60 protein-coding genes, 1 tRNA gene, 1 rRNA gene and 1 pseudogene (1 of these 63 only partly in view) are annotated in these 55581 nt (G+C 57.6%); 33 read left to right on the top strand and 30 right to left on the bottom strand.

The genetic code is table 11. The annotated features are described in order from the left end of the window. Both MHM86_RS13355 and MHM86_RS13350 read left to right on the top strand, forming a co-directional pair. Positions 1 to 1566, top strand: the 3' portion of a protein-coding gene (locus MHM86_RS13355; RefSeq protein WP_239200501.1) for a DUF5928 domain-containing protein. It extends 12 nt beyond the left edge of the window; the window shows 1566 of its 1578 coding nt (coding positions 13-1578); its start codon lies beyond the left edge, outside the window; it ends in the stop codon at positions 1564 to 1566. Positions 1567 to 1574: 8 nt separating this feature from the next. After that, entirely contained in the window at positions 1575 to 1958 is a 384-nt protein-coding gene (locus tag MHM86_RS13350) for an HIT domain-containing protein (protein ID WP_239200499.1), read from the top strand. A 64-nt stretch (positions 1959 to 2022) separates the two neighbouring features. Here the strand turns inward: MHM86_RS13350 and rsmD are convergent, their stop codons facing one another. Both rsmD and MHM86_RS13340 read right to left on the bottom strand, forming a co-directional pair. Next, positions 2023 to 2580, bottom strand: a complete 558-nt coding sequence (gene rsmD / locus MHM86_RS13345) for a 16S rRNA (guanine(966)-N(2))-methyltransferase RsmD (RefSeq protein ID WP_239200498.1) — start codon at positions 2578 to 2580, stop codon at positions 2023 to 2025. Beyond that, positions 2577 to 3788 carry an NAD(P)/FAD-dependent oxidoreductase gene (locus MHM86_RS13340; RefSeq protein ID WP_239200497.1) on the bottom strand — a complete coding sequence of 404 codons (1212 nt, stop codon included), beginning with the start codon at positions 3786 to 3788 and terminating at the stop codon, positions 2577 to 2579. Before MHM86_RS13340 ends, rsmD begins: the two co-directional genes overlap by 4 nt. Before the next feature lie 90 nt (positions 3789 to 3878). Between MHM86_RS13340 and MHM86_RS13335 the strand changes: the two genes are divergently transcribed. Continuing rightward, entirely contained in the window at positions 3879 to 4367 is a 489-nt protein-coding gene (locus MHM86_RS13335) for a peroxiredoxin (protein WP_239200496.1), read from the top strand. Positions 4368 to 4374: 7 nt separating this feature from the next. On the opposite strand, the gene MHM86_RS13330 is transcribed toward MHM86_RS13335, so the two are convergent. After that, positions 4375 to 4968, bottom strand: a complete 594-nt coding sequence (locus tag MHM86_RS13330) for a hypothetical protein (protein ID WP_239200495.1) — start codon at positions 4966 to 4968, stop codon at positions 4375 to 4377. A gap of 497 nt (positions 4969 to 5465) precedes the next feature. Between MHM86_RS13330 and MHM86_RS13325 the strand changes: the two genes are divergently transcribed. Further along, the gene (locus MHM86_RS13325; protein WP_239200494.1) at positions 5466 to 6506 is read left to right on the top strand and encodes a hypothetical protein; all 1041 of its coding nucleotides are present in this window, start codon (positions 5466 to 5468) and stop codon (positions 6504 to 6506) included. A 56-nt stretch (positions 6507 to 6562) separates the two neighbouring features. Here MHM86_RS13325 and MHM86_RS13320 read toward each other — a convergent pair whose 3' ends face one another. The 7 genes from MHM86_RS13320 to MHM86_RS13290 all read right to left on the bottom strand — a co-directional run bounded on the left by MHM86_RS13320 (position 6563) and on the right by MHM86_RS13290 (position 13339). After that, complete coding sequence (locus MHM86_RS13320; RefSeq protein ID WP_239200493.1) at positions 6563 to 7411, bottom strand: mechanosensitive ion channel family protein; 849 nt, start codon at positions 7409 to 7411, stop codon at positions 6563 to 6565. After that, positions 7408 to 7704 (bottom strand): 4a-hydroxytetrahydrobiopterin dehydratase, encoded by a 297-nt coding sequence (locus MHM86_RS13315; protein ID WP_239200492.1) that lies wholly within the window; start codon positions 7702 to 7704, stop codon positions 7408 to 7410. The genes MHM86_RS13320 and MHM86_RS13315 overlap by 4 nt, the downstream gene beginning before the upstream one ends. Beyond that, complete coding sequence (locus MHM86_RS13310; protein WP_239200491.1) at positions 7701 to 8903, bottom strand: GNAT family N-acetyltransferase; 1203 nt, start codon at positions 8901 to 8903, stop codon at positions 7701 to 7703. The genes MHM86_RS13315 and MHM86_RS13310 overlap by 4 nt, the downstream gene beginning before the upstream one ends. 69 nt (positions 8904 to 8972) lie before the next feature. Further along, complete coding sequence (locus tag MHM86_RS13305; protein WP_239200489.1) at positions 8973 to 9752, bottom strand: glycerophosphodiester phosphodiesterase family protein; 780 nt, start codon at positions 9750 to 9752, stop codon at positions 8973 to 8975. Further along, positions 9749 to 10213 carry a RidA family protein gene (locus MHM86_RS13300; protein WP_239200487.1) on the bottom strand — a complete coding sequence of 155 codons (465 nt, stop codon included), beginning with the start codon at positions 10211 to 10213 and terminating at the stop codon, positions 9749 to 9751. The genes MHM86_RS13305 and MHM86_RS13300 overlap by 4 nt, the downstream gene beginning before the upstream one ends. Before the next feature lie 94 nt (positions 10214 to 10307). Continuing rightward, entirely contained in the window at positions 10308 to 11603 is a 1296-nt protein-coding gene (locus tag MHM86_RS13295) for an HlyD family type I secretion periplasmic adaptor subunit (protein WP_239200485.1), read from the bottom strand. Beyond that, on the bottom strand, positions 11600 to 13339 hold the full coding sequence (locus tag MHM86_RS13290; protein ID WP_239200483.1) for a type I secretion system permease/ATPase: 1740 nt from the start codon (positions 13337 to 13339) through the stop codon (positions 11600 to 11602). The genes MHM86_RS13295 and MHM86_RS13290 overlap by 4 nt, the downstream gene beginning before the upstream one ends. 276 nt (positions 13340 to 13615) lie before the next feature. On the opposite strand from MHM86_RS13290, the gene MHM86_RS13285 reads away from it, so the two are divergent. Further along, complete coding sequence (locus MHM86_RS13285) at positions 13616 to 14383, top strand: VacJ family lipoprotein (protein ID WP_239200481.1); 768 nt, start codon at positions 13616 to 13618, stop codon at positions 14381 to 14383. Between the two features lie 12 nt (positions 14384 to 14395). Further along, positions 14396 to 14983: an ABC transporter substrate-binding protein gene (locus MHM86_RS13280; protein ID WP_239200698.1), complete on the top strand. Its 588-nt coding sequence runs from the start codon at positions 14396 to 14398 to the stop codon at positions 14981 to 14983. A gap of 77 nt (positions 14984 to 15060) precedes the next feature. Here MHM86_RS13280 and MHM86_RS13275 read toward each other — a convergent pair whose 3' ends face one another. Beyond that, positions 15061 to 15564 carry an SRPBCC domain-containing protein gene (locus MHM86_RS13275; protein WP_239200479.1) on the bottom strand — a complete coding sequence of 168 codons (504 nt, stop codon included), beginning with the start codon at positions 15562 to 15564 and terminating at the stop codon, positions 15061 to 15063. A 79-nt stretch (positions 15565 to 15643) separates the two neighbouring features. On the opposite strand from MHM86_RS13275, the gene MHM86_RS13270 reads away from it, so the two are divergent. Next, positions 15644 to 16225 carry a TetR/AcrR family transcriptional regulator gene (locus MHM86_RS13270; RefSeq protein ID WP_239200477.1) on the top strand — a complete coding sequence of 194 codons (582 nt, stop codon included), beginning with the start codon at positions 15644 to 15646 and terminating at the stop codon, positions 16223 to 16225. A 21-nt stretch (positions 16226 to 16246) separates the two neighbouring features. Here MHM86_RS13270 and MHM86_RS13265 read toward each other — a convergent pair whose 3' ends face one another. Then, complete coding sequence (locus MHM86_RS13265) at positions 16247 to 18457, bottom strand: transglycosylase domain-containing protein (RefSeq protein ID WP_239200475.1); 2211 nt, start codon at positions 18455 to 18457, stop codon at positions 16247 to 16249. Positions 18458 to 18753: 296 nt separating this feature from the next. Between MHM86_RS13265 and MHM86_RS13260 the strand changes: the two genes are divergently transcribed. Then, the gene (locus MHM86_RS13260; protein ID WP_239200473.1) at positions 18754 to 19092 is read left to right on the top strand and encodes a P-II family nitrogen regulator; all 339 of its coding nucleotides are present in this window, start codon (positions 18754 to 18756) and stop codon (positions 19090 to 19092) included. A gap of 26 nt (positions 19093 to 19118) precedes the next feature. Next, positions 19119 to 20456 carry an ammonium transporter gene (locus tag MHM86_RS13255; protein WP_239200470.1) on the top strand — a complete coding sequence of 446 codons (1338 nt, stop codon included), beginning with the start codon at positions 19119 to 19121 and terminating at the stop codon, positions 20454 to 20456. 72 nt (positions 20457 to 20528) lie between these two features. On the opposite strand, the gene MHM86_RS13250 is transcribed toward MHM86_RS13255, so the two are convergent. Next, on the bottom strand, positions 20529 to 21404 hold the full coding sequence (locus tag MHM86_RS13250; RefSeq protein WP_239200467.1) for a DMT family transporter: 876 nt from the start codon (positions 21402 to 21404) through the stop codon (positions 20529 to 20531). A gap of 1 nt (position 21405) precedes the next feature. Beyond that, positions 21406 to 22281, bottom strand: a complete 876-nt coding sequence (locus MHM86_RS13245) for a LysR family transcriptional regulator (RefSeq protein ID WP_239200464.1) — start codon at positions 22279 to 22281, stop codon at positions 21406 to 21408. Between the two features lie 379 nt (positions 22282 to 22660). Between MHM86_RS13245 and ffh the strand changes: the two genes are divergently transcribed. The 11 genes from ffh to MHM86_RS13190 all read left to right on the top strand — a co-directional run bounded on the left by ffh (position 22661) and on the right by MHM86_RS13190 (position 30069). After that, entirely contained in the window at positions 22661 to 24193 is a 1533-nt protein-coding gene (gene ffh, locus MHM86_RS13240) for a signal recognition particle protein (RefSeq protein WP_239200461.1), read from the top strand. A 16-nt stretch (positions 24194 to 24209) separates the two neighbouring features. Further along, entirely contained in the window at positions 24210 to 24557 is a 348-nt protein-coding gene (locus MHM86_RS13235; RefSeq protein WP_239200458.1) for a hypothetical protein, read from the top strand. A gap of 31 nt (positions 24558 to 24588) precedes the next feature. Then, the gene (locus tag MHM86_RS13230) at positions 24589 to 25143 is read left to right on the top strand and encodes a GNAT family N-acetyltransferase (RefSeq protein WP_239200455.1); all 555 of its coding nucleotides are present in this window, start codon (positions 24589 to 24591) and stop codon (positions 25141 to 25143) included. Continuing rightward, positions 25143 to 25745 carry a GNAT family N-acetyltransferase gene (locus tag MHM86_RS13225; RefSeq protein WP_239200452.1) on the top strand — a complete coding sequence of 201 codons (603 nt, stop codon included), beginning with the start codon at positions 25143 to 25145 and terminating at the stop codon, positions 25743 to 25745. Before MHM86_RS13230 ends, MHM86_RS13225 begins: the two co-directional genes overlap by 1 nt. After that, complete coding sequence (locus MHM86_RS13220) at positions 25738 to 26034, top strand: chorismate mutase (protein WP_239200449.1); 297 nt, start codon at positions 25738 to 25740, stop codon at positions 26032 to 26034. Before MHM86_RS13225 ends, MHM86_RS13220 begins: the two co-directional genes overlap by 8 nt. 104 nt (positions 26035 to 26138) lie before the next feature. After that, positions 26139 to 26504, top strand: a complete 366-nt coding sequence (rpsP, locus tag MHM86_RS13215) for a 30S ribosomal protein S16 (protein WP_239200447.1) — start codon at positions 26139 to 26141, stop codon at positions 26502 to 26504. A 17-nt stretch (positions 26505 to 26521) separates the two neighbouring features. After that, positions 26522 to 27151 (top strand): 5,6-dimethylbenzimidazole synthase, encoded by a 630-nt coding sequence (gene bluB, locus MHM86_RS13210; protein ID WP_239200444.1) that lies wholly within the window; start codon positions 26522 to 26524, stop codon positions 27149 to 27151. 93 nt (positions 27152 to 27244) lie between these two features. Further along, the gene (gene rimM / locus MHM86_RS13205) at positions 27245 to 27763 is read left to right on the top strand and encodes a ribosome maturation factor RimM (RefSeq protein ID WP_239200441.1); all 519 of its coding nucleotides are present in this window, start codon (positions 27245 to 27247) and stop codon (positions 27761 to 27763) included. A 21-nt stretch (positions 27764 to 27784) separates the two neighbouring features. Beyond that, a complete protein-coding gene (locus tag MHM86_RS13200) occupies positions 27785 to 28597 on the top strand; it encodes a hypothetical protein (protein ID WP_239200438.1) in 813 nt (270 codons plus the stop codon). A 9-nt stretch (positions 28598 to 28606) separates the two neighbouring features. Beyond that, positions 28607 to 29452, top strand: coding sequence for a tRNA (guanosine(37)-N1)-methyltransferase TrmD (gene trmD, locus MHM86_RS13195; RefSeq protein ID WP_239200436.1), 846 nt, complete (start codon positions 28607 to 28609; stop codon positions 29450 to 29452). A 287-nt stretch (positions 29453 to 29739) separates the two neighbouring features. After that, the gene (locus MHM86_RS13190) at positions 29740 to 30069 is read left to right on the top strand and encodes a YegP family protein (protein WP_239200434.1); all 330 of its coding nucleotides are present in this window, start codon (positions 29740 to 29742) and stop codon (positions 30067 to 30069) included. Between the two features lie 449 nt (positions 30070 to 30518). On the opposite strand, the gene MHM86_RS13185 is transcribed toward MHM86_RS13190, so the two are convergent. Further along, positions 30519 to 31190, bottom strand: coding sequence for a helix-turn-helix transcriptional regulator (locus MHM86_RS13185; RefSeq protein ID WP_239200432.1), 672 nt, complete (start codon positions 31188 to 31190; stop codon positions 30519 to 30521). 448 nt (positions 31191 to 31638) lie between these two features. Here MHM86_RS13185 and rplS point away from each other — a divergent pair, with 448 nt between their 5' ends. The 6 genes from rplS to MHM86_RS13155 all read left to right on the top strand — a co-directional run bounded on the left by rplS (position 31639) and on the right by MHM86_RS13155 (position 35724). Next, on the top strand, positions 31639 to 32019 hold the full coding sequence (rplS, locus tag MHM86_RS13180) for a 50S ribosomal protein L19 (protein ID WP_239200430.1): 381 nt from the start codon (positions 31639 to 31641) through the stop codon (positions 32017 to 32019). An 11-nt stretch (positions 32020 to 32030) separates the two neighbouring features. Continuing rightward, the gene (rpmE, locus tag MHM86_RS13175; protein WP_058317729.1) at positions 32031 to 32252 is read left to right on the top strand and encodes a 50S ribosomal protein L31; all 222 of its coding nucleotides are present in this window, start codon (positions 32031 to 32033) and stop codon (positions 32250 to 32252) included. A 192-nt stretch (positions 32253 to 32444) separates the two neighbouring features. Further along, entirely contained in the window at positions 32445 to 33020 is a 576-nt protein-coding gene (locus MHM86_RS13170) for a YceI family protein (protein ID WP_239200428.1), read from the top strand. A 184-nt stretch (positions 33021 to 33204) separates the two neighbouring features. Then, a complete protein-coding gene (locus tag MHM86_RS13165) occupies positions 33205 to 34014 on the top strand; it encodes a division plane positioning ATPase MipZ (protein ID WP_239200426.1) in 810 nt (269 codons plus the stop codon). 42 nt (positions 34015 to 34056) lie between these two features. Continuing rightward, positions 34057 to 34938, top strand: a complete 882-nt coding sequence (locus MHM86_RS13160; RefSeq protein ID WP_239200424.1) for an MBL fold metallo-hydrolase — start codon at positions 34057 to 34059, stop codon at positions 34936 to 34938. Between the two features lie 12 nt (positions 34939 to 34950). Further along, a complete protein-coding gene (locus MHM86_RS13155; protein ID WP_239200422.1) occupies positions 34951 to 35724 on the top strand; it encodes an HpcH/HpaI aldolase/citrate lyase family protein in 774 nt (257 codons plus the stop codon). Positions 35725 to 35796: 72 nt separating this feature from the next. Here the strand turns inward: MHM86_RS13155 and MHM86_RS13150 are convergent, their stop codons facing one another. The 12 genes from MHM86_RS13150 to MHM86_RS13095 all read right to left on the bottom strand — a co-directional run bounded on the left by MHM86_RS13150 (position 35797) and on the right by MHM86_RS13095 (position 46639). Further along, positions 35797 to 36240 carry a molybdenum cofactor biosynthesis protein MoaE gene (locus MHM86_RS13150; RefSeq protein WP_239200420.1) on the bottom strand — a complete coding sequence of 148 codons (444 nt, stop codon included), beginning with the start codon at positions 36238 to 36240 and terminating at the stop codon, positions 35797 to 35799. An 8-nt stretch (positions 36241 to 36248) separates the two neighbouring features. Further along, a complete protein-coding gene (gene moaD, locus MHM86_RS13145) occupies positions 36249 to 36494 on the bottom strand; it encodes a molybdopterin converting factor subunit 1 (RefSeq protein WP_239200418.1) in 246 nt (81 codons plus the stop codon). Position 36495: 1 nt separating this feature from the next. Continuing rightward, positions 36496 to 37158, bottom strand: a complete 663-nt coding sequence (gene pgsA, locus MHM86_RS13140) for a CDP-diacylglycerol--glycerol-3-phosphate 3-phosphatidyltransferase (RefSeq protein WP_239200415.1) — start codon at positions 37156 to 37158, stop codon at positions 36496 to 36498. Between the two features lie 78 nt (positions 37159 to 37236). After that, on the bottom strand, positions 37237 to 39468 hold the full coding sequence (locus MHM86_RS13135; RefSeq protein WP_239200412.1) for an ATP-binding protein: 2232 nt from the start codon (positions 39466 to 39468) through the stop codon (positions 37237 to 37239). A 53-nt stretch (positions 39469 to 39521) separates the two neighbouring features. Further along, positions 39522 to 40013, bottom strand: a complete 492-nt coding sequence (locus tag MHM86_RS13130; RefSeq protein ID WP_239200410.1) for a hypothetical protein — start codon at positions 40011 to 40013, stop codon at positions 39522 to 39524. A gap of 149 nt (positions 40014 to 40162) precedes the next feature. Then, positions 40163 to 42025 (bottom strand): excinuclease ABC subunit UvrC, encoded by a 1863-nt coding sequence (gene uvrC / locus MHM86_RS13125; protein ID WP_239200408.1) that lies wholly within the window; start codon positions 42023 to 42025, stop codon positions 40163 to 40165. 295 nt (positions 42026 to 42320) lie between these two features. Next, positions 42321 to 43103 (bottom strand): SDR family oxidoreductase, encoded by a 783-nt coding sequence (locus tag MHM86_RS13120; protein WP_239200406.1) that lies wholly within the window; start codon positions 43101 to 43103, stop codon positions 42321 to 42323. 18 nt (positions 43104 to 43121) lie between these two features. Continuing rightward, positions 43122 to 44069 (bottom strand): calcium/sodium antiporter, encoded by a 948-nt coding sequence (locus MHM86_RS13115; RefSeq protein WP_239200404.1) that lies wholly within the window; start codon positions 44067 to 44069, stop codon positions 43122 to 43124. Between the two features lie 3 nt (positions 44070 to 44072). Beyond that, entirely contained in the window at positions 44073 to 44240 is a 168-nt protein-coding gene (locus MHM86_RS13110) for a hypothetical protein (RefSeq protein WP_058317742.1), read from the bottom strand. A gap of 13 nt (positions 44241 to 44253) precedes the next feature. Then, positions 44254 to 45045, bottom strand: coding sequence for a S49 family peptidase (locus MHM86_RS13105; protein ID WP_370644145.1), 792 nt, complete (start codon positions 45043 to 45045; stop codon positions 44254 to 44256). Between the two features lie 165 nt (positions 45046 to 45210). Next, positions 45211 to 45861 (bottom strand): GntR family transcriptional regulator, encoded by a 651-nt coding sequence (locus MHM86_RS13100; RefSeq protein WP_239200400.1) that lies wholly within the window; start codon positions 45859 to 45861, stop codon positions 45211 to 45213. A 52-nt stretch (positions 45862 to 45913) separates the two neighbouring features. Then, positions 45914 to 46639 carry a M48 family metallopeptidase gene (locus MHM86_RS13095; RefSeq protein ID WP_239200398.1) on the bottom strand — a complete coding sequence of 242 codons (726 nt, stop codon included), beginning with the start codon at positions 46637 to 46639 and terminating at the stop codon, positions 45914 to 45916. Positions 46640 to 46735: 96 nt separating this feature from the next. On the opposite strand from MHM86_RS13095, the gene MHM86_RS13090 reads away from it, so the two are divergent. From MHM86_RS13090 to MHM86_RS13080, 3 genes are all read left to right on the top strand, one after another. Continuing rightward, positions 46736 to 47056 (top strand): TIGR02300 family protein, encoded by a 321-nt coding sequence (locus MHM86_RS13090; protein WP_239200395.1) that lies wholly within the window; start codon positions 46736 to 46738, stop codon positions 47054 to 47056. Between the two features lie 110 nt (positions 47057 to 47166). Then, positions 47167 to 47242: transfer RNA gene (locus tag MHM86_RS13085), tRNA-Ala, on the top strand. Positions 47243 to 47423: 181 nt separating this feature from the next. Beyond that, positions 47424 to 48269, top strand: coding sequence for an aminoglycoside N(3)-acetyltransferase (locus tag MHM86_RS13080; RefSeq protein ID WP_239200392.1), 846 nt, complete (start codon positions 47424 to 47426; stop codon positions 48267 to 48269). A 137-nt stretch (positions 48270 to 48406) separates the two neighbouring features. On the opposite strand, the pseudogene MHM86_RS17165 reads toward MHM86_RS13080, so the two are convergent. Next, a pseudogene (locus tag MHM86_RS17165) lies at positions 48407 to 48655 on the bottom strand (transposase); the annotation flags it as partial. 595 nt (positions 48656 to 49250) lie between these two features. Here MHM86_RS17165 and MHM86_RS13070 point away from each other — a divergent pair. The 4 genes from MHM86_RS13070 to MHM86_RS13055 all read left to right on the top strand — a co-directional run bounded on the left by MHM86_RS13070 (position 49251) and on the right by MHM86_RS13055 (position 54996). After that, complete coding sequence (locus tag MHM86_RS13070; protein ID WP_239200387.1) at positions 49251 to 51761, top strand: ATP-binding protein; 2511 nt, start codon at positions 49251 to 49253, stop codon at positions 51759 to 51761. Between the two features lie 101 nt (positions 51762 to 51862). Then, positions 51863 to 52420 carry a DUF4202 domain-containing protein gene (locus MHM86_RS13065; RefSeq protein ID WP_239200385.1) on the top strand — a complete coding sequence of 186 codons (558 nt, stop codon included), beginning with the start codon at positions 51863 to 51865 and terminating at the stop codon, positions 52418 to 52420. Between the two features lie 124 nt (positions 52421 to 52544). Beyond that, positions 52545 to 53735 (top strand): CHASE domain-containing protein, encoded by a 1191-nt coding sequence (locus tag MHM86_RS13060; protein WP_239200383.1) that lies wholly within the window; start codon positions 52545 to 52547, stop codon positions 53733 to 53735. 37 nt (positions 53736 to 53772) lie between these two features. Further along, on the top strand, positions 53773 to 54996 hold the full coding sequence (locus MHM86_RS13055; protein ID WP_239200381.1) for a response regulator: 1224 nt from the start codon (positions 53773 to 53775) through the stop codon (positions 54994 to 54996). Between the two features lie 169 nt (positions 54997 to 55165). On the opposite strand, the gene MHM86_RS17075 is transcribed toward MHM86_RS13055, so the two are convergent. Both MHM86_RS17075 and rrf read right to left on the bottom strand, forming a co-directional pair. Next, the gene (locus tag MHM86_RS17075; RefSeq protein ID WP_255723210.1) at positions 55166 to 55297 is read right to left on the bottom strand and encodes a hypothetical protein; all 132 of its coding nucleotides are present in this window, start codon (positions 55295 to 55297) and stop codon (positions 55166 to 55168) included. Between the two features lie 193 nt (positions 55298 to 55490). Then, positions 55491 to 55581, bottom strand: a 5S ribosomal RNA gene (gene rrf, locus MHM86_RS13050); the annotation flags it as partial.

Genomic DNA, 55581 nt, shown 5'->3' with positions numbered 1-55581 from the left:
GCGTTCATCCTGCTGTGCCATAAAGAACCAGAGGCGATCATCCAACAGGCTGAACGCCTGACAGCTGCGGGCGACTACATGTCGATCCACTTTGACGCACGTGCCAAACCGGGAGATTTTCAGACCATCACAGAGGCGCTGAAGGACAATCCCAACGTCACCTTCGCCAAAAAGCGCATCAAATGCGGCTGGGGGGAATGGTCACTGGTGCAAGCGTCGCTGAATGCGATCGAAACCGCATTGGACGCATTCCCGCGCGCCACCCATTTTTACATGCTGTCCGGCGACTGCATGGCGATCAAATCCGCCGAATACATCCACGATTTCCTGCAAAACAACGACCGCGACTATATCGAAAGCTTCGATTTCTTTGAAAGCGACTGGATCAAGACCGGCATGAAAGAGGACCGGCTGATCTATCGCCACTACTTCAACGAACGAACCCAGCCGAAACGCTACTACTGGGCCTACGAACTGCAAAAAAGATTCGGTCTGGAACGCGAGATTCCCGCCGATATTCAGGTACAGATCGGCAGTCAGTGGTGGTGCCTGCGACGCCGCACAATCGAGTGGATCGTTGAATTCACCAAAAAGCGCAAAGACGTTATGGCGTTTTTTGCGACCACATGGATTCCGGACGAAACCTTCTTTCAGACTCTGGTGCGCCATCTGGTGCCCGAGACAGAGATTGAAAGCCGCACTCTGACTTTCCTGATGTTCACTGACTATGGGATGCCAGTTTCCTTTTACAACGATCACTATGACATGCTGCTCAGCCAGGATTTCCTATTTGCGCGTAAAATCAGCCCAGAAGCGCGGGAATTACGGGCGCGTCTGGGGGCGCTTTACGCCGCTGAGGGGGTGGAATTCAAAATCTCAGGCGAGGGGCGCAGCCTGTTCAAGTTCCTCACCGGACGGGGCCGCGTCGGACGCAGATTTGGGCTGCGATTCTGGGAAACCGAAAGCTCGTTGGGACGCGAGCGCGAATTGCTGATCGTTATCTGCAAGAAGTGGCACGTCGCCAAACGGCTGGTGGAGCAAATCCGCCAGCACACCAATATTCCTGCCATCGAATATCTCTTCAACGAGGAGGGCACCCCCCTGCCCGATCTGGGCGGCATTCAGAAGACCATCGGCAAGCGTCACCGCCACCGCCGGTCCATGATGCGGATGCTGTTCGATTACTTTGACACTAACCGTCTGATCATCTGTCTGGACCCCGAGGCGCTGGATCTGCTGCGCGACTTCTGTGGCGACCGGTCGACCACTCGCCTGCTGGAAATCGACGTCAACTTCTCTGAGGACTACCTGAAAGGCCACGCCATGCGCATTGGTCTGGCAGGCGAACAGACACCACAGGAAACGCTGGAACGCCTGTTGCCAACGATCCGTCACGATCTTGCGTTTGAAAGCGATCAGATCCGCGATTCGAACTTTGGCAATCACGACTATCTGCGCGAATATGAAAACCGTGATGAACATGCTCGTGCGCTGTCGCATTTTCTTGCCATTCCAGAGGCCAAGGCGCATGACATCGTGGATATCGACTACCTGTTTTCCGACTGAGGTGCCCCATGGCTTATGTCTATGACGACCAAAACATCTTTGCCAAAATCCTGCGCGGTGAGATCCCGAACAAAACCGTTCTGGAAACCGAACATGCGCTGGCTTTCCATGACATCCAACCGCAGGCACCAGTGCATGTGCTGGTGATCCCCAAAGGCCCCTATGTCTGCTACGATCACTTCGCTTTGGAGGCATCTGACGCTGAAATCGTCGGCTTCACCCGTGCGGTGGGCGAAGTGTGCAAGATGATGGAGGTGCAACCAGGCGCAGGTGGCGATGGGTTCCGTGCGATTTCCAATGCCGGTGAAAACGGCGTCCAAGAGGTGCCGCACCTGCATGTGCATATCCTTGGCGGTCGCTGGCTGGGCCGCATGCTGGCAAAGGCGGAATGAGCGAAGGCGAACGCAAATAAACAAGGCCCGGCATTGATCTGCGGGCCTTTTGTTTGGCGCCGGATTAAAGCTCCAAAATCGTGATGGTCGTGTCGCCGTAGCGGCGGTCATCCAGATAAGTCAGCGCATCTGGCACGGTAATCGCGGCGCTTTCTTCCCAGACGATCAGCGCACCGTCTGCAATCCAGCCACCTGCCAGCGCCGTCTCTAGCGCCTGTTCGCCCAGACCCTTGCCGTAGGGTGGATCAAGGAAGATCAGGTCATAAGGCGCGCCAGAGTTTTCCGGCAGCTTACGCGCATCGCGGCGAATGACCTGCACCTCTGCACGGGCTTCGCAAATGCGAATGTTTTCCTTCAGCAGTGCATTGGATTTGCGCCCGTCATCCACAAAGGTCACGTGCGCCGCCCCACGACTGAGTGCCTCCAAGCCCAAGGCGCCGGTGCCAGCAAACAGATCCAGCACGCGGGCATCCTCAATAGGATCGCCAAAACGGCCACCGCCCAGCATGTTGAACAGGCTTTCACGGGTGCGGTCTGTGGTCGGGCGCAGGTGAGCACCGGGATCGCCTTTACCCACCGCAGCCAAAGCCCGGCCTTTGAACCGTCCGGCAACAATCCTCATGCGCGCATCAGGGATTTAAGATCAGTTTCGGGATCTGCCACCAGATCAGGCGCAGGAGATTTTCCACTGTCAATCAGGCGTTTACCCACCATGTAGGCGCGTGCATCATTGGCCGCGTCCACGGCCAGCAGCGTGTCGCCCTGATAATACCAGAAGGACACTGCGCCCTCCTTGTCACCCGCGCGGGTGATAATGCGGTCATAGCCGGTGGATAGCCCTGCGATCTGCAATTTAACGTCATACTGATCGGACCAGAACCAGACCTGCGGCACATAGGCCTTGCCCGCGCCCAGCAGGTTTTCAGCGACACATTCCGCCTGATCAATGGCGTTGGGAACCGATTCCAACCGCAAGCGGCCATCACGATAAGGGAAAGAGGCACAATCACCCGCCGCCCAGATCGCCGGATCGGATGTGCGGCCTTCGGCATCGGTCTTGATGCCATTGTCGATTTCCAGCCCCGCGGCTTCGGCCAAGCCTGTACCGGGGGTGATGCCTACACCAACGATCACGAAATCCACGTCTAGCGTGCTGCCATCGCTTAGCTCCGCACCGTTGACTCGCCCCTCGCCGGTCAGACGATTGAGGCCAACACCTTCGCGGATCTCCACCCCGTGCGACCTGTGCAGCGCACGGAAATAGTCAGACGTCTCAGGTGCGGCCACCCGCTGCAGGATGCGATCCGCCATTTCAACCAGCGTGACCTTCAGGCCCTTCTTTGCGGCAACTGCTGCCGCCTCCAGCCCGATGTAGCCACCGCCAACGATCAACACGGATTTCCCAGCCTCAAACTCAGGCCCCATCCCGTCCACATCGGACAGGCCACGTACCACATGCACGCCATCCAGTGCGCCACCAATGCTGGCGGGCAGATAGCGCGGCGCGGATCCAGTGGTCAGCACCAGCGCGTCATAGCCCAACACCTCATCGCCGATGCTAACGGTCTGCGCCGCACGATCAATCGCCGTCACCTCAGCGCCAAGCCGTAGGTCAATGTTGTTATCTGCGTAATAGCTTTCAGGGCGCAGAAATAACCGTTCCAGCGTCATATCCCCCAGCAGATACGCCTTAGACAATGGTGGACGCTGATAGGGCGGCACGGATTCCGCACCGATCAGGGTAATCTGCCCCTCAAATCCAAGCGTGCGCAGTTTCGCCACCAGCGACGCGCCGGCCTGCCCGGCCCCGATCACAACAATCTTTTGCATCCCACGCCCTTTCTGCGGAAAACTCTGGCTGCATTCGAGGGCGACCCTATATGACTGGAATAGAGAAACGCAAACAGGGAACCCGAAGCGATGACATTGAATGTTGGTGACAAACTGCCCGACGTAACCTTTCCCATGATGGGCGCTGAGGGCCCCGAAACGCTGGCGCTGGCTGACCGGCTGGCGGGGCGCAAGGTGGTGATTTTTGCCTTACCCGGTGCTTTTTCAAGTACCTGTTCCGCAGCGCATTTGCCCAGTTTCATCCGCACGAAGGATGATTTCGCCGCCAAAGGCGTGGATGAAATCATGTGCCTGTCGGTCAACGATCCCTTTGTCATGAAAGCATGGGGCGCAACCACCGGCGCGGATGATGCAGGCATCACCATGCTGGCTGATGCCGAGGGCACCTTCACCAAGGCAGTGGGGATGGAGTTTGACGCACCTGTTGTGGGGTTCTACGGCCGTTCTAAACGCTATGCGATGGTGGTTGAAAATGGGACAATCACCCACCTGAACGTGGAACCGGAACTGGGCTGCACCGTATCAGGTGGTGAAGCGCTGCTGGACACGCTGGTGTGACCCTGCCCTAGCGCGCTAATAAAAACGCCTGCAGCGCCGCCTGGCGCTGCGCGCTTTCACGGTTAAGGTTATCCATATGCAACTGATGCAGGCGTGGCATACCCTCAGAAGGGTTAAAATCTGCAGGCAGATCCAATAATGCCTGAACCTTGCCAAGGCAAACCAGTGACAATGCCTCCACCCGTGCGAACTGCGACCTTAACAGGTTCGCCATTGACCATTGGGTCAGGCAGTCATCACCTGCCTCGACCATCTCCACCTCAATCGCCACTTCGCGCAGCTTGCTGTGCTGCACCGGCGCTGGCAGACAGAAGGTGCCGTTCAGATCCAGCATCTCTAACCGCGGCGCCGCTGTAAAAATCGGGGTAATTTCACCCAAGTACCCCTTGCAAAAGACACTGTCGCGCTCTGGACAGCCAAAAAGAAAACAATCCCCCAGCGACAGTGATTTCAACGACGGTAAGCGCTTACCCTCAAACAGCGCTAGCAAGCGTGACAGGTCATAGCCCACCGATTGATCCAGCTTGGGGGTGACACCGATTTGCAGATGCTGCACGCGTTTCGCTTCGGGTGAATGCAGAAACTCATTGATAAGACCCATCTGGCGAGGACCGTCCATAAACCCAATGGTGCGTGGATAGGCAGGTATCGCAGGCAACTCGCGGCACATCCCTTGGTCCGATCGCACCCCAATCAGAAAAGCATCTTGAAACGCACTACAGTTGATCAGACCATAACGCTTCACCGCCTTGGCAAATCGTGTTGCCCCTGGCTGAAGAGGCCATGTCACAAAGGACCTAACAGTCCGACGGGCAATTTCGTAGGCAGGTCGTTGGGGTCGTGACGTAGTGGAATTCAAACGCATCGTCGTCTCCGCACATCTATATGTACAAACTTATACGCGCATTGCCCCATCGCTATGCTGGAATACCAGCAGTTTACCCCCATCAAAAGATGTATTTACTTTTAATAAAACAATCAATAAGTTATATCTGCACAAAAATTCACCAAATACACACATCATAAGTGGATTAAACAGAATCGCCACCACTGCCGTATTTTCCCTGTAGAGATGAGTTGCAGGAAAGGACAGCGGCGATGCATGTCTCCTACGCAAGATCAAGTTCGGCGCAGATCAGCGTCACCAACACAAGCGTCACCCACAAGGTCGCAGCCCTTAAGGTGGCGCCAATCGACGCCTCCAAAGCGGCGCAACGTGGCGGATCAGAAACAACAGTCACCCTTTCGGGTGCCCGCGATCAGGCGCAACACCCCGATCGACCATCCCGCCGTTATGGCGCCGGACTGGCGGGCAAGCTGGTGCGCCGTATGGACGAAAACCGCGATGGCGGCGTATCATTGGCAGAGGCGCAGGGATCACGTTACGGCCATCGCATCAGTGCCGAAAAGTTCGCGCATATCGACCGCAATGATGACGGCCAGATGAGCGCCCGAGAATTGCGCAGTCACTTCCGCCAATCCTTGTTTGAGCGCACAGATACGACAGCACCGCAGCAGACTGATGAAGCAGGCAGCGCCACTTCCGTCGCTCAGATCGCCAGTCAGCAGGCACTTGCGTCTATTTCTTACGCCTCAGCCTCGATCAGCGTGGCATCGGCCTCTTACAGTGAAACGAGCGGTAGCTTCGGCGGTCCTGTCGGGGACATCGACCTGCCACAAACCCAAATAGACGCCCCTGCCCCAAGAGAACAGAGCGCCGCGATGCGAGAGCTGGCCAAGATCAAGGCGGAACAGGCCGCCGAGGCAGAAGCAGAGGCGGCAGCGCTGCCCGACGGCGATGAGGTGGAAATCGACAGCCTCAGCGATTTGTTCGATCTGATGGCCAGTGGCGAGATTTTGGAACTGGATCCGCTGAAGGTGATCGAAGAGGTGGCAGAGCTGTTCGGCGTCGAAATGGACTTCGGCGGGCCCGAAGAAACAGGTGATCCGATGCAGGTCGGCGCATTGGCCGCCACGGCTGGTGGCAGCTTTGCAGCGTCTGAGGCGTCTCTTGCCGCTTTCAGTCTAGAGGCCAGCCTGAGCACCACCACCTTCGCAGATGGCAGCACGGTGACGGCAATGTCGGTGAACTTCACCGCGATTTCAGCCTACGCCCGTACGATGGAATTTAATGCCTAACGACATGCAAAAGGGCGACCCTATGGCCGCCCTTTGATTCACATTGCGATAATGACTTACTTCGCCTGCAGCAGAGTCTGCGTTGGAAAGGGAATATCAATACCAGCTTCATCCAGCGCCTCTTTCACTGCGCGTTTCATATCGGCCTGATAGGCAAAGTTGTCAGACGACCTCACCCAAACACGGGCAAGGAAATCGACGGAGAAGTCGCCAAGGTTGTTCACCTGCAGATAAGGCGCGGGATCCTGCAAGGCACGCGGGTCGCTCATCAGGGTAGTGCGAATGACCTCTTCGGCCTTTTTCAGATCGGCGTCATAGGCGACACCAAACACCCACTCCGCCCGGCGGGTTTCGTAGATCGAGAAGTTGGTGATCGTGTTGCCCCAGACATTGGCGTTGGGAATGATGGTCTGAACGTTATCGGCGCTGGCCAGTTCGGTGTAGTTGAGCGAGATCGATTTCACCGTGCCGCTTTGCCCACCAACGGTGACGAAATCACCCAGCTTGATCGGGCGGAACACAATGATCATCACACCTGCAGCCACATTCGACAGTGTGCCTTGCAACGCCAAACCAATGGCCAGCCCCGCGGCACCGACGATGGCGACAATCGATGTGGTCTGAATGCCGAAGGTGTTCAGGACAAACAGCAGCGCAAAACCGATGATTACATAGCGGCTGATATTGCCGAGGAAGATGAACAGCGTGTCATCCAGCGCTTCATATTTCAGGCCCAACTTGGTGATCCGCCGCCGCGCCCAGCCGCCAACAACAAACCCAAGCAGCAGCATCACCACCGCGCCCGTCACCGACAGCGCAACACCCGTCAGCGCATCCAAAGTTAAAAGGCTCGCGAGGCTCTGGCCATTCCAGACCTCAGTGTTCAAAATATCGGCAAGTGTCATGTCAGTAGTTGATCCATCTTTCGGGCCAGCTTGGCGTCCAACGCGCTAAGACCGCCCACATCGTGCGTTATCAGCGTCACATGCACTTTTCTATAGCTGTTTGTCCACTCCGGATGGTGGTTCCACTTCTCTGCCCAAAGAGCCGCGCGGGTCATGAAGGCGAACGCAGCGGTGAAATCATCAAAGACATAGGTTTTGCAGATCGCGTCGCGATCCTCGTCCAGCGTCCAGCCTGCCTCCAACAGGGGGGCCAGCATGGTCTTGCGTCCGGTATCACTAAGCAATTCGCTCATTCTCTCTCCTCCCGCGTGTCCTTGCGGAAAGGGCCATAGGCGGTGAGGATTTCGATGTCCTCGGCCACCGCCGCCCGCTCCGCAGTCAGAAACTGCTGCACAGCATCGGCAAAGCTGGGGTGGCCAACCCAATGCAGCGAATGGGTGGTCACCGGCAGATAACCGCGCGCCAGTTTGTGTTCGCCCTGCGCACCGGCCTCGACACGGGCCATATTCTGCGCAATCGCAAACTCCATCGCGCGATAGTAACACAATTCGAAATGCAGGCAGGGGTGATCTTCGACGCAGCCCCAATAGCGCCCGTAAAGCGTATCGCGACCGATGAAGTTAAGCGCCCCAGCAATGGGCCGCCCGTCACGCATCGCCAGCATCAAGAGCATGTCATCGCGCATGGTTTCATGGGCAATCTCAAAAAAACCCCGTGTCAGATACGGCGTGCCCCACTTGCGCGCACCAGTATCCTGATAAAACCGCCAAAAGGCATCCCAGTGCCGCGGCGCGATCTGATCGCCGGTCAGCATCAGAACCTCACCGCCAAACGCATCTGCGGTGCGCCGCTCCTTACGGATCATCTTGCGCTTGCGACTGCTAAGGCTGGCAAGGAAATCATCAAAATCGCGATAACCCGCATTGTCCCAGTGAAACTGCTGTCCCGTGCGTCGCATCAGCCCCATCTGGCCACCAGCCAACGCCTCATCCTCAGTGCAGAAAGTGATGTGGAGCGAGCTCAGCTCATTTTCCGCCGCCAATTGCACCGCACCTTGGATCAGGGCAGAGGTACCCGCCACTTCAAACCCCGGACGGGTCAGAAACCGCCGCCCCGTCGCGGGCGTGAACGGAACCGCGATCTGCAGTTTCGGATAATAGCGACCACCCGCGTTTTCAAAGGCATGCGCCCAGTTGTGGTCAAAAATGTATTCGCCCTGGCTGTGCGATTTCGCATAAAGTGGCGCACAGGCGATCAGCTGCCCGTCCTGATAGGCCGTCAGATACTGCGGCTGCCAGCCAGTACCGGGACCGACGGACCCACTGGCCTCTAGCGCATGGAGGAACCGATGGGTGGTAAAGGGGTCAATCACGCGCCCCTCGGACCACTCGGGACAAGCGCAAGAATCCCAATCTGCTGCCGCAATCTGGTCAAGCGAACTTAGCAGCTGAATTTCGATGGTTTTCTGATCTGAACCCGTCTTATCCGTCATGATCATGGCCCTCACGCCCAATCCCCCTAAGGGCCAGTATTTGGGGCATGAGGAATATTAATCAAGCGGTTATGCCGCAGTGTCCGCAACCGGATGCGCGGCCATATAACCCTCGAAGGTGACGTTTTCCGCTACTTTGCGCGCCTCGGCCTCTTCATTGGCTGATTTGATCGTCCAGCATAGGATACCGGCGCCGCGCCGTTTCAATTCGGCCACACGGGGATTGTTCAGATCACGGGCGTCATGACTGATAAAACTGCACTTGGCCGCGTCATAATCCCCAATGCGCGCCAGTTTTTCACGCGTGCCCTTGGGCAGGATCGCCCAATCTTCGTCATAAGCCGCCGTCGTCAGACCGCGAGCCCGATCAGGACAAAGCCCCGACAAAACGCGCACAGAATTAGGGTTGAACGACATCAACGCAATATCGCCCTGATACCCCTCCAGCGCCTTGGCGGTGGCCCTTTCAAGGCGGCCTACGTTGGCGCCCATCTGGCCATCCTGATCCTTTACCTCAATCAGCAGCGGCACACGTCCTGCTACCTGATCCAGCACCTGCGACAGGGTTGGAATGCGATCCGACCCGCCCAGCAGTTGAATCTGGGTCAGCTCAGCCGCCGTCCTGGTCTGAATTGCCACCTTCACCCCCGCAAGGCGTTCCAGATCGTAATCATGAAACACCATCGCCTCACCGTCCTTGGACAATTGCAAGTCGATCTCGATACCGTACCCGGCATCCATCGCAGCCTGGATGGCAGCGGGGCTGTTTTCGGCACGCCCTGCAGTCACATCATGCAGGGCGCGGTGGGCGATCGGCGCCTGTAGAAAGGCGGCTGGAAGTTTGGTCATTTGATCTGGAAAATCGCTTCAATTTCGACGGCAACACCCAGCGGCAGCGAGGCTGCAGACACTGCAGAGCGGGCATGACGACCTGCATCGCCCAGCGCCTCGACCATAAAATCGGACGCGCCGTTGATCACCTGCGGCTGCTCGGTGAAGTCGGCGGTGGAGTTCACAAAACCCACCAGCTTCACCACCTTCACCAGACGGTCCAGATCACCACCACAGGCGGCCTTGCACTGCGCCAGCAAGCTGATCGCGCAGGATTTCGCGGCAGCAGCACCTTCAGCGGTTTCCATGCTATCGCCCAAACGGCCCTTAATCAGATCGCCACCATTGTTGGAGATCTGGCCAGACACATAGACCATATCCCCAACGATCACATAGGGCACATAGTTCGCAGCGGGTGCAGGTGCATCAGGCAGGGTCACACCCAGTTCACCAAGGCGGGTTTCGATTTGTCCGGTCATCTTACTTCTCCAATCAGACATGTCATTGCCGCGACGCTACAAGAGCGGGCAGGCAATGCCTAGGCATTGCGCGCCGTATCCTCACACGATCGCGTCACCCTTCGCGGAAGGCTTTAGCGAAGTAATCTGACAGTGGTTTGACAAGGTAGGCCAAAGGTGTGCGATCTGCGGTGCGAATATAGGCCTCCACCGGCATACCGGGCAGCAAGGTCACATCGGCTGGCAGTTTCGACAGTTCCTCCGCCGAAACAGCGATTTCTGCGCGGTAGTAGGACGCGCGGCTGGCCTCATCGGTGAAAGCATCCGCCGACACCTGCGCCACCGTGCCAGACAATTCCGGCGTGGTGCGCTGGTCCAAGGCGGGAAAGCGCAGCGTCACCGACTGACCGGGATAGACCTGATCCACGTCCGTTGTCGCAACCTGCGTGGCAATGACCAGCGGGCGATCCTGCGGCACCAAATAAAGAACCGGATCGGCAGGCCGCACCACCGAACGCGGGGTGTAGAACTGCAAAGCATGCACAATGCCGGAAACAGGTGCGCGAATGTCCATCCGGCTGAGGCGCAGCGCCTGCGCCCGCCGTGTCTCCGCCAATTCCAATTCGCGGTATTGTAGGTCACGCAACTGGGACACCGCCTGTTCACGTCGGGTGGTCTGCAGCTTCAGGATCTCAATATCAATTTCGGTAATGCGCCCCTCAGATTCTGCAACCTGTGCGGCCAAGGCCCCCACCTCGCCGCTGAGGCGCGCCTGCTGACGTTGCAGGTTCAGAACAACCGAAGCCTGTGCCAACCCGCGTTCCAACAGGCGGTTCTGGCCGGACAGCTCTTCCTCGATCAAAGAGAGCTGCTGGCGCAATGCCTCTTGCTGGGCGTTCACCCCCTCGACTTGACTGCGGATCTGGGCCTGACGGCGTTCCAGCTGTTGCGTCTCACGCGCAATCGATTCGTCCCGCGCCTGCATCAGGCGCAACTGGCCGTCGATCATCGATTGCACATCTGCGTCCGCCTGACCTGCGGCCAGCAATTCGGGATCAAACGCCGCCTCAGCGCTGCCATTCTGCTCGGCCTGCAATCGACCGCGGCGGGCCATAATCTCGAACAGTTGCGCCTCAGTGATGGCCAATTCGGACTGCACCTCTGTCGGATCCAGCCGGATAACCAATTGGTCGCGCTGCACCATGTCGCCTTCATCCACCAACAGATCAGCAATCACCCCGCCATCGGGGTGCTGTACCACCTGTCTGTTTTGATCGACCTCTATCTGGCCGCTGGTAACAATCGCACCGGCGATTTCGGTTAGGGTCGCCCATGCGCCAAAACCACCCAAGAGCAGTGTTAGGGTAACAGCACCCAATGTTAGCGGGCCGCGCGGGGAAAAGCGGGTCATTGCACGCCTCCTGTACCTTTACTGCGTTCGATCTGCTGGTGGTTCTGCACAACGTTGCGCAGCACCTCTTCCTTCGGGCCAAAGGCACGTACGGTGCCCTGATCCAACATCAACAGCGTATCGCATTCCTGAATGGCCGCCGGGCGGTGCGCCATGATCAAGACTGCCTTGCCCGCCTGTTTCTGCGCCTTGATCGCGCGGTTCAGCGCCGCAGAGCCTTCGTTGTCGAGGTTGGAGTTCGGCTCGTCCAACACCAGAATAACCGGGTCGGCATAAAGCGCACGGGCCAAGCCGATGCGCTGGATCTGACCGCCAGACAGCCGCCCGCCAGAGGCGCGGACCTGTGTGTCATAGCCTTCGGGCAGTTTCAGGATCATTTCATGTGCGTCAGCACGGCGAGCGGCCTCCACGATTTTGGCAGCATCCGGTGCAGGTGACAGACGCGCGATATTTTCCGCGATCGTCCCGTCAAACAGCTCCACCCGTTGGGGCAGATAGCCGATCAGCTGGCCCAGCACAGTTGGATCGTACTGATCCAACGTTGCGCCATCTAGGCGGATTTTTCCGCCCGCAGGTCTCCATACGCCCGTCAGCGCCCGCGCAAGCGAGGATTTGCCTGCCCCTGATGGACCGATCACGCCGCAGGCCTGCCCCGGCTCCACACGGAAATTCAGCATGCGCAAGGTCGCCTGCGCCGCCCCCGGTGGCACCAGAGTCAAATTCTGCACCTCCAGCTTGGCCGCAGGGGAAGGCAGCGAGGTGCGCGACACCTCTGCCGGAACCTCGCCCAGCAGGTCAGCCAGACCAGACCAACCTTTCGTCGCACGCTGCACCACTGCCCATTGATTCACCAACAACTCAATCGGCGCCAACGCCCGTCCCATCAGAATCGAACCGGCGATCATCGCGCCGGGCGACAATTCCCCATGCAGCACCAGATAAGCACCAAGTCCCAACATCGCCGACTGCAAAAATAACCGAAAGGTTTTGGTCAGCACCGAAAACCCATTCCCGGTGTCAGAAGCAGCCACCTGCTGATCCAGCGCCTTATCCCGCGCCACCTGCCATCGTCGGAACGCAGCATCACGCATGCCGAGAGATTGCACCGCCTCTGCCTCTGTCTGCAGTTGGGTGGCCAGTCGGTCGGCGTTAACAGTCGCCTGTTGCGCCTCTGCCTGCGGGCTGCGCGAAAAGATCTGGTTGGCCACGGTGATCAGGATCAGGATCGCACCACCGCCCACAGCCAGATAGCCCAGCCAAGGGTGGAAAATCATGATCCCGAACAAAAACAATGGCGTCCACGGAATATCAAAAAGGGCGGTAAAGGCTGGCGCCGCCAGAAACCGCTGCACCGCCTCCAGATCGCGCAGGCCGCTGGCGGGCGGCTGATCTGGACGCAGGGCAGATTTGCGAATCACCGCATCAAACACCCGTTGATCCAGACGCGCCTGAAACCGTGCGCCAACCCGCGACATGATCCGCCCCCGCGCCAAATCAAGAAGCCCCATCATCAGAAACAAAAAAGTGATGAGCAGCGTCAGGCCCAGCAGCGTCGCCTCTGAACGGCTGCCCAACACCCGATCATAGATCTGCATCATATAGAGTGGACCGGTCAGCATCAGCAGATTCACAAAGACACTAAACAGGGCTACAGCCCAGAAAAGACGGCGATTTTCGCGCCGTACCGCGCGAAGTTCTGCGCGGCCTTGACCTTTAGATGCGGAAACTGCCGCCATTTTAATCACCTTTATCTTCAGCGCCCAGCGACATGACGCTGCGAAACTTGCCATATGGCCTGCACAGCATCACAATCACCGGACATATTGCCGACCTGATCCACTTGCCTATATCAGCAGCCTTCGCTGCCTGTTTGACACGCTGACACACAGGCCATGTTTCAAATCTGCCACAACCTCCCAGCTGTTTCAGCGCAAAAGCGCCAACGGTTCTGGGCATTCAACTTGGTTGGGTTAGATAAACCCTGAGTTAATATTCCTGGTGCAAGACCGATGATGCCATTTCCGACAAAACGCGCCCTCCGCGCAACCTCTCTGACGATTACAACTGCTATTCTTTTGGCAGCCTGTGCGAATGTTGAGGAACAAGGCGTCTCCGGCAGCGGAACCCACGACCCGTTTGAGAGCGCGAACCGCGCGGTCCACCGCTTCAACGTGGGCGCGGATAGAATCGTGCTGCGCCCGGTCAGCCGTGGCTATGATGCCGTGGTGCCGGATGGCCTGCAGACCGCGATCACCAACGCCAGCGACAATCTGAGCGAGCCAAGTCGTTTCCTGAACCATAGTCTGCAGGGCAATGGTACTGGTGCGGCCAGATCGGCCTATCGTTTTCTGGTAAACTCCACCCTTGGTCTGGCTGGCACCTATGATCTGGCCGGCGCCGTAGGGGTTGAGGCAGATGATACCGACTTCGGCGAAACCCTGCACGTTTGGGGCAGCGGTGAAGGCGCCTATGTGGAACTGCCGCTGTTGGGTCCGTCGACCACCCGTGATGCAACCGGCCGCGTCGTGGATGCGGTGACCAACCCGATGTCTTACGTGCTGAACGCGGATGCGCGGTCCCTGCGCACTGGGCTTAATGTTGCCGATCAGGTCGGCGACCGTGCCCGCTTTGGTGACACCATTGATGGCGTGCTCTATGAAAGCGCCGACAGTTATAGCCAAACACAACTTCTTTACCTGCAAAACCGCCGCTTTGAACTGGGAATTGAGGCACCGGATGCCTACATAGACCCGACCGAGATTGATACCGAAGGTTTCTAAGATATGCCGATGATCGACCGCCGCACCTTTCTGGCCAGCGTAACAGCTGTTGCCGTCACTGCGCCCAGTTTTGGTTGGGCGCTGAACAACACTCAGGCCAAATCGCTGGTCGGTCATCTTGTGGATGAGATCAACACTGTGATCTCTTCGGGCAAGAGTGAGTCCGCGATGATCCGCGAATTTGAAAGCATTTTCAAACGCTACAGCGACACCTCCTATATTGCTGCCTACGCAATGGGTGTGGATGGCCGGCGCGCCAGCGCTGCACAGAAAAAAGCGTTCTCCAAAGCATTCACCTCTTACATCGCGCGCAAATACGGCAAACAGTTCCGCAGCTTTGCCGGTGGCCGCCTTGAGGTGCAGGACGTGAAGAAGGTGAAAAGCTTCTATCAGGTACGCACTATGGCATTCCTGCCGTCGCAATCCCCGTTCGAGGTGGATTTCCACGTCTCTGACCGCAGCGGCAAGGATCTGTTCTTTAACCTTCACGTCGAAGGTATCAACATGCTGCTGACCGAACGCGAAGAGGTTGGCGCGATGCTAGACAAGCGCAAAGGCAACATTGACAAGATGATCGCTGACCTGTCCAAAGCAGGCTAACTAGCCAACCAACTGACTATAGAAGAGCGGGCATTGCCCGCTCTTTTACGTTTCTTGCTGCACGTCTGCGATCCGCATCATGCAGACACATGTTTCTGCGCCACGCGCGCCTCCACCTCAGCCTTGAGGCTACGATTAAAGGCCTGATAGCCCGCCAAATAGATCTGCGACAGCTTCCCGCCCAAGAGCCAACTCAGCCCCTTACTGATCTCATCGCTTTGGATAAAGCGTGTGCAGGACGGTCCGGCCAACCCAATCTGAAACAAATGATTGTCGCAGATTCCCATCGGGCCACGTTCCGCCCAACGGAAATGGCTGCCCTCCTCCACTTCGATCTTGTGCGCAATCTCGTTGAAGCGCTGCTTTTTAGGATTCAGCTGAAACTGCAGACGCAATGTCGCGCCATGCTGCATCCGACCATGCACCCCCACCATGAACGCTGCCCAATCTGGGTAGCTGTCAAAATCGCTCAACACCGCCCAGACCTGCGCTGGCGTCGCATCAATCAGAATGTCGGTGTAGATTCTGCGGTGTCCTAAAGCTACCTTTTCGATTTTGGCCGTTTGCCGCGCGATTTCCATACTGTACCCCAGAATAATTTTTACAAATGATGCGATTTTGTATATTTGACAATTAGGTCGCAATTGTCAACATACCCGTATGACTGACCACGCCTCCATGACGGACAAAGAACGCACAATCGCCACAGCCGCCCTGCAGGCCTATGCCCGACAAGGCGTGCGGCGCACGACCATGACCGATGTGGCCAAAGAGGCAGGTGTCACACGCCAGACTGTCTACAATACCTTTGCCAATACAGACGCTGTGCTGGCCGCAGCCATTCAGGCCTATGTCGATATACTGTGGGCGGACATCACCACTGACTGGCAACGTTGCAACACGCTGGCGGAAAAGCTGGATGTGATGCTGCACCGTTTCGTTGTGGATAGTTGGGAGTTTCTAAACAGCTCGGACGCAGCTGCGGAACTGCAGGGCGGCTACAACGCGGCAGGCAAGGCGGCGATTGAACGGGCGCGGCTGGGGTTCCGTAAGGATATCGCCGATCTGTTCACACCGCATGAGGATGCGCTGCGACGCGCGGGCACCGATCCCTTGACCGTGGCGGACTTCATTGGCGCAGCCACAGAGGGCATCAAATACAACAACAAAACCCGCGACGCGCTCATGCGCGCGCTTGCCACGCTTAAGGCCAGCCTACTCGCCGTTGCAGGCGTAAAGTAAACCCAGATCCGTCAGCGACGATCAGTTGCCGCCGAAGATCCCCCGCAGCAGATCATTGATGCCAGTGCGGGTGTCTTCGCGGACCGGATCCGGTGCAGTATTGCGCGCAGGCGTGCCCCCACGCAGCATCGGCAGCGGGCGAGGTGTCATACCCTCATGCACGCGACGCATGGTTTCATGCCAGATCTCGGCCGGCAGGCCCGACCCGGTCACGCCGGTCAAGGGGGTGTTGTCATCATACCCCATCCAGACACCCGCTACGTAATCAGCGGTAAAGCCGATGAACCACGCATCCTTGGCCCGCTGCGAGGTACCGGTCTTGCCCGCCACTTCCCAGTCGGGAATGGTGGCGCGACGACCAGTGCCTTCACTGGCGACCACATGCATCATCCATGTCAGCTCCCGGGCGGCATCTTCGCTGATCACCCGCTCCCCTATGCCGCCGGTGGAGGTCATCAAGGGGTCCAGATCGCCCTGCATACGCAATTCGACCAAACCATAGGGCCGCACCGAACTGCCACCGTTCAAAATGCCCGCATAGGCGCCAGTCACTTCCAAAAGGCTGGTGTCTGATGCGCCCAGTGCCAGCGATGGCCCCTTGGCCAGATCAGAGCCAATGCCAAAGTCAGTCGCCACCTTACGCACATTGTCCAACCCCGCTTCGCGCGCGATTTTCACTGCAGGAATGTTCAGCGACACGCGCAACGCCTCTGTCAGGGTGACGGACCCATAGAATTGACGGTCATAATTCTGTGGCGACCAAGGGGAGGATCCGGGAATGTTGATAGTGATCGGCTCGTCCACGACAACGTCGTTTGACGACCAGCCCAGTTCCAGCGCGGTAGCGTAAACAAAGGGTTTGAATGCAGATCCGGTTTGCCGCTTCGCCTGCACGGCACGGTTAAAGGCGCCGGTCACCTTGGTCTTGCGTCCGCCGACCATGGCACGCACCGCACCATCTGCGGACATCACCACGATCGCGGCCTGCGCTTTCGATCCCTCGCGCACCTTCTCGGAGAAGATGTGGTTCATCGCATCCTCTGCCGCCTGCTGGATGTCCTGATCCAACGTGGTGCGGATCACCACGTCAGAGGTGGAGTTGCGGGTGAAAAATTCGGGCCCCGATGACATGACCCAGTCAGCGAAGTAACCACCGGCACGGGCCTGCGCGGCAGGCGACAAGGTTGCGGGGTTGGCGCGGGCGTTCTCTGCGGCCTTTGACGACAGATAGCCTTGGTCCTGCATCAGCCCGATGATCACCCCCGCGCGGTTCTGACTGCGCGACAGGTTGCTGGTCGGTGCCAGCGACGACGGCGCGGTCAGCAGCCCCGCGATCATCGCACCCTCTGCCGGCGACAGCGCTGCGGCGGGTTTGCCGAAATAGCGTTGCGATGCTGCTTCTGCCCCATAGGCACCTCCGCCCATATAGGCGCGGTTCAGATAGATCGAGAGGATCTCATCCTTGGTATATTTGGCTTCCATCGCCAGCGCATAAACCGCCTCTTTGCCTTTGCGCCACAACGACCCCTGACGGCAATCCGCCTCATAGGCGGCTTCGCTTTCCCATATGGTGTCATCATAGACGACCCCCAGACACAGCAGCTTTGCCGTTTGCTGGGTGATGGTGGACCCGCCGTGACCAGACAAAGGCCCGCGCCCTTCGCGCAGGTTGATGCGCACAGCACTGGCAATGCCGCGCGGCGACAGGCCGAAATGGCCGTAGAACCGTTTGTCCTCGGTCGCGACGACGGCGTTTTTCAGATGTGGCGACACGGTATCGGCTGTCACAACGCCGCCAAACTGATCACCGCGCCAGGCAAAGACCTCGCCCTCGCGATCCGTCATCACCACAGACCCGTTAGCACGCCCGTCCAGTAACGCAGTAAATTCCGGCAGGGTGGAATAGACATAGCTGACCGCCAACCCCACGACGATACCCACCATCAAAGCAACCCGCCAACTGAAGGCCCAGATCAGCCCAAACACCCAGCCAAAGATCACCCGGAAAAACCGCACGATCGGATTACCGCGACGCTTGGACTTGCCGCGTCGCACTGTGGTTTTACGCGCCGTAGTTTTGCGGGCGGCAGCCTTCTTGTGTGTGGGTTTGGATTTTGGCTTAGCCTGCGCACGCGCTGTCGGTTTAGCTTTGCCTGCAGGTTTCGGCCCATAGCGACGCTCCGCTACCAATGGCGGCGCCTTGCGACCGGATTTGCGCCCTGAATCACTCATGTCTGTGTCCTGCCTGAAACCTGCTTTTTGTTAATCTTACCGTGCTATCGCCGGATTGTTGAGACAGTGATTCCAACTCTGGCAGTTCTTTGCGCGACTATTTTTTGTGCATTCTTGCCATAGCGCACAAATTTTAATCTGCGCCGTTGCGGAATTCCTGTGCAGTTGCAGCATTTCCTTCACCAAACGCCCCCTGCTGCTGTTGGTTGATCCCGTACTTTCGCGGGACAGCCCCCCCCCTACTTAAGGGACCGCCGACCCGCTGGAATTCGATCAGGTTACTGAAGGGGAACAAGGTGAAACTAATTGTTGCAACGATCAAACCGTTCAAGCTGGAGGAGGTCCGCGAAGCGCTGACTGAAATCGGCGTGCGCGGCATGATGGTCACTGAAATCAAGGGCTTCGGCTCGCAGTCCGGGCACACTGAGATCTACCGCGGCGCAGAATACGCGGTGAACTTCGTCCCTAAAATCAAACTGGAAATTGTGGTGAGCGCGGCAATGGTCGACCAGACCGTTGAGACCATCACCAACACCGCCCGCACCGGCAAGATCGGTGACGGCAAGATCTTTGTGCTGGATGTGGCACAGGCCGTGCGCGTGCGTACCGGCGAAACCAACGACGACGCGATCTAAGCGCCGAGGGGGAAAGGACAATGCAAATGAACCGTATCACCAAACTGGGTCTGGTCAGCGCCGCTGCGCTGCTGCCGACCCTGGGCTGGGCCGAAGAGGCCGCCCCCGTTGCCGGCGTAGACGCTGCCAGCGACACCATCTTCATCCTGAACTCGTTGCTATTCCTCGTAGGTGGCTTCCTGGTGTTCTGGATGGCCGCAGGCTTCGCGATGCTGGAAGCAGGCCTGGTCCGTTCCAAGAACGTGACCATGCAGTTGATCAAAAACGTCTCGCTATTCTCGTTGGCCGCGATCTTTTACTACCTGATCGGCTACAACCTGATGTATCCGCTGGGCACCTGGGCCGTCGAGGGCGTGCTGTCGGGCGTCTGGGGCGTTGGCGTTCTGGAATCCGTTGGCGTTGGTCGTGATGGCGCCGATGACTATGGCTATGCCTCTACCGGCTCCGACTTCTTCTTCCAGCTGATGTTCTGTGCGGCCACCGCATCGATCGTATCCGGCACTCTGGCCGAGCGTATCAAACTGTGGCCCTTCCTGATCTTCACCATCATCCTGACCAGCCTGATCTATCCATTCACTGCATCGTGGACATGGGGCGGCGGTTTCGTTGGCGAAGCAGGCTTCTCGGACTTCGCTGGCTCGACCATCGTACACTCTGTTGGTGGCTGGGCAGCACTGACCGGTGCAATCATCCTTGGCCCGCGTATTGGCAAGTACAAGAACGGCAAAACCATTCCGATCCCCGGCTCGAACCTGACCCTCGCAACACTGGGTACGTTCATCCTGTGGATGGGTTGGTTCGGCTTCAACGGTGGTTCGCAACTGGCCATGGGCACTGTGGGTGATGTTGCTGACATCTCGCGCATTTTCTCCAACACCAACGCTGCTGCGGCAGGCGGCGCCATCGCGGCCCTGATCCTGACCCAAGTGATGTACAAAAAGCCTGATCTCACCATGGTGCTGAACGGCGCACTGGCCGGTCTGGTATCCATCACTGCGGAACCCCTGACCCCGTCGCTGGGTCTGGCCACCATCATCGGTATGGTTGGCGGTGTGATCGTTGTCTTCGCCGTACCGTTCCTGGACAAGCTGAAGATTGACGACGTTGTTGGCGCCATTCCGGTTCACCTGTTGGCCGGCATCTGGGGCACCATCGCTGTGGTTCTGTCCAACGGGGACGCATCCCTGGGCACCCAGCTCTACGGTATCGTAGTTATCGGCGGCGCGACCGTAGTGCTGTCCACCATCGTCTGGTTCGCCCTAAAAGCCATCATGGGCCTGCGCGTCGACGAAGAGACCGAAATCAACGGTCTGGACATGGCAGAGCTGGGCATGGAAGCCTATCCTGAGTTCTCCAAGGGCTAAGCTCTAAGGAACCAACACAAATAGAAACGGGGCCAGTTATGGCCCCGTTTTTCGTTATTGCAAATCTCGGGATCAGTCCCTGAGCAACATCAGCAGCGCCACAATCGTCAGCGCGACACCGCCCAGCACCAGCACCGGCGGCACCCCGTTGCCCAGCGCCACCTCCCAGACCAGAACCCAAGAGGGCACCAAATAGGTGTAGGCCATAACCTTGGCCGCAGGCAGGCGCAAAGCGGCAAACTGCAACAACACGAAGGTCGCCGCCGACGCGGCCAGCGCCACGTAGAGGATGGTGACCCAAACGATCGACGGCAGCGCGCCCCAGTCGATGGTCACTAGATCACCCCACCCCCAGATTAGCGCGACGAAGAAACAGGCCAACGTCACCCCGAATGAAAACTGCAACGCGGTTTCGCCACGATTGAGCTTCTTAACCAGCGGGGTGTAGATTGCATGCGCCGCGCAACCGACGAAATAGATCACCTCGCCCTTACCCACCCCAAAGCCAAGGAGTGCTGACAGATCAGCTCGAAAGATCACCCAAAGCGCCCCGATCGCGCCGATCAGCAGCGCCAGCGCCATGTGGCGCGTTGTGATCTGGCGCAGCAAAATGTAACCAGCCAGACCGCTCATGATCGGGGTCAGTGTAAAGACCGCGGCGGCCGACACCGGCGGCGCGGTTTTCAACCCCTCAAACATCAGGATAAAGTAGGTGGCAAAAACCACCGCCAGTGCCCCATAGCGCCATGGCGCCTGCCACATCCCGCGTGGCAGGCCAACAGTGACCTTCGCCGCCAGTCCCAGCGTCGCCGCCGCAATGGCAAAGCGCACCGCGTTCAATGCAGCCGGCGCCATCTCGTTCGCCACCAGAGAGCCAAGCGAAAACGACCCCGCCACCAGCGCCGAAAACAACAGCATCGCCAGATGCCCGCGCATGATCTGCGACATGTCAGATCCAGTCTTTCGCGTATTCCTTAAGATGGCTCAAGAATGCTTGCACTTTGGTGGTACGATGCAGATCCACATGGGTCACCAGCCACAGCGGGCTGGGCCACTCCTGTGAATGCGCCTTGATCTCCACCAGATCGGGATGACGCTGAGCGCTCCAGGTGGTGGTGAAGCCGATCCCCATGCCTTCATGTACCGCCAATTGCAGCGCCCGAATGTCAGAGGAGCGGAAGGCGATATTCTCTTCGGGGATGTTTTCCCAGATCCAACGAATGAACGGCGCGCGACTGTTACGGTCATCGGCGCAGATAAAGCGGTGATTGACAAAATCAGCCTCCGTTTCAGGCATACCAAACTTATCGATATAGGCCTTTGAGGCATAAAGCGTGGTGTTCTGCTCGATCAGGGGCTGAACCACGTTATCCGGCTCTTCCGGAGCTGCACCCGCACGAATCGCTACATGCGCCTCGCCATACTCCAGCCGGAACAAACGATCACCTGTCAGGAAGCGCAGGATCACGTCGGGGTATTTGTCCTGAAAATCCGCCAGCGCAGGAATCAGCAACGGCGCCAGACCGGAAAGGGAGGTAATCACCAACTCCCCCGACACATCATTGCCCTGCCCCTTCACACGGCTGGCAAGCTGGCTCAACTGCTCATCGGTCGTTTGAGCGACCCGCATCAGATCGGTGCCCGCCTCCGTCGGAGTGTAGCCGCGCGCATGGCGCTGAAACAGCTTCACGCCCAGACGGGTTTCCAAGGCGTCGATATGACGGATCACGGTGGCGTGGTGGACGCCCAAAATCTCTGCCGCGCCACTAACCGTGCCCATTTTGGCAACTTGATAGGCGGTGCGCACCTCATCCCAGTTTTCCATGCTGACCTCTCTGCTCGTCGATATGTCGGGAATTTCTCTGTGCAAAATATCACATATATACGCCAAAGTCGCAAGTTGTGTTCATCAACGCCGCAATATACTGGATCTTTGCCGCAGCTGGCCTGACCCACCTCTTTGCACCGATGTTGTCCTTACCAACAGCCACCGACACCCGTTCGAGTCAACATTGCTTGACTCTGTGCCCCAATCGGCGTATCGCCACACCAACATCCGGAAGCCCCTATTGTCTTCCGGTCCTATGCGTTTGCAAGGATCGCCCCCCGTCAGCGAGTTTCGCCCACGGGGGACATTGGCATATGGGGCTTTGCTGCCTACCTGTAAGGCGCATGGAATTAGGTAAAGTGTAGGAGCGGCGCCAATGTTTGAAAATCTATCTGAACGCCTTGGCGGCGTCTTTGATCGTCTGACCAAACAGGGCGCGCTGTCCGAAGAGGACGTCAAAACCGCCTTGCGCGAAGTGCGCGTTGCCCTACTGGAAGCAGACGTTTCCCTGCCCGTCGCCCGCGACTTCGTTAAAAAGGTACAGGAACAGGCCACCGGTCAGTCAGTCACCAAATCGGTGACGCCCGGTCAGCAGGTGGTGAAGATCGTTCACGACGCCCTGATCGACGTGCTGCGTGGCGAAGGTGATCCCGGTGCACTGAAGGTGGACAACCCGCCTGCCCCGATCCTGATGGTCGGTCTGCAAGGGTCTGGTAAGACCACCACCACCGGTAAACTGGCGAAACGGTTGAAGGAAAAAGACGGCAAGCGCGTCCTCCTCGCCTCACTCGACGTTTACCGTCCGGCCGCGATGGATCAGCTGGCGGTTCTGGGGCAACAGATTGGTGTGGACACCCTGCCAATCGTGCCAGGCCAGAAACCCGTCGACATCGCCAAACGCGCCAAACAGCAGGCCGTTATGGGCGGTTATGACGTCTATATGCTGGACACCGCCGGTCGTCTGCAGATCGACGAAGTGTTGATGCAAGAGGTTGAGGATGTCCGCGACGTCGTCAGCCCGCGTGAAACCCTGCTGGTCGTCGATGGCCTGACCGGTCAGGTCGCCGTTGAGGTGGCAGAAGAGTTCGACAACAAAATCGGCATCTCCGGCGTTGTGCTGACCCGTATGGACGGTGACGGTCGCGGCGGTGCTGCCCTGTCGATGCGTGCTGTCACTGGCAAGCCGATCAAATACGTCGGCCTTGGCGAAAAGATGGACGCGCTCGAAACGTTCGAGCCGGACCGGATCGCGGGCCGCATCCTTGGCATGGGCGACATCGTTGCCCTGGTGGAAAAAGCGCAGGAAACCATCGAGGCCGAACAGGCCGAACGGATGATGAAGCGCTTCACCAAGGGTCAGTTCAACATGAACGACCTGAAGATGCAGCTGGAACAGATGCTGAAAATGGGCGGCATGGAAGGCATCATGGGCATGATGCCTGGCATGGGCAAAATGGCCAAACAGGTGCAGGATGCCGGTTTTGACGACAGCATCATCAAACGTCAGATCGCCCTGATCCAGTCGATGACCAAGAAAGAACGCGCCAACCCCGCCCTGCTGCAAGCGAGCCGCAAGAAACGCATCGCCGCCGGTGCCGGCCAGCAGGTCAGCGACCTGAACAAACTTCTGAAAATGCACCGCCAGATGGCGGACATGATGAAGAAGATGGGCAAAATGGGCAAAGGCAAGATGATGAAACAAGCCATGAAGGGCCTGATGGGCAAAGGCGGTTCGCCCGCGGACATGGCCGCAATGGGCGGTATGGATCCCAGCCAGCTGGACCCCAAAGCACTGGAAGCTGCCGCAAAAGCCATGGGCGGCAGCAAGGGCCTGCCCGGCGGGCTACCCGGCCTTGGCGGCATGGGCGGCTTACCCGGTGGTCTGTCTGGTTTCGGCAAGAAGAAATAAGCGAAGAGATCCCGTGATGAAACCGCTCCTCCTGTCCTGCGCCCTGCTGCTGACCGCCGCCTGTGGCGACCTTGTTACCGTAGATCTGGACACGACGCCTGATGGTCCGGTGCGTGGTGACTATCGCACCATGCTGGATGGCATCCCTGCCACCGTCACCGCACGCGGCACAGACGCAGAGGTGGTGTTTGAAGAAAGCGGCAAAAGCCGTGGCTATAGCCGCCTATTCGCGCTGGCGGACACTGAACTGCGCCGCACGACTGGCTGCCGCGAGGTGCGTATCCTCAGCCGTGATGCACAAGCGAACCCCTTTGGCACCACCACCAGCTTGATCTTCGAGCTGGACGAATGCCCTCCCGTCTAATTCCCTGATAGAGATCCATAAGAACCCTACCGTGACCCAGACCGCCTCACATATCCCAACTCTGGAAACAGAACGCCTAATCCTGCGTGCGCCGTCGCTCAGCGATTTTGAGCCGCTGTGCGCGTTCTATGATTCCGCGCGGGCTAAATACGTTGGCGGCCAGATGGACGCGGAAAAGGTCTGGCGTCATCTGGCGCTAGAGGCAGGGCATTGGACCCTGATGGGTTATGGCCGCTGGACACTGGTGGAAAAAGCCTCTGAACTGCCCTGCGGCATGGTCGGCCTGTGGAATCCCGAAGGCTGGCCCGAGCCGGAGATTGGCTGGGACCTGTTTGATGGGTTCGGCGGCAAAGGCTACGCGACAGAGGCCGCACTGGCCGCACGCAGCTTTGCCTATGATGTTCTTGGCTGGAACACCGTGATTTCGCTCATCGCATCGGAGAACCACGCCTCGCGCAGCGTTGCGCAGCGCATGGGTGCGACGCAGGACGGTGTATTCAGTCACGTTCGCTTTGGCGATGTCGAGGTCTGGCGCCACATGGCACCGGCGGACATCGAAAACGGTGGAATGGAGGCCTACGCATAATGCCTGTAGAAATCCCCGTTCTGGAAACCAAACGTCTGATCCTGCGTGGCCCGACTCCGGAAGCCTATCCCAGTTTCAAATCCACCTTCACCAGCTACCGTGCGCGTTTCATGGGCGGGCCGTTGAACGACTATGAAACATGGATGCTCTACGCGGCAGAGATCGGCCATTGGCAGATCCGCGGCTATGGCATGTGGGTGATCTATGACCGTGACAGCGGCAAGGCACTGGGCATGGCAGGCGGCTGGAAACCGGCAAAATGGCCCGAGGCCGAACTGGCCTGGATCATCTGGCCCGAGGTTGCAGGCCGTGGCTATGCGCTGGAGGCAACGCATGCGGTGCGGGATTACCTCTATGCGGAAATGAGCTGGAATAGCGCCGTGTCCTACATTGATCCCAAAAACCTCGACTCGATCCGTTTGGCCGAACGTCTGGGCGCGGAAAAGGACCCACAGGCCGCGACTGTCGACGGCCATGACATTGTTTATCGCCATCCGACCGCCGATCAACTGGCGGGCAGCCAGCTGACTCACGGCATCGAGATGGAGATCGCCAACTACGCCGACCCGCTGTTCAAACCGAAAGGATTTGCACTTGACTGACGCTGTAAGCCGCGCCGCGGACCTGCTGAAAGAGCACCGCGAAAGCATCGACCGTCTGGATGCGATCCTCGTCTACACTCTGGGCGAGCGTTTCAAACACACTCAGGCGGTGGGCAAGCTGAAAGCGACCCACGACCTTCCCCCGTCCGATCCCGCGCGCGAAGCGAAACAGATCGCACGTCTCGAAGATCTTGCAAAACGGGCTGACCTAGACCCCGAGTTTGCCAAGAATTTCCTGAATTTCATCATTGCTGAGGTCATTCAGCACCACAAGAAACATCAGGAATAACAAACCGTTGGGCAGACCCTAATCTGTCCTTCGACCCAAACCGCACCGATCCGGTGCACCCAAATATGCACAACCGTGCACACGCCATTATAGGAGATACACCCATGGCTATGAAAATTCGTCTCGCCCGCGGCGGTTCCAAAAAGCGCCCCTTCTACCGCGTTGTTGCAGCAGACTCGCGCATGCCGCGTGACGGCCGCTTCATCGAGAAGCTGGGCACCTACAACCCACTGCTGCCCAAAGACAGCGAAGAGCGCGTAAAACTGAACATGGAACGCGTTCAGTACTGGCTGGACCAAGGCGCGCAGCCGTCCGACCGTGTATCGCGTTTCCTGGAAGCGGCTGGTGTTCTGGCGAAGAAAACCCGCAACAACCCTGAAAAAGCTGTTCCCGGCAAAAAAGCGCAAGAGCGCGCTGAAGAAAAAGCCGCCAAAGCAGCTGAAGCTGCTGAAGCAGCAGCCGAAGAGTAAAAACAGAGGGCGCTGGGATGCACACCTTCCCGGAAACATTCCAGCGTGATCTGGACGATCTGCTGCGCTGGCGGCGCGATGTGCGCCACTTTCGCAGCGATCCTGTGGACGAGGCGCTGCTACAGCAGTGCCTCGACGCATTTCTGGTCGCTCCCTCAGTGGGGCTGTCGGAACCATGGCGGATTATTCGCGTCGAAAGTGATGCTGCCCGCACCGCAGCCTTAGCGAATTATCAGGCCGCCAATGCCGAAGCGTTGACTGGCTACAAAGACGACAAAGCCGCGCTTTATGCGCAGCTAAAATTGTCGGGCATGCAGGAGGCGCCGGTGCAGCTGGCAGTCTACTGCGATGAATGCACCCAGAAGGGTGCGGGCCTTGGTGCAGGCACGATGCCAGAAATGCGCCGATATTCTGTTGTATCTGCCATCAACCTGTTCTGGCTGGCCGCGCGCGCGCGTGGCATCGGGGTTGGCTGGGTGTCGATCTTGGATCCTGTGCAACTGAACCGCGATCTTGATGTGCCCGAGGAGTGGCAGTTGGTGGGCTACCTCTGCGTCGGTTACCCCGAAGAGGCCAATGACACCCCCGAGCTGGAGCGTAAAGGGTGGGAAGACCGTCGTAACGCCCTACCAATTGAGACCCGCTAAGGGCCTGTGCTGCCTTAAGATCACCATCGAATTGCCCCCAAGCGACAGAGGCGCTATCACTGTCGGAAATAGCGTAGCGAAGGTGACACCACCATGAGCGAAAATGACGATATGATCTGTGTAGGCTCCATCGCTGGGGCCTTTGGCGTGCGCGGCGAGGTACGGCTGAAAAGTTATACCGCCGATCCCGCCGCGATTGAGGATTACAATCCCCTGACGACAGAAGATGGCAGCCGCGTCTTTGATGTTGGCGTGTTGCGCGTCATCAAAAACGGCCTGTCGGTACGCCTCTCGGATGTCTCCAGCAAGGAAGAGGCCGACGCGCTGCGCGGGCTGAAGCTCTATGTGCCGCGCGACCGCCTACCGTCACTGCCGGATGATGAATATTACCACACAGATTTGATGGGGCTGGAGGTGTTTGACACCGGCGGCACCAAACTGGGCATGGTGAAGGCGGTGCAGAACCACGGCGCGGGTGACCTGTTGGAAATCCACGGGCCAGGCCTGAAAACCACTGTACTTCTGCCCTTTACGCTGGCGGCGGTGCCGACGGTGGATCTGCGCGCGGGTCGCATTATCGCCGATCCGCCGGACGGATTGTTCCCAGAGTAATCGACTGGGGTAAGGGGCAAAATGGCAATGCAGCGCATTCTGGTTCATGCAGGGTTTTACAAAACCGGCACCACCAGCCTGCAAGCACAACTGAACTGTCTTGCTGACCCGCTGAAACCCTATTTCCATTTCTACGGGCCCGGCGCCGTGCAGCGCAGCGGTGCCTTGGCGCGGGAATTTGCCCGCTCGCAATCCGATGAAGCACGGCGCGCTTTTCGCCGCAGCTTCAAACGCTTTGCTGAGACCTTGCCTGACACCGGTAATATCGTCATCAGCCGCGAAAACTTCGCCGGTATCATGCCCGGTCACCGCGGCGTGGATGGCGAGATACTGACCGGCATCAATCCCGCCGCACGGATGCTGGCGCGTGATATCCGCGCCGGACTGGAAAGGCGGTTCGGCAGTCAGATGGAGCTGCACTTCCTCTATTCCATACGGGACCGTACGGACTGGATGAAGTCGGTGCACGGGCATCAACTGCGCTCTACCGGATTGCGCGATGACCTCGTCCGGTTTTCAGAGCTGTTTCCGCGTAATTTCGACCTGCGCAAAGACGCCGAAAAGATCGCGCAGGCCCTGACGCCGACGCCCGTGCATATCCGCGCACTGGAAGACTACCGCGCCCACCCCCAAGGCCCTGCTGCGATGGTGTTGGAGCTGATGGAGGTGCCGCAAACGGTGATCGACACCTTGCCACAGGCAGCTCGCCAGAACGCAGGGCAGGATGAGGCACTCAGGGCAGAATTTCTACGCCTGAACCGGCTGGGCATGGACCGCGCCGCATTACACGCAGCCAAACATGCGCTGTTGCCGCCCGACCCAACCGCAGGGTAAGAGCACCCCATGACTGATACGCCCAAAACCGATACGCCAGCCCCCAAGCCCAAGTCGCATGGCCGTCTGGCTGTGCGCCCCACGTTCAAACCGCGTGAGTTGATTGAAAGCAATCCGCGGCTGGCGGGCGTCTGGACCGCGCGAATTATCACGCTGTTTCCCGATGCTTTCCCCGGCGTGCTGGGCGAAAGTCTGACGGGCAAAGCACTGCGCGATGGCAAGTGGCAGCTGGAAACCACCAATCTGCGCGACTTTGGCGTCGGCAAACATCGCAATGTCGATGACACCCCTGCCGGCGGTGGTGCGGGCATGGTGCTGCGCCCTGACGTGCTGGGCAATGCAATTGATCAGACGATGCAGGGCGCGCGCGGACGTTGGCCACTGGTCTACCTATCGCCACGCGGCCGCCGGTTCGATCAGGCGATGGCGCGTCACTGGGCCGGCTGCGACGGCGTGACCCTGCTCTGTGGCCGGTTTGAAGGCGTCGATCAACGGGTGCTGGACCACTACCAGATCCAAGAGGTGTCGCTGGGCGATTTTGTCCTGACGGGTGGTGAGATTGCCGCACAGGCCATGCTGGATGCCACCGTGCGACTGCTGCCTGACGTCCTCGGCAACGCCGCAAGCATCGAGGATGAGAGCCATTCAAACGGCCTGTTGGAACATCCCCAATACACCCGTCCCGCCGAATGGAACGACCGTTTGATCCCTGATGTGCTAATGTCCGGCCACCACGGCAAGGTCGCAGAGTGGCGACACGAGATGAGCGAAGAGATCACCAAAGAACGTCGCCCCGATATGTGGCAGCGCTATGAGGCGCAACAGGACCCCAAAAAACCCGGAAATAGGGGTTAACACAGGTCTTTTTGCCTTCCCAGGCGTCCTTGCACCCTGCCCCTGCGCTATCGTGACCACAGGCGCCGCCACGGCGAATCTGACGCGCCGCATGGCGCCAAGGCTAAATTGGGACCAGAGATTTCACAGAATGGTGGTCAGTTCGCATAGATCTGTGATCCGCCAGACGTGGGATTTATCGTTTATCAGAGGGCGGAGAAGATGTTGATCGCGCACGGATTTTATCCCACTCTGACGCCATATTAAACCGCGGCCCAAAGGGCACGGCAGACATAGGAGACAGTGACATGGCCGGAAAATTCGAACTTTACCAGGACAAGGCAGGCGAATACCGCTTCCGCCTCAAAGCGGGCAATGGCGAAAACATCCTCGCCTCCGAAGGCTACAAACAGAAAGCCAGCTGTGAAAACGGCATCACGTCAGTACAAAAAAACGCCGCAGACGACGGCCGTTATGAGCGCAAAGAAACCAGCGCAGGCAAGTTCATGTTCAACCTCAAGGCCACGAACGGTCAGGTAATCGGCACCTCACAAAGCTACACCAGCGCCTCCGGCCGTGACAATGGCATTGAATCGGTAAAGAAAAACGCGCCCAACGCCACAGTCATCGAAGTCTGAAGCCGTGACTTAAAGTAATTGGCACGCCAGATGGGGTCTCTGGCGTGCCGGCATTTCTGCGGATAACCGGAAGGGAAAGCCTGCAGAAAAGGGAGTAAAATATATCTGGCACCGCGCCCATCATGCGTAGTTGGGGCAGCAATACGGTAATGCCTGCGTGACACCCTGATTGGCGCGGGAAACAAAAGCCTTAACAATCACTTACCTCAGGGTGTTAGCTATCCAGCTGCAGAGTCTCAAAACAACCTATCTATATCGATAGGTTGACGTTGACCTACCGCCACTAATCAAGCTGCTAGCTATCTTCAACAAATGGCGCTGATCCTTCGGTGTTACGCCTGTCTGCAACCAGCCTCAGAATACTCTAGTGGAAGAAGCCCACGACGTCGCACAAGCCCTGTCGTTTCCGAATTAATCCACAGATTTAGCAAACGGAGCTCTATTGTCCCTTAGGGCGCAATTTGCTTGGTCCGGATCGCCTCCACCAGCGCCTGCTCACGGGTTTTAGCGCCCAGTTTCTTGCGCGCAGCGACCACATGGGCGCGCACCGTCACCTCTGCGATGCCAAGGCGGTAGGCAATTTCATCATTGCGAAACCCTGTAGCCAGCAAGGACAACACATCGCGTTCACGGTCTGACAATGGCTGTCGGGCAATCAGCCGCGCCAAATGCGGCTCCACCTCTTGTGGCTCATCCACAAAGGCCGCGATGAGTGCCGCAACTTGCTGCAGTTCCCGCTCGTTGTGGGCACGGTGAAAATCGTGTTCACTCAGGTCACCTGCGAAGACCACCAGTTTAGTATGAGGATTGTTCCCATCGGCGAACTTAAAGGTCAAAAGGCGATCATAGCCATAAGCCGCCAACCCCGCGCCATAGGCCCGTTCGACAGTTTCAGAACGATCGCAGGCCAGCATGCCTTCACTGGTCAACACCTGCTGTCTGGGAGCATGTGCTGCCTGCAAAACAAGAGGATCGACCGTGATATAGCTTTCAGCAATATATTCCTCGAGCCATTGCTGCGACATCGAACTGCGCAGCGACAGGACCGCGTGATCTTCGTCTGCCAGATTGGCGATGTTCAGGGCAGCTGCTCCGATGGTCTTGGTCAGGGATTGAGCCACTTGCCATCGATCCGCCCCCGTTTCCGCACTCAAAAAACTCTCAACTGCAGTCAGTATCAACTCACTAATCTGCGGCCTCTATTTTTATCGTAGAACTATCTCTCTTCTGTCGTCATTCGCCGAAACCTAGCAGAGATTGCCCTTTTCGCCAAAACATGCCTCCTTCGTCCTTATTTTTCAGCCCTTCGAGCCTGTTTCACCGTGCAAAAACGCTTGCTCCTTGCACGTCCTGCCCCTATACACCGCCCGTCTACGCCCGGAATCGGTCTGTGGACCTGCGGTATATGCGCCTGAGGTCTTCTTCGGCTTCACCTTGGCCCAGCCTGCAGCAGATAAGAAAACGATCCGATCTCTGGCGGGCGCTGCGGCGGACCCGGTCGAAGACCAAGAGCTCTCGGGACGGCATTCACCTTTGCGGAACAACCGCAAGCATAAAAGGAGATGGTCAATGGACCTGATCGCACAGCTGGAGGCGGAACAAATCGCCGCCCTGGGAAAAGACATTCCCGATTTCAAAGCCGGTGACACCATCCGCGTCGGCTTCAAAGTGACCGAAGGCACCCGTAGCCGTATTCAGAACTACGAAGGCGTTTGCATCAGCCGTAAAAACGGCGCAGGCATTGCTGGCTCGTTCACTGTTCGCAAGATTTCGTTCGGTGAAGGTGTGGAACGTGTGTTCCCGCTGCACTCGACCAACATCGACTCGATCACCGTTGTACGCCGTGGCCGCGTTCGTCGCGCCAAACTGTACTACCTGCGTACCCGTCGCGGTAAATCCGCACGTATCGCCGAAGTTACCAACTACAAAGCCCCCAAGGCTAAAGCGTAAGGACTGGTTCGATGAAAGCAGATACCCATCCCGATTACCACTTCATCGACGTGAAGATGACCGACGGCACCATCATCAAGATGCGTTCGACCTGGGGCGCCGAAGGCGACACCCTGGCGCTGGACATCGACCCGACCGTACACCCGGCATGGACCGGTGGCGGTGCACGCCTGCTGGACGCCGGCGGCCGCGTATCGAAGTTCAAAAACAAATACGCTGGTCTGGGCTTCTAAGCCAAACCACCGGTTTAATACGGAAAACCCCGCCTTTGTGCGGGGTTTTTTGTTGTCTGAATACCTACTGATATTTGCCTGAACATGATCACATAATGGTCGCGCAAAGATGAGCGCCGCGTGTCAAAGCGTTACTACCCATTAACTGTTTCCTCGCTAATGTCCTCTGCACACATCTGGAGAGGACAGCGAATGAAACCGTTTCTTGGCGCCCTTGTGGCCTTTACCCTTTCGAGCACTGCTACACTGGCGGGCAACTGGACGCTGGACAATGATGCATCACATCTGGCGTTCGGGTCGATCAAAAGCAATTTCATCGGTGAGGTGCATCACTTCGGCAAACTGTCCGGCAGCGTCGATAAGGCAGGAAATGCCAAGGTCGCGATCGACCTGTCGTCAGTGGAAACCAACATCGACATTCGCAACAGCCGCATGATCGAACATGTTTTCAAAACTGCAGGCAACGCCGATCTCACCAGCGCGCTGGATCTGGCCGCGATTGAGGCGCTGCCCGTGGGCGGCACCACCGTGATCGAAACAGAGGCAACGCTGGATCTGGTCGGCACAGAGGTCGAGATGGACGTATCCCTCTTCATCGCCCGCCTGGCCGAGGACAAAGTGCTGGTCACTAGCAACGATTTCCTGTTCCTGGATACCGATGAGGCGGGCATTGACCCCGCAATCGACATCCTGAAAGAACTGGCCAGTCTGGAAAGCATCACCCGCGTGGCGCCTGTGTCGCTGCGCTTTGTCTTTACCAAAGAGTAAGCAGACAACACCAAAGGACCGCGAAGGGGGCGAAAAACGCTGCGCCCCCTTCCATATCCTGACAACAGATGTCATTCAGACTGTCCAAGAGCTAACAAGGCTTTGCAAATGGCGTGCGTCCCCATACGCTGGGGCAAAATCGCCGCATAAAAGCCGTATAAGGGCAGATAAGGGACAGATCGCAATGGCGCATATCATTGTTGTCGGCAACGAAAAGGGCGGCGCGGGCAAATCTACCGTGTCGATGCACATCGCAACCGCTTTGGCCCGCATGGGCAAACGGGTCGGCGTGTTGGATCTGGACCTGCGCCAGAAGAGCTTTGGCCGCTATGTCGAAAACCGTCGGGCCTTCATGACGCAGGCCGGACTGGATTTGCCGACGCCGGACTACCATGAACTGCCCGAAATTGATCAAACGGAACTGAAACCGGGTGAAAACCCTTATGATCATCGCCTGTCTGCGGCCATCGCATCGCTGGAGCCCGATCATGATTTCATCATGATCGACTGTCCCGGATCACATACCCGCCTGAGCCAGGTGGCGCATTCGCTGGCTGATACGCTGATCACCCCGCTGAACGATAGTTTTGTCGATTTCGACCTCTTGGCCAAGATTGACGGCGACGGAAAGAAAATCCAAGGACCCTCTGTCTATTCCGAAATGGTCTGGAACGCCCGCCAACTGCGGGCGCAGGCAGGCCTGAAGCCGATCGACTGGATCGTGCTGCGCAACCGACTGGGGGCACAGAACATGGTCAACAAGGAAAAGATGGGCAAGGCGCTGGACATGCTATCGAAACGCATCGGCTTTCGCGTTGCGCCGGGGTTCAACGAACGGGTGATCTTCCGCGAGCTGTTCCCACGCGGTCTGACACTGCTGGATCTGAAGGACATCGGGATTTCCAGTCTCAACATCTCTAACGTGGCTGCACGGCAAGAGCTGCGGGACCTGATCAAGGCAGTGAACCTGCCAGAGGTTGAACCCGACTTCTAATCGCACCTCTCTAGGAACGCAGCAAACGGGGGAGGACTGCAGATGAGCCAAGATCACAGACCAAACCGCGTTGTTCTATTAGGGACCAAAGGCGGGCCGGCGATCCGGCCCGGCACCGGCATGCCCACCGCAACGCTGGTGCAGATGGACGGGATGGCCGTTCTGGTCGATGCCGGACTGGGGGCTGCACGGGGGGTGTGTGACGCAGGTGTGCCGCTAGAAGCACTGGACGCCATCGTCATCACCCATCTGCATTCCGATCACTATCTGGAACTGGGCCCTCTGCTGCACACCGCATGGACCGCTGGCCTGAAACGCCCGATTAAAGTGATCGGGCCAGAGGGTCTAGCTGATTACTGGCGTCATTTCCTAGCTTCGATGCAGTTTGATGTGGAACTGCGCCTGCGCGATGAAGGCCGCCCCCACCTGGCCGCATTGGCCGATATACATGTTCTGGCCGAGGGCGCACAAACCCTTGGCCCGCTGACCCTACACACACTGCGCAATGAACACCCGCCGATCGACGACAGTTACGCCCTACGGTTTGAAGGTGCAGACCATCGCATTGTTCTCTCCGGTGACACAGCGCCGATGGAGGCGATGATCCCCTTTGCTAAAGACGCGGACCTTCTGGTACATGAGGCGATGCTGAGCGCCGGTATTGACGCGCTCTGCACCCGGGTTGGCAATGGCGATGAACGGTTGCGCCACCATCTGGAGCGATCACACGCACCCGCTGATCAAGTGGGCACTATTGCGACTCAGGCTGGCGTAAAACAACTGGCGCTGAACCATTTGGTTCCGGTCGATGATCCCGACTTTACCGAGGCTCACTGGATCGCAGAGACCCGCCGCACATGGGACGGCCCGCTGCATGTGGGCCGCGACGGATTGGAGATCCTGCTGCCCGCCTCTGACAGCTGAAAGGACGAAAACATGCCCGCACCGATCAACACCTTTAAACAACGACTGAGAAACCGTGAAACGCTCATCGGCTGTTGGGCCGGTTTCGCTGATCCCTATCCGACTGAGGTGCTGGCCACCGCTGGCTTTGACTGGCTGGTGATTGACGGCGAACATGCCCCCAATGACCTGCGCAGCATCATGGCGCAGCTTCAGGTGCTGGAGGGCAAGCATTCCGAAGGAGTCGTGCGCCTGCCCGTGGGCGCTGACTGGATGATCAAACAGGTTCTGGACATCGGCGCACAGACGTTGCTGGTCCCCATGGTCGACAGTGCCGATCAAGCCCGCGAGCTGGTCCGTGCCTGCCGGTATCCACCCGCAGGCATCCGTGGTTCCGGTGCCGCACTGGCGCGCGCATCGCAGTTTGCGGCAATCCCTGACTATACCCAGACCGCCAACGAACAGATCTGCCTGCTCGTGCAGGTCGAAAGCGCAGCGGGGCTGGCGGCACTGGATGACATTCTGGCGGTTGAGGGCGTCGATGGCGTCTTTATCGGGCCGTCAGATCTGGCAGCCGACATGGGCCATCTGGGCAACAGCGACCACCCCGACGTGCGCGCTGCGATCAAAAACGGGTTGGCACGCATTGCGGCGTCTGACAAGGCGGCGGGCATTCTGGCGGTCAGCGACGGATCGGCAGAGACCTACCGCGACTGGGGCGCCCAATTTTTGGCGGTGGGGATTGACGTACTGCTGCTGGCTAAAGCCGCACGCGGCCTGAGGGATGAATGGCGGGCCCCGCGCTGACACGCCCGACCATACGCGTGCGGACAGCCGGGGATGTGAGGGTTTTCAAACCATTGAAAGAGGAGCCGGGCCTCACCAGCGGTCCAGCGCCTTTTCGTCGTCCTCTTTCGCAGCAACCCAATCGGACCCGTCCACGGTCACTTCCTTCTTCCAGAAGGGGGCGCGGGATTTGAGGTAATCCATCAGAAACTCCGCTGCCTCAAACGCATGGGCGCGGTGGCGCGACGCGGTGGCGACCATCATGATGCGGTCCTGCGGGCGCAGGATGCCATAGCGGTGAATAATCAGCACATCCCCCAGATCCCACCGCGCAAGCGCCTCTTCAGCGATCTGGGTCAGGGCGCGTTCAGTCATACCCGGGTAATGTTCCATCTCCATCCGGTCCATACCTGCGCCGGGTAGATCGCGGGTGATGCCGGTGAATGTCACGACAGCGCCCATGTTGATCTGACGATCAGTGAACACCTCTACCTCATGGCCCAGATCAAAGGGGACTTCCTGAACACGGATATCCATGCTGCCCCTCAGCCGCCGGTCATCGGCGGGAAAAACGCAACCTCGCGCACGCCGTCCAAAGAGGCGTCAAAATCGCTAAGGTCCTGATCCAATGCCACGCGCAATGCGGAGAGGTCAGCGAAGGCCGCTTGATAGCGCTCTTCGCGTGCTTTCAGCTCTTCGACCAGTTCGGCCACGGTTGTCGCTGTCGTGTCCACCTTTTCGCGCGGGATGCCGATCCGCTCCCGCACCCAGGCGAAATAGAGTACATCCATCTTAGTCATCCTTCAGATGTGGGCGCGCCTTTAGGAAGTAATCAACCCCGGTGATGAAGGTCAATGCCGCCGCCACCCACAACAAGATCAGACCTGCGTTACCAGACCAGATCATCCCCTGTAGTTTCCAGCCAAGGCCAAAGTCGTCTGGCGCATCACCAGCCAGAATTTGCGCCACAATCTGGTCATCCATACCCAAAATGCTGATGCCAAAGTAATGTTCAAACACCCCCTGCCCGAACAGAAGCGCGATGGCCACCATCTGGGCGGTTGTTTTCCACTTGGCCAGTTTGGTCACCTTCAGCGTCCCAGCGGTATCGCCCAGAAATTCGCGCAGGCCAGACACAAACACCTCACGGAACAGGATCACCGTTGAGGGCAGCACCAGCCAGGGCGACATAGACGAATAGCCGACGATCACCATCAAAGCGATCACCACCATCGCCTTATCCGCAATCGGATCCAACATCGCGCCCAGTTTGGTTTCCTGATTCCACGACCGTGCCAGATAGCCGTCGACCCAATCGGTCAAGGCGGCCAGCGTGAACAGCAACAAGGCAAACCAATCAGCGTAAGGGCGTGTGAAGTATAAAAACATCACGGCGACACCGGGCGCTGCCAAGAGGCGCGCAACGGTCAGGATATTGGGGATCGTCCATGTCATGGATCTTCATTACCCTGTCCGGTCGGGCGGGGGAAGCGGTGCAATCGTTCTGGCCGGTGTTTTCCGCAGGTCGCGCGGTTAGACCGTGTCCTCGACGCCGTCCGCAGCGGGATCCTGCCCGCCATCCTGTCCGCCGGATGGACCATCTTTAGGCGCGCCATCAGGGGTCAACCAGCGACCGAGGGCAGCGTTCAGGACGTCGATTTTCAGCGGTTTGGTCAGATATTCAGAAACGCCTGCCTGCAGTGACTTCTCTGCCTCCTGCGGCAGGGCCGATGCCGAGATGGCCAGAACCGGCATCGGTGCAAGACCTGCAGCTTGTTCTTCACTGCGGATTTGGCGGGTCATGTCCAGCCCGTCCATCACCGGCATCTGACAATCCGTAAGCACCGCATCAAAACCGCCCTTGCGCCATGCCTCCAATCCTTCGGCACCATTGGTGGCAGTGCCATAATCATAGCCCAGTTTCTGCAACTGCCGGGTCAGAACCTGAATGTTCAACGGGTTGTCTTCTATGATCAGCACCTTTGCGTGGGGCGCAGCCAAAAGCGTTTGCACAGGCTTGGGATCCACAATGGGGGCAGCGCGCAATTTCGCCGAAACAGCTTTTTGCAATAGTTCCTTGTCCTTTTCCCCGACGGGGAAGTTCGCCGGGGTCGGGCGCCCCATCAGCTTGGCGATGCCGCGCAGCACGTCACTGTGATGCATCGGGTAGCGGCAGGACACGTAAAGCCGCGGCTCAAGCAGGCCCTTGGGCTTGCCACGTGTGGGATCCAGAACCAGCACGTTCACGTTTTCGAACCGGTTACGCAGGATGGCCAGCACCGCATCATTGTCTGCCTGCTGATCAAGCCCCAGCAACACCACCGTATCTTTGGTGTTCTTTTCGATCTGGAACAGCACCTCTTCGAGTTGCGGCGTGATATGCACCGTGGCGCCGCGCCGTTCAAACGCAGCGGCAGTGCGTTGGGCAAAATAGCGATTGTCCAGGTGCAGCAACAGCGCCACATCGGTGAGGTCAGCGAGATTTTCGGTCTGGTTACACACCTGCAGCGGGATGGTGACCGAAAACTCCGACCCTTCACCGGGAGTGCTCATCACCTGCAAGCGCCCATGCATCAGATCAACAAGGTTGCGGGTGATCACCAGGCCTAGTCCGGTTCCGCCGTATTTGCGTGTTGTCGATTCCTCGGCCTGTTTGAAGGGCAGGAAGATCCGTTCGATCACATCCGACGTCATGCCGATGCCGGTATCGACCACACGAAACTTCAACTCGCCCGCGGGGGCGTTGGCACTAATCCACAGCTGGACGCGACCCGGCGCGTCTTCGGTTCCTTTGGAAAACTTGATCCCGTTGCTCAATAGGTTCAACAGGATCTGGCGCAAACGCAACGCGTCGCCCTTGATGCAATCCGGTACATCAGGTTCAAAATAGACCTGAAACAACACATGCGCGTCGCGCGCCGTGATCGCGAGTGTTTCCGCCGTGCGCTCCACCGCATGCAGCAGGTTGAAGCTCTCATTTTCCAGCTCCATCTGGCCGGCGTCGATTTTGGCGGCATCCAGAATATCATCGATGATCTGCAACAGAAAAATCGACGAGTCGTGGATGCTGTCAACCATCTGCGCCTGATCATCGGGCATCTGCGCCTGCGACAGAAGTTCGACCATCCCTACAATGCCATTCATCGGTGTGCGGATCTCATGGCTCATATTGGCAAGAAAGGCGGATTTCGCCTCGCTCGCCGATTCCGCCTCAATCCTGCGGTTCGTCTGTTTCTGTTCCGAACGCATGAAAACGAGGATCACCGCGCAGAGCAAAATGCCTGTGACCAGCGACAAAGCGGCGACACGTGTGAACACCGCGTTACGATATTCAGTCGTACTCATCACAGTGAGCTGTTGCTGGAAACGCGCCTGGCCCGCCTGTTCATAAAGCATGGTCGCGCGTTCGATGTCGTTGACCCGAGCCTCCAACTCGACCCGTTGAGCTGCAGTGGGTGCCAGCCCACCGACCGCCATGACCGCGACCAGATCGTCAAGATGATCGGTCAGCTCATCAATGCGGTCTTTGCTCTGCGCAAGGGGGGTATAACTAAACCCAAGCGCTGCCCGCAGCATCCGTTCAGCGCGGGCGCGTTTGGCCTCATCCTGCTCAATCACCGCCTGATCATAAAGCCGCACCGCGCGATGTGTCAGTTGGGAGACCTTGAAGGAAAAACGTCCTGCTTCCACCGCACGCAGCGTCGCCTGTGCAGTGTCCTTCGCCTGATTTTCGGCCCTGAGGGCAAAAGAAAAGAAAGCAGCCACCACAAGAGCGCCCAGCAATACCAGGATTGTCAGACGGGGTATGGATAGTCCGGTCAGTCGCTTAATTCGATTTCTGTGATCATCCAGATCCATTTAGAGATTAATTCCTGGTGTAATTTGTCGTTGGGATCATAATTGGGCATTACGACCCTCATGGGGCCACGATTTTCAAATTCTAAAAATTCGTCACCTATTCGCGTCGCCAAGAAGAAATCCACAGACTGCCATTCCTGTCGCGTGACAGTAACCTCGTAAAAATCAATTGCTGTAAACTTCAATGCGGCTGTGTCACCGGTCCCGAAATGCGAGACGAAATCTTTCAGCCAGATACCAGAATAAGAAACTGGACTAGGATCATGGGGGGTGCGTGAGGAAATTGTCTGCAGGCCCAGCGCTTCGAGATCAGCAATTGTCACATATTGCCCGGACGCAGTGGTATCGCCCATAATCAGCACCTGTTCAGAGGCATCTGCCCATGAAGCACTGCTGGCGGAAATGACAACAAACGCGGCGGACACAAGACGACGCAAAGCCGAAACAAACAACCGAAACCTCCTTCGGAAATGGCATTCCAAAGCGGCTTCTACAGCCCAATCAACGCGCGAAGCCGCTGAAAAGTACATACACTATCTGCGGCCCGAATTTTAAAATCAAGGACCTCAAACGCGGCCGCATACATCCTTAAGGATGGGTTTCAACCTTTTTCATGAAAAAAATCATAGATTGTCTGCGCCAATGCGTCGGAAATTCCATCCACGGCCCGCAGATCCGCAAGGGCAGCACGACTTACGGCCTTGGCCGATCCAAAATGGATCAATAGCGCACGCTTGCGGGTGGCGCCGACTCCTGGCACCTCATCCAGCGGCGTGGCACCAATGGCTTTGGCTCGTTTGGCGCGGTGGGTGCCGATAGCAAATCGGTGGGCTTCATCACGAAGGCGCTGGATGAAATATAGTACCGGATCGTTACGTTGGAGCGCAAAGGGACGGGCGCCATGACGGTGGAACTCTTCCTTACCGTGATCGCGATCCACCCCTTTGGCAACACCGACCATCGGGATATCCTCTACCCCGTATTCTTCCATAATCTCCTGCACTGCGGAAACCTGACCGGCACCGCCGTCAATCAGCAACAGCTCGGGCCACATGCCTTTGTCACGGTCGGGATCTTCTTTCAGCAAGCGTTTGAAACGACGAGTCAGAACCTCTTTCATCATGCCGAAATCATCACCGGGAGTCAGCTCTTCGCCACGGATATTGAACTTGCGATATTGATTTTTCAGGAACCCATCTGCGCCAGCCACAATCATCCCGCCCACCGCATTGGTGCCCTGAATATGGCTGTTGTCATACACCTCAATCCGCGCAGGCGGTCCTTTGAGGCCGAAGGCCTCTGCCACACCGCGCAGCAGTTTGGCCTGCGTTGCACTTTCCGACATCTTACGCGCCAGGCTTTCACGGGCGTTGCGCAACGCGCCTTCCACCAGTTCTGCCTTTTCGCCACGCTGTGGCAAGGCGATTTCCACTTTGCGACCCAGTTTTCCGCTGAGGGCCTCGCCCATCAAATCATCGTTTTCGATCCCATGGGACAGCAATAGCAATCGCGCAGGATCACGCTTATCATAGAACTGGCCCATGAACGCCTCCATCACCTCAGCACTGGAGACCCCCTCGCCCACACGGGGGTAATAATCTTTGTTGCCCCAGTTCTGATTGGCACGGATAAAGAAGACCTGAACGCAGGCCTGCCCGTTCTCCATATAAAGCGCGATCACATCCGCTTCGGGTACGGTCTGTGGGTTGATCCCCTGCGCAGTCTGTACCTGCGTCAACGCCTTGATCCGGTCGCGCAGAGCAGCGGCGCGCTCAAACTCCATCGCGGCCGAGGCCTCCTGCATTTGATCCGCCAGAACACGCTGAATCTCCGTGGACTTACCCGATAAAAAGCGCTGCGCTTCATCAACGCTGCGGGCATACTCCTGCGGGCTGATCCGCCCCACACAGGGGGCCGAGCAGCGTTTAATCTGCGCCTGCAAACAGGGCCGCGTGCGCGCATGGAAATCCGCATCTGAACAAGTCCGCAGCAAGAAACCCTTTTGCAGCTGGTCCAGCACCCGGTTCACCGCGCCTCCGCTGGCAAACGGCCCATAGTAGGCGCCACGATCGCTTTTGGCGCCGCGGTGTTTGCGAATCATCGGGTATTCGTGATGTGTCACCATGATATTGGGAAACGATTTGTCGTCACGCAGCAGCACGTTGAACTTGGGCTTCAGCTGTTTGATCAGGTTCTGTTCTAGCAGCAGCGCTTCTGTTTCGGTGCGCGTGGTCAGGAACATCATCGACGCGGTTTCCGAGATCATCCGCGCGATCCGGCCAGAGTGACCAGAGGGCCGCGCATAGTTTGACACCCGCGCCCGCAGATTGCGCGCTTTACCCACGTAAAGCACGCGCGCCTGCGCATCCAGCATCCGGTACACCCCCGGTGAGCCATCCAGCGTCTTGAGGTAGGATTGGATCAGCGCATGGCCGGTCAGGGAATCAGCAGAAGAATCACTCATACAGACAGAGATATGATTCCCCCCCGCCCGCTGCAATCTTTGGCCCTGTGGGGCAAGGAAAAACCTTTCCACCGTTTCTGTGGATAACTCTGGTGATAGCTTTTGGGGAACGTCGTTTTTTCGTTATTTTCTGCCCATTTTATTGATATGCTCAAAAAATAGGCGCAAATATAACTAATTGAAATTTAATAAAACTTTTCCGCGCCTCAAGCAAGCACTTGAAAATATTAAACTTTTGATAACAGTTTGGTAACAGAAACGACATCCGTGCAAAACTCTGGCACGGAGTCATCTTTTAACCGCGTTTGTTTATGATGTCCGGCGTCTGCCATGCAAGGTGCTGACCACCGTCAGAACACAGCAATTGGCCCGTGATTGCAGGCGAATCCAAGAAGAAGCCCAGCGCCGCGACGATGTCACTGACATTGGGGCCGCGCTGCAGGATCGAGTTGGACCGCTGCGCGTCAAAATGGTCCTGCGCCTGACGGGCGCCGATCAGCGTACTGCCGGGCCCAATAGCATTCACCCGCACATGTGGGGCCAGCGACAGGGCCGCTGTCTGTGTCAGGGTCCACAGGCCCATCTTCGACAAAGTATATGTCATGAACTCGGGCGTCAGCTTGCGTACACGCTGGTCAACCATATTGACCACCAGCCCTTGCGCCAGCAATTCGCCGTTCTCATCACGGGTGGCCTCTGGAACCTGCGCTGCCATCCCCTGGATCAACAAAAACGGCGCCCGCAGGTTGGAATTCAGATGCCGGTCCCAGCTATCGCGACTGACGGTTTCAAGCCGGTCATATTCAAAAACGGATGCGTTGTTCACCAGACAGGTAATAGGGGTGTCAAACGCTGCCGCAACGCGGGGGAACAGGCCAGCGGCCTCTTCCTCAATCAACAGATCCGCCTGAAACGCCTCTGCCTTGCGCCCCATGGAGCGCGCCTCTGCCACCACCTCGGCGGCCTCGGGCGCAGAACTTGCGTAATGCACCGCCAAATCATAGCCCCGCCCCGCCAGATAAAGCGCCATCGCGCGCCCCAGACGCTTGCCCGCGCCGGTTACCAATGCAACAGCCATTGCGTCCTCCTATCAGGATCAGTTCAACGTGGTCAGCACATAGGCCACGTAGAGGCCCGACAGCAAGATACCCCAGACACGCGTGATGTTTTGTTTCAGGAACACAAACGGGACCAACAACAGCGTCGCCGCCAGCATTACCCAGATATCGAACTCCAGCAGATCAGAGTCGACAGGGATCGGGCTAACCACAGCGGTGACGCCAATAATAGCCAAGAGGTTGAACATATTCGACCCGATCACATTGCCCAGCGCCACCTCTGCCTGACGACGGATCACTGCCATCACCGTAGTGGCCAATTCGGGCAGCGAGGTACCGATCGCCACCAGTGTCAGGCCAATAACCGTTTCGGGAATATCAAACATCCGCGCAATGCTGACCGCACCGTCCAGCAACAATTCTGCCCCCAACGGCAGACCAATAAGGCCGAGGCCAAGATAGACGGTGATTTTCCACCACGGCATATCGGGGTCAGCACCTTCGGGATCCTCCAGATCGTCGTGTTCGCCCATCGCGATGTGGGCACGGGCATGTTGCAGTGCCCAGATCAGCGTCATGCTCAGCGCGGTCAGCAGGATTACACCGCTAACCCAGGTGAATGTCCCGAAAAAAGCCAACACGATAAACAGAACACTACCTGCCAACATCTGCAGATAGCTGTTGCGACTTTCACATTTGGACGACTGCATGGTCGAAATCAGCGCCGGCACGCCCAGCACCAGCAGCACATTGGCGATGTTGGACCCGATGACATTACCCAGCGCGATGCCCGGTTTTTCCTCCAGCGCAGCCGTGATGGAAATCAACAATTCCGGTGCAGAAGTACCAAAGGCCACAATCGTCAGGCTGACAATCAGCGCCGGGATCCCAATGCGCAGTGATAGATTCACCGCACCTTTCACCAAAGCATCCCCTGCTAGCAGCAGAATAATCAGCCCCAGCCCCGCATACAGCCACTCGATCATGTCTTAGCGCACTCCCTTGGTGCAGGGGCATGGCCCCTTGCCAATCTTGAAACGGCCACAGCGGTTGCATCTGGCAGACGCCAACCGCTTCTGGCCGGGGATCTTCACCTTGCCAAACATGGCCAGAACAGCCATGCCGATGAGGAAGAAGGTGATGATCTTAAACAGCATTTACGTTCCCGCCTTACAGACCGAAGCGCGCGTAAGCGGCGCGCTCCTCAAGAAGGCTCGCCGCGTCTTGCGCAAACTGCATGCCAAAGCGTGACATTAATCCCCGTTTGCGGCCATAGACCATAAAGCGGGTTTTGTCGCCATAGATCTCTTTCAGCTTGGGGGTGACATGGCCGATCCCGTCGATCAAACCCAGCGCCTGCGCCTTTTCCGCCATCCATACGCGCCCAGTGAACAGATCGGGATCAGCACTCAGACGTGCGCCACGGCGATCACAAACATAGCTTTCAAAAACGCCATGCATATCACCAAGGATCTCTTTCAAACGCTCCACATCCTCCGGCTTTTCCGGCAGGAACGGGTCCAGCATGGATTTCGATTTCACCGAAGTATAGACGCGCCGTTCCACCCCGTGACGGCTCAGCAGCTCATGCGCGCCGAAACCAGAGGAAATCACCCCAATGGAGCCAATGATCGAGGCAGGATCGGCGTAAATATCATCCGCGGCTGCTGCCAGCCAGTAGCCACCAGAAGCCGCGACATCCTCAACAAAGGCATGCACGGGAATTTTCTTCTCCTCCGCCAGACGCCGCACACGGGCGGCGATCAGCGAGGACTGCACGGGAGAGCCACCGGGAGAGTTGATAACAAGCGCCACCGCCTGCGGTTTACCCTTGCGAAAGGCGCGTTCAATCAATGGTCCCAGCCCCGCATCGTTCAACGGGGCACGGTCGCCTGTGGCAATCATCCCCTGCATGCGAATGACCGCAACACGGGGGCGTTTTTGGGTGAATGGCAGTTTCATCATGCAAACCATGTAGAGGTGGCGCCCTTAGCGAACAAGGGACGACAGAGGCGCGATCCCGTATTCGTGACGAAAAAGGCGCGGTTTCGAACGCATGTCATAACAAGATGGAACACAGCCGATAACGTACATTTATAGATAACGGCACCGAACACAAATCTGTCCTCAACCCACCAACATCTTCAGCCCTTGTGTCACGTCAGACCGCACCGCCAGCCGCAAACCGGGTTCATCCCCCGCCTTTAACGCAGCAATGATCAGGCGGTGAAAATGCGGCGGTTCTGTTCGACGTAAACGACCATAAAGCGCGCGCATGGTCGGGCCCAGTTGCAGCCACACTGTTTCAGCCATTGCCAACATCGCGGGCGCCTGTGCGCGCAGATATAACGTACGATGAAATTCCAGATTGGTGCGAATGTAGGCCACTGCATCCTTGCGATCGACCGCATCGGAAATAGCGCCATTGATGGTCTGCAATCGTTCGATCAGCGCCATATGCGCACGTGGCAGTGCGCGACTGGCCAGTTCCACCTCAATCAGGCTGCGCAGGGCAGCCAATTCCTCGATCCGTTCATTGCTCAACTCTGGCGTATTCACCCGACCAGAGGTCGACAGCGTCAGCGCCCCCTCGGCCACCAGACGGCGTACGGCTTCGCGGGCGGGGGTCATCGACACCTCAAACTCCGCACCGATACCGCGCAGGGTCAGGGCAGCGCCCGGTTCAATCTCCCCATGCATGATTCGCCCACGCAAACCGCGATAGACGCGGTCATGGGCAGATGTGGGGGTGGCTTCGGGTCTGGTGTGGATCAACATGCGCCCATGTGATCACAAAATGGCACAACGTCAATTCACATTCGCGACGGTCTCAGGCGTCAAAACGGTATCGATGCAACGCTGCGCCATTGTCACGCAGCCACTGACGCGCGGGCTGATACTCACCATAGAGTTCACGCACCTGTTTCCAGAAGGCAGGGGAATGATCCATGTGCCGCAAATGCGCGACCTCATGGGCGGCGACATATTCCAGCACCTCCATCGGGGCCATCACCAGGCGCCACGAATACATCAGCACCCCAGCCGAGGAACACGACCCCCAACGCGACCGCGTATCGCGCAGGGATATGCGATTGTAAGGCCGTTTCAGATCCGCTGCATAGCGGTCAGAAGCCGCAGCCAGTTGATCCCGCGCCAAAGTTTTCAAAAAGGCCGCCACCCGACGGCCTGCGGTTTCGGGATTGCCCGGCACATACAGCTCCCCATCCGCAACTCGAATACCGCGCCCCTGCCCCGCAACAATCGCGTGTGGCGTGCCATAGATCGGTAGGCTAACACCCAGACCGACTTCACAGATCTCTGGTCGGCTGTCGATTTGACGGCGCAGCCAATCGGCTTTCTCTTGCGCAAAAGACAATCCTTCACGGTCCGACACCCCACGCGGCAGCGTCAGCGTCACCCGCGAATCCAGCCCCGACACCCTGAGCGACAGCCGCCGCGCTTGCGCGGACCGGCGCAAATGCACCGTGACCGACGGATCACCGTCCAGCACATAAGCGGTCTGAGGGGCCGCTTTGTCACCTTTCTGCTTGGGCATGAGCCGCCTATCCTTTAAAGCCTTTGACACGCACAGCCTGTTATGGCAGGTGCCTCTGATTGTCGACAAGACCACGTGAATTGAGAGGGATCCCTGATGCCCAAAGAAGAATGGGGTGTAAAGCGCGTCTGCCCCACCACTGGCAAGCGCTTTTATGACCTGAACAAAGACCCGATCGTCAGCCCCTACACCGGCGAGATCGTGGAAACCGAAGCCACCAAGAGCCGCATGATTTCTGCGGATGCAGAAGATGCATCGGCCAAGAAAGCGTCCAAGGACAACGTCGAATCCGATGATGACCTGCTGGAAGATGAAAACGTCGATGTGGATCTGGACGACGACCTGTTGGACGACGAGGATGACGACAACGTCTCCCTCGACGAACTGGCTGACGTTCCTGCCGAAGACGACGAATAAAAAAATTCCGCGGGTGGAATTTTCCGCTTGCACCCACCCGCGGGAGCCACTAGATAGCGCTGCACAGGCCAACTTGGCCTGATACACAAGCCCGCACGGCTTGGGAAATTGGGGCCTTAGCTCAGCTGGGAGAGCGCCTGCATGGCATGCAGGAGGTCAGCGGTTCGATCCCGCTAGGCTCCACCAAATTCCCTCTTGTAAATGGTCACATAGTTCTGCCTTTTTAGCCAGATATATTCCCTCTGGCTGCGCAAACGTGTCACCTTCACGGTAATCTCAGTCAGCTTGCTGAAGCCCACGCTTTGTGCACGGTGATCGGAAACCGGTCATTCGCTGCAGGGGCAAGCAATAGTTTTCCGGAGCCACTTTGGCGGATGCTGCCTCCGCAGAAATGGTGATAGTCAGGCGTATGGTTGCCGTATTTCATACCCAGACAAGCCTTCTCGATAATCTTACCTCGCTCAGCGTTCACGCGGGAGACGGGCTTTTTGTGCATGGCTCGATGAGTGCCGTAGGCGCTACCGTGGGCGGCGCCAGAACAATTGTGGAAAGCCTTCTGAAAACGGTGGGTGAAACAGGTCTTGTAGGAATGCCCGGTTTCTCTTCCGACGCCTACTTCCCTACTGGAGTTGATCCGTCCCGCTTAACCCAAGATCAGATTGCAGAAATCGAAGAGGCGGTTCCCGGTTTCGATGTAGCGAAATCCCCGACGTCTGGGATGGGTGTCATTGCGGAGACTTTCAGAACCTGGCCGGGAACCCAACGCAGCAACCACCCGGCTGTATCGATCTGCCTCAACGGCAAGAAAGCAAACGACTTTCTTAAGGAGCACAGCCTCGCGTGGGCAACGGGAGATAAAACGCCCCTTGGGAAGCTCCGTGGTCGTCCGGCCATGAAGATCATGCTGATCGGGGTCGGTTGGAACCGATGCTCAGCCCTTCACACAGCCGAAACCTTTGCACAACACAAGCGGACCAAGACGCGGCGTTTCAAGAACGGTGGCCCCAACGGATCATGGATCGAAACACCCGACGTAGCAGACGATATGAACCGGCTGTTTCCGGCAGTTGGTGAGGCGTTCGAAAAGACCGGCGCTGTTTCTTTCGGAAAATTCGGGGGTGCCGATTGCAAGGTATGCGATTTTCGATCTCTAGTCGATTTTGCCGCTGACTGGATCGACTGCGCCAACAAACGAAGCGGTGATCTTCACTAAAGGAACTGTGCTGCCCAATGGCAGTAAAGTCCCGGCCTTTCCAGTTCGATCATGGCGCAGCGCACGGTGACTGCATCATGCATTCTCTTTGCGTTCTTCATAACCCCCAAACACGCAGCTTCGGGGCGCTTGGGCCAGATCAATTTATCCAATGTCAAACCGGACACAGTCCGCCGCCGCCGCTGGCTTTCCTTCTCAAGCTCCTTCAGACGCGCCAGCTGTGATCGTTGCACCCCGCCATACAGCTTCTACCATCGATAGAACATCTGCTGCGTCACGCCGATCTGACGCACCGCCTTGGCAATCGTCACGCCTTGTCTTTGCAGAACTTCAACTTGTCGAAACTTCGATACAATCTCTTCGGGCTTCTCTCGTTTTCCAGTCATCGCTGATCCTACAAGTTACGGGACAATCTATCCCAGTTGCGGGACCAGTTTCAGCGGGTTAAGCCAGAATGACAGGTCATAACGTTTCTTCATTTTGCATCTGGCCGCAGAACTTTATGTTCTTTCCCATTTCATCCAGCCACATCTAAAAGAAGACAAGCGAAATACAGGCCCCTTGTGATTTTGCAACCCTGTGCTGATTGACCCGCAGCGCACTCAACCCTAATCGGGTGTTCGTCGTTCGCCCCGGGTCCAACACACCTGAGGCGAAGCCAATTGCCTAACAATCACCCATTCCGAGTATTGCACAGGCAACACCCTCTAAAACCCGCACATCTCTGTGGAAAACTACAAAAAAACTATAAAAAATCTGCATTTAGGCCGTCTATTCTTGGTGAGGACGTCTTAACAACGCGTTCAAATTATCTATCCTAGACCCGAAGAGTTGGCGCCCTTCGCGCCAGAGTTCAGTAGAAAGAGGTACGCGCTGTCTAAGCCGTTCAACCCAGGTGACACCCACAGGCGACCTGTAGGGGAGAGGGCCTCTAACGTCGGGTCCGCCGGAGAGGCGGACGCGATGGAAGTAGGTGTTGGCATGACACAAGATATCGACCACCAAGCTCTACGTGTCCTTAACTCTTTCGCAATTGAGCTGATGAAGATCCCATCGAAGTCGGAACTGGCCTGGCACGTCGCCCGCGAAGTTGTGGCGCGGCTGGGGTTTGGCGACTGCGTGGTCTATTACACTCAGCCCGACGGCAAGAACCTGCGCCAGATGGCGGCGCTGGGGGATGTGAAGAACCCCCGCCTTACCGAAATCATCAACCCGCTGATCATTCCCTTTGGCCGCGGTGTCACCGGCAGCGTCGCGCAGACCGGTCAGGCTGAGGTGATCAACGATCTGATGGCGGATCCACGTTATATTCCGGACGTGATCCCGGCGCGCTCCGAGATTTGCGTGCCGATCAAAATTGGTGAACGGGTGCTCGGCGTGATCGATTCCGAGGATTCACAGCGCGACACCTATACGGACTGGCATCTGGAACAGCTGGAAACAGTCGCCGCAATGATGGCTGCGCGGATCAACCTTCTAGAAAAAGACCGCAGCCGCGAATTGGCACAGCAGCTGCGCCATAGCGAAACCCGTTTTCGCGATTTTACCGAAACGGCAACCGACTGGGTCTGGGAAACCGACGCAGAGCATATCTTCCGCTTTGTATCCGGCAGTCTGGCACTGGCCTCTGACAGCGGACTGAATGCTTCTACTCTATTGGGACAAAGCTGTCGCGTGTTAAGCGCCAAACGCATGCACCGCGACCGCGAGGCGGATCTGCTAGACCAACTGGACACCCGACAGGATTTCAAACAGATCCGCTACTCGCTACAGCAACCAGACGGATCCCCCCGCATCATGCGGATCAGTGGCAAGCCACTGTTTGACAGCAAAGGCATCTTCAAAGGCTATCGCGGCACCGGCGTGGATGTGACCGAACAGGAACTAACCCACGAACGATTGACCACCCTCTATCGGGTGTTTGACGCACTCCCTGAACCGATTGCGGTGTTTGATGTGCACGATTGCATTTCTTTCACCAACGCTGCCTTCAAAGACATGCATTCAACAGCCCCGCACACTATCCGCCATGGCATGTCTTTCGCAGACCACGTGCGCAGTATCGCCGCTGCAGGCTATATCACCGACGTTGAGGGGGACCTCGACGACTGGGTCGACGAAATCGTAGCCCGCCATCAAAATCCAGATGGTATCTTTGAGTTTCACCGCGAAGACGTAGGTTGGTTTCAGGTCAACGAAAAGAAACTGCCCAACGGCTATCAGGTTTTGTTGATGACCCGCATCGACGGTCTGAAAGAGGTGGAGCGCGACCTGATTGCCGCCCGTGAGGCCGCCGATTCCGCAAATGTGGCGAAGTCCGAGTTTCTGGCAAATATGAGCCATGAAATCCGCACCCCAATGAATGGTATCATCGGCCTGACAGAATTGTTGCGTCAGCACCTCACCGAACCGGAACTACTGCACAAAGCGGAAACGATTGCTCAGTCTGGCAACGCGCTGTTGAGGATCATTGACGATATCCTCGACTTCTCCAAGATCGAAGCGCGGATGCTCAATGTCGAGGCCCACCCATGCCGCTTTGCCCCCACACTGCGACAGGTGGCAGAGGTGTATCAACCACTGGCCGCCGACAAAGGCCTGACACTGTCATTAAACATTGCGCCCGACATCGCGCCAGTTTTGTCGCTGGACGAAGGACGCCTGCGCCAGATCCTGTCAAACCTGTTGAGCAACGCAGTGAAATTCACCCCCGCAGAATCGCGCGGGCGCCGTGGCGCGGTACAGATTAACGCCCGAGTCACACAAGAGGGCACACTGCAGATTGATGTGATCGACAACGGCATCGGTATCTCTGCCGAGGCGGCAGCCCGTGTCTTTGATCCGTTTTCGCAGGCCGAAAGTAACACCACCCGCCGCTTTGGCGGCACGGGCCTTGGCTTATCAATCAGCCGTAATCTGGCGGATCTGATGGGCGGTGGCCTCTACTATATTCCGCGTGACACCGGTAGCCAGTTTCGCGTGACCCTGCCTTATGACCCATTGGCCGCAGACAGCGCCGACCCCACCCTGCCCGAGGTGACACAGTTCACTCACCTGCCCCAGCCTGTCGAACAGCCGCCATTACGCCAACCTTTGGACGAACCGCCTGCGGGCGAGGCGCGCATTTTGGTGGTCGAGGACAACCAGATCAACCTGATGGTGATTTCGAAACAGTTGGAAACCCTTGGCCATTCCGCCATTCTGGCCAGCGATGGCAAAGAGGGTCTGGAGCTTTGGCAAAAGGGGCAGTTCGATCTGGTGCTGACAGATTGCCATATGCCGGAAATGGATGGATACGATCTGTCCCGCGAAATCCGCCGGATTGAACAAGATACTGGCCGCACCCCCTGTCGCATTATCGCCATCACTGCAAATGCCCTGAAAAGCGAGGAGAGCAAATGCCTGAACGCTGGCATGGATTCCTTCCTGGCGAAACCAGTGCGCCTCGACATGTTGCGGCAGGCGCTGCAAGCTGCGGCGCTCAAATCGTAAGCTATTCCCGCACCAATACAGACCTGACCCATGCCGCAGACACCCCTTGTCATCGTGGCCCCAATGCCGCTCAATAGCGCAAACATCTCAGGAGCGACGCCATGACCGATCTGACCGCAGCCCTCGCCGCCATTGATGCAGCCAACGCCGCCGACCCTACGCTAGAGGGGGGCAAACCCGCCGCGCTGCTCTACGGGGAACGGATGACAGCAGAACTGGCGCACCTCAGCCCGGATGCCTCCGAAGTTCTGCAGATCGCCGCCCGTGGTCAACACATCGAGCGCTGGAAGTTGCCGCGCAAAGACTACCCCGAAGGCAAAGCCGGCTACTACGCTTGGCGCCGTGAACAGGGCCGCCGCCACGGCGAACGAGTCGCAGGCATCATGGCTGAAGCCGGCTATAGCGAGGCGGATCAGACCCGCGTCGGCGTTCTGTTGCGCAAGGAAAAACTGAAAGCTGACCCCGAGGTTCAAGCGCTGGAAGACGCGATCTGCTTTACGTTCATTCGTTGGTACCTCGGCCCCTTCGCTGAAACCCGCACACCCGAGGATCTGGTCAAGATTGTTGAGAAGACTGCCCGCAAAATGTCCGCGACTGCGCGACAGAAAGCCCTGGCAACCTTCCCTATGCCGGAGGAGTTGGCGAGCAGCTTTGAGTGAAATCTTGGGAGTTCGCGAAAAAGATGTCGCTAGGTCAGTTTGCGCTGTTTAAGGTAACTGAAACTGCGCCACCAACCGCCGACGCCAAACGTGGTGTAATGACCCCAAATGCGCCCAAGACCCTATGAACAAATCATTCTTCGCCAGCTATTTTCCCTTTTTCATGGCTGTTGTCGCTGTAGCGGCCCTTGGCCTTGGATTAAAACACCAAACATCGGCCCTGAACGAAGCGGCCCTGAGAGAGACTATTCAGGGTGAAGTAGAGATCCTGCAGGCCCGTCTGCAAAGTCAGGTCGAAAATAGCGAACTGATCACCCGCGGCATCGCGTCATTGCTCAGCCGTGATGAAGACATCAGCCAAAGTGAATTTTCAATGCTGGTGACTGGTGTCACAAAAGGGCGCGATGATGTACTGAACGTTGCATGGGCACCTGATCTGGTGGTGACTCGCGTGCATCCAATGGAGCCGAACCGCTCGGTTCTAGGTCTGGACTATCGCACTGTGCCCGACCAGCTTAACGACGTGAGCGCTGTCCGCGACAGTGGCCAGACCGCGTTCATCGGTCCGATCAATCTGGTGCAGGGCGGGCAGGGTTTCATCTTACGCATGCCTGTCTACAGCCGAGATCAAGACGTGCTAGAGTTTCGTGGTATCCTGTCCACGGTCTTCGACCTAAACTTGTTCCTAGATAGGGCAGGCCTGATGGGAGACAGCCTGCCGCTGGATTTGGTGCTGGTCAAACTGGATGCCAATGGGCAACCCAAAGATGTCGCCTATGGCAACGAAGATGTGCTGATCAGCCAGCCGGTGAGCGCGGCAATCGACTTCCTCGGCGCCAAATGGCTTCTCTGTGCGATCCCACTGGACGGCTGGTCTGCAGCGCAGGAAAGAACGCTGTCTCAGACATTTCTGATCATGCTGCTGTGTGGCTGTATCCTAGGGCCGTTGTTTTTGCTGAACCGCATGGCGTTGTCACGCAAGGTCGTCATTGAAAATATGCGTCACGCGAACTTGCGTCTCGACAGCTTTATTCAAAATTTCCCTGGCGTGTTTGTGACCTACGTGCAGGAAAAAGAGAAACGTGATCAGGTGGTCTTTGCCACCGACAGCACATTGGATATCTGGGGCGTTCCCAAAGAGACGCTCTACCTCACCCGGCGCGATGTGGAAGAATGTTCCAAAAGAGGAAGAAGAGCCACTGGTCGCGGCGGTGCAACAGGCCCGCGACTCTGGTACGACCTGGCACCACGTCTGGCCAAACATCAGTGGCGATGGCAGCACTCGCTGGCTGGAAGGTTGGGGGCGCCCTTATAGCGTAGGGCCGGATAAGGTGCGTTGGGATTGTTTTGTGATGGATGTCACGGACCAACGCCTGAAAGAGTTGGAATTCGAACGTCAAGCCGATGTGATGCGACAGGCGCAGAAACAGGAAAGCATAGGCCAGCTCACCGGCGGCATGGCCCATGACTTCAATAACATGCTAGCGGTTATTCGCGGCAATATGGAAATGCTGCAAGAAGATCTGGAGCCGGAGCTGGACGCCGACGATGAACGGCTGGAGTTTGTGCGCGGCTCAATCCGGGCTGCGGAACAAGGCAATGATCTCACAAAAAAAATGCTCAGCTTCGCACGCCGCGCACGCCTGAACCCCGAAACCATCAACTTGAACGACGTCCTTCGCGAACTTGAAGGCTGGAGCGGACGGACACTACCTGCAACGATCCGCGTCACCAAAGAGCTAACGCCCGGCCTGCCACTCGTGCGCCTTGATCGTAGCTCCACCGCCAGCGCTGTGTTGAATCTGATGGTCAATGCCCGCGACGCTATGGCGGACGGTGGCACACTAACGCTTGCGACAAGAAATCAAACACTGACAGCTGAGGATTGCGCAGCAATCTCGGACCGGCTAACGCCGGGGCGCTATGTGGTCCTCTCCGTTACAGACACCGGCCAAGGGATCCGCGAGGAAGACCTCAGCAAGATCTGCGAACCATTTTACACGACCAAGGCACCGGGAGCGGGATCCGGACTGGGCCTGTCTATGGTCTACGGCTTCGTCGCCCAATCCGGCGGTGCCCTGGAAATTCAATCGTGCGTTGGTACAGGCACGACGATCAATCTGTATTTTCAGGCACTAGACATCGAACGCACAACATTCAGCCAACACCCTACCCAAGACGAGAGGGTCGCGCGCACACAATATCATATTCTTCTGGCCGAAGACCACGAAGACGTCCGCCGTATGCTGGAACGCAGCCTGTCGCGTATGGGGCACAAAGTGACCTCAGCTGAAAACGGTGACAAAGCACTGGCCCTTTTCGATGCCGATCCGCAAGTCGACTTACTGCTGACTGACATTGTAATGCCCGGCCGCCTGCAGGGTACGGATCTGGTTAAAGCATTAAGAGAGCGCCGCACAAACTTCCCAGCGATTGTCATGACCGGTTACACAGACGTGCCACTACACGAAGGCTCTGTGCTGAATACTGATGATATCCGGCTTAGTAAACCGGTCGCCCGCGCCTCGCTGGAGGCCGCGATTGCCATCACCATGAAGCGGATCCGTAGTTTCTAAACCTGCTCCAGAAATCACTTTAACTACACGATCTAGAAAGGGCATCATCAAGGGGGCGATTTCCCTCTCCCGCTTTCTAGTGCCTATGATGGTTACGCGGCGTTTAGACGCCAGCGACCTAAAGCGCGCACTTTCGGAAGCGCTGAACGCAAGGCCCTAAATCGCACTCTTAATTCGCGAGGCGTTCACGCAGCGTTTGACCCTGATCATTTTGCACACCGTCAACCAATTGATCATCCGCCGTTGAGCCGTTGAATTTTCTTATTTCTTCATTGTTTTGAGCTTGTTCATTGTTAGACATTCTGCACCTCAGCCTGGGATTTCAGTCGAGGGTCAATCTATGGGTAATGTCTTAAGAAGAGTTTGCACAGCGGTCAGCTAGAGGAGACCAAATGCTGTGCATTTTAACAAAGGACCTATTTTCGCTTTTTGCGAGGTCTGGTTTTTTTGGGGGGTGTTTTTTATCGCTTAGAGATTTTGTTGTTGTTTATTAGGTTTGGCGGTGACCTACTCTCCCACGTCTTAAGACGCAGTACCATTGGCGCTTCGGTGCTTAACTTCCGAGTTCGGGATGGTATCGGGTGT

The organism is Thalassobius sp. Cn5-15 (genome assembly GCF_022347685.1).
In the GTDB taxonomy this organism is placed as follows: Bacteria; Pseudomonadota; Alphaproteobacteria; order Rhodobacterales; family Rhodobacteraceae; genus Thalassobius.
This window is presented reverse-complemented; position numbering and strand designations above follow the sequence as displayed.

Excerpts from the sequence above, each read along its gene's own strand:
- MHM86_RS13190 (WP_239200434.1), top strand. The coding sequence starts at position 29,740 with ATGGCCGGAAAATTCGAACTTTACCAGGACAAGGCAGGCGAATACCGC.
- MHM86_RS13295 (WP_239200485.1), bottom strand. The coding sequence starts at position 11,603 with ATGACCCGCTTTTCCCCGCGCGGCCCGCTAACATTGGGTGCTGTTACC.
- MHM86_RS13250 (WP_239200467.1), bottom strand. The coding sequence starts at position 21,404 with ATGTCGCAGATCATGCGCGGGCATCTGGCGATGCTGTTGTTTTCGGCG.
- rpmE (WP_058317729.1), top strand. The coding sequence starts at position 32,031 with ATGAAAGCAGATACCCATCCCGATTACCACTTCATCGACGTGAAGATG.
- MHM86_RS17075 (WP_255723210.1), bottom strand. The coding sequence starts at position 55,297 with ATGTCTAACAATGAACAAGCTCAAAACAATGAAGAAATAAGAAAATTC.
- MHM86_RS13055 (WP_239200381.1), top strand. The coding sequence starts at position 53,773 with ATGGATGTCACGGACCAACGCCTGAAAGAGTTGGAATTCGAACGTCAA.
- MHM86_RS13150 (WP_239200420.1), bottom strand. The coding sequence starts at position 36,240 with ATGGATATCCGTGTTCAGGAAGTCCCCTTTGATCTGGGCCATGAGGTA.
- bluB (WP_239200444.1), top strand. The coding sequence starts at position 26,522 with ATGCACACCTTCCCGGAAACATTCCAGCGTGATCTGGACGATCTGCTG.
- MHM86_RS13310 (WP_239200491.1), bottom strand. The coding sequence starts at position 8,903 with ATGACGGATAAGACGGGTTCAGATCAGAAAACCATCGAAATTCAGCTG.
- MHM86_RS13320 (WP_239200493.1), bottom strand. The coding sequence starts at position 7,411 with ATGACACTTGCCGATATTTTGAACACTGAGGTCTGGAATGGCCAGAGC.
- MHM86_RS13330 (WP_239200495.1), bottom strand. The coding sequence starts at position 4,968 with ATGGGTCTTATCAATGAGTTTCTGCATTCACCCGAAGCGAAACGCGTG.
- trmD (WP_239200436.1), top strand. The coding sequence starts at position 28,607 with ATGACTGATACGCCCAAAACCGATACGCCAGCCCCCAAGCCCAAGTCG.
- MHM86_RS13160 (WP_239200424.1), top strand. The coding sequence starts at position 34,057 with ATGAGCCAAGATCACAGACCAAACCGCGTTGTTCTATTAGGGACCAAA.
- MHM86_RS13290 (WP_239200483.1), bottom strand. The coding sequence starts at position 13,339 with ATGGCGGCAGTTTCCGCATCTAAAGGTCAAGGCCGCGCAGAACTTCGC.
- MHM86_RS13065 (WP_239200385.1), top strand. The coding sequence starts at position 51,863 with ATGACCGATCTGACCGCAGCCCTCGCCGCCATTGATGCAGCCAACGCC.
- MHM86_RS13060 (WP_239200383.1), top strand. The coding sequence starts at position 52,545 with ATGAACAAATCATTCTTCGCCAGCTATTTTCCCTTTTTCATGGCTGTT.
- MHM86_RS13325 (WP_239200494.1), top strand. The coding sequence starts at position 5,466 with ATGCATGTCTCCTACGCAAGATCAAGTTCGGCGCAGATCAGCGTCACC.
- MHM86_RS13090 (WP_239200395.1), top strand. The coding sequence starts at position 46,736 with ATGCCCAAAGAAGAATGGGGTGTAAAGCGCGTCTGCCCCACCACTGGC.
- MHM86_RS13340 (WP_239200497.1), bottom strand. The coding sequence starts at position 3,788 with ATGCAAAAGATTGTTGTGATCGGGGCCGGGCAGGCCGGCGCGTCGCTG.
- MHM86_RS13285 (WP_239200481.1), top strand. The coding sequence starts at position 13,616 with ATGCCATTTCCGACAAAACGCGCCCTCCGCGCAACCTCTCTGACGATT.
- pgsA (WP_239200415.1), bottom strand. The coding sequence starts at position 37,158 with ATGACATGGACGATCCCCAATATCCTGACCGTTGCGCGCCTCTTGGCA.
- MHM86_RS13155 (WP_239200422.1), top strand. The coding sequence starts at position 34,951 with ATGCCCGCACCGATCAACACCTTTAAACAACGACTGAGAAACCGTGAA.
- ffh (WP_239200461.1), top strand. The coding sequence starts at position 22,661 with ATGTTTGAAAATCTATCTGAACGCCTTGGCGGCGTCTTTGATCGTCTG.
- MHM86_RS13070 (WP_239200387.1), top strand. The coding sequence starts at position 49,251 with ATGACACAAGATATCGACCACCAAGCTCTACGTGTCCTTAACTCTTTC.
- uvrC (WP_239200408.1), bottom strand. The coding sequence starts at position 42,025 with ATGAGTGATTCTTCTGCTGATTCCCTGACCGGCCATGCGCTGATCCAA.
- rimM (WP_239200441.1), top strand. The coding sequence starts at position 27,245 with ATGAGCGAAAATGACGATATGATCTGTGTAGGCTCCATCGCTGGGGCC.
- MHM86_RS13300 (WP_239200487.1), bottom strand. The coding sequence starts at position 10,213 with ATGACCGGACAAATCGAAACCCGCCTTGGTGAACTGGGTGTGACCCTG.
- MHM86_RS13335 (WP_239200496.1), top strand. The coding sequence starts at position 3,879 with ATGACATTGAATGTTGGTGACAAACTGCCCGACGTAACCTTTCCCATG.
- MHM86_RS13305 (WP_239200489.1), bottom strand. The coding sequence starts at position 9,752 with ATGACCAAACTTCCAGCCGCCTTTCTACAGGCGCCGATCGCCCACCGC.
- rplS (WP_239200430.1), top strand. The coding sequence starts at position 31,639 with ATGGACCTGATCGCACAGCTGGAGGCGGAACAAATCGCCGCCCTGGGA.
- MHM86_RS13350 (WP_239200499.1), top strand. The coding sequence starts at position 1,575 with ATGGCTTATGTCTATGACGACCAAAACATCTTTGCCAAAATCCTGCGC.
- MHM86_RS13095 (WP_239200398.1), bottom strand. The coding sequence starts at position 46,639 with ATGCCCAAGCAGAAAGGTGACAAAGCGGCCCCTCAGACCGCTTATGTG.
- MHM86_RS13165 (WP_239200426.1), top strand. The coding sequence starts at position 33,205 with ATGGCGCATATCATTGTTGTCGGCAACGAAAAGGGCGGCGCGGGCAAA.
- MHM86_RS13120 (WP_239200406.1), bottom strand. The coding sequence starts at position 43,103 with ATGGCTGTTGCATTGGTAACCGGCGCGGGCAAGCGTCTGGGGCGCGCG.
- MHM86_RS13200 (WP_239200438.1), top strand. The coding sequence starts at position 27,785 with ATGGCAATGCAGCGCATTCTGGTTCATGCAGGGTTTTACAAAACCGGC.
- MHM86_RS13170 (WP_239200428.1), top strand. The coding sequence starts at position 32,445 with ATGAAACCGTTTCTTGGCGCCCTTGTGGCCTTTACCCTTTCGAGCACT.
- rpsP (WP_239200447.1), top strand. The coding sequence starts at position 26,139 with ATGGCTATGAAAATTCGTCTCGCCCGCGGCGGTTCCAAAAAGCGCCCC.
- MHM86_RS13270 (WP_239200477.1), top strand. The coding sequence starts at position 15,644 with ATGACTGACCACGCCTCCATGACGGACAAAGAACGCACAATCGCCACA.
- MHM86_RS13225 (WP_239200452.1), top strand. The coding sequence starts at position 25,143 with ATGCCTGTAGAAATCCCCGTTCTGGAAACCAAACGTCTGATCCTGCGT.
- moaD (WP_239200418.1), bottom strand. The coding sequence starts at position 36,494 with ATGGATGTACTCTATTTCGCCTGGGTGCGGGAGCGGATCGGCATCCCG.
- MHM86_RS13115 (WP_239200404.1), bottom strand. The coding sequence starts at position 44,069 with ATGATCGAGTGGCTGTATGCGGGGCTGGGGCTGATTATTCTGCTGCTA.
- MHM86_RS13265 (WP_239200475.1), bottom strand. The coding sequence starts at position 18,457 with ATGAGTGATTCAGGGCGCAAATCCGGTCGCAAGGCGCCGCCATTGGTA.
- MHM86_RS13235 (WP_239200458.1), top strand. The coding sequence starts at position 24,210 with ATGAAACCGCTCCTCCTGTCCTGCGCCCTGCTGCTGACCGCCGCCTGT.
- MHM86_RS13105 (WP_370644145.1), bottom strand. The coding sequence starts at position 45,045 with ATGAAACTGCCATTCACCCAAAAACGCCCCCGTGTTGCGGTCATTCGC.
- MHM86_RS13275 (WP_239200479.1), bottom strand. The coding sequence starts at position 15,564 with ATGGAAATCGCGCGGCAAACGGCCAAAATCGAAAAGGTAGCTTTAGGA.
- MHM86_RS13110 (WP_058317742.1), bottom strand. The coding sequence starts at position 44,240 with ATGCTGTTTAAGATCATCACCTTCTTCCTCATCGGCATGGCTGTTCTG.
- MHM86_RS13255 (WP_239200470.1), top strand. The coding sequence starts at position 19,119 with ATGAACCGTATCACCAAACTGGGTCTGGTCAGCGCCGCTGCGCTGCTG.
- rsmD (WP_239200498.1), bottom strand. The coding sequence starts at position 2,580 with ATGAGGATTGTTGCCGGACGGTTCAAAGGCCGGGCTTTGGCTGCGGTG.
- MHM86_RS13245 (WP_239200464.1), bottom strand. The coding sequence starts at position 22,281 with ATGGAAAACTGGGATGAGGTGCGCACCGCCTATCAAGTTGCCAAAATG.
- MHM86_RS13100 (WP_239200400.1), bottom strand. The coding sequence starts at position 45,861 with ATGTTGATCCACACCAGACCCGAAGCCACCCCCACATCTGCCCATGAC.
- MHM86_RS13315 (WP_239200492.1), bottom strand. The coding sequence starts at position 7,704 with ATGAGCGAATTGCTTAGTGATACCGGACGCAAGACCATGCTGGCCCCC.